The following is a 43,390-nucleotide window of genomic DNA, read 5'->3' on the forward strand; positions in this document are numbered from 1 at the left end:
TCACCGCCCTCGTCGCCACCCACGACCCCCAGCTCCTCGCCCTCGCCGACCGCGTCCTCGAACTCCGCGACGGCCACATCATCCCCACCGACTGAACCCCCCACCGCCCTCGAAAAGTGCGGACATCCCGTCCCTCCGCGCGTAAATTGGGATGTGAACGGTGCCGGTCCGTGTGAACACGGAACGCGCGGAGTCGAGGGGGATCGCATGGCGTCGGTGACCCGGAAGGCGCGGAGCGTCGAACACACCGCGGAGAGCCTCGAGGACGACCTGATCCGCCTCGAAGCACAGCGGCAGGCCCTGGAACGGGAGCTCGCCGCGGTCGTCGCACACCTGGGGTCGGTGCAGCGGGCGCTCGGCGCGCTCCAGGCGGTCATCCACCCCTCGGCGCACGCGCCCGCCCCAGCCCCCGCGCCCGATCCCGCCTCCGCTCCCGCGGACGCCGCGGCCCTCACCGGCGCCGACCGGACGTACGGGAGGCTCACCGAGCAGATCGTGGAGTTCTTCGAGCGGGCCGGCGACGCCGAGGTACGCGCCCGTGACGTCGCCGCGGCCCTCGGCCGTGACGGCGACAGCGGCAGCATCAACGCCGTCCGCAGCACACTGGACCGCCTCGTGGGCGCCTCGCGTGTCGACCGGGCGGGCCGCGGGCTGTACCGGGCGCGCCGGCCCTGACGGGGGCCCGGGCGGGGGCGGGACGGTGACCGGTGTGATGCGGGCCTCCCGGCGGTCCGGGGTTCCACATTCTTCGAACGTTCGGGTTATCGTGACCGTATGGCGGACCAGCATTCCCACGAGGCGGGCGAGATGAGCCTGCCCCGCGTCCTCGCCGCGCTCAGCGATCCGACGCGGATCGGCATCGTGCGCGTGCTCGCCGACGGCAGGGAACGCGGGTGGGGCCAGTTGCGGGCACCGGTCGCCAAGTCCACGTTGAGCCACCACCTGAAGATCCTGCGCGAGGCCGGCATCACCCGGACCCGCCAGGAGGGGACGCGCTGCTACGTCACGCTGCGTCGCGCCGAGCTGGACGAACGGTTCCCCGACCTGACCCGGGCGCTGCTCGCGGCGGCCGACGCCGAGGACGTCGGCGAGGTCACCGTGGACGAGTCGTAGGACCGGGCACCGTCGTTGTCGGTGCACAGCGTGGTCACCGCGTGTGTTCGCCGTACTAATCTGTGTGCGCGGACGTCGGCCCCCAAGGGGCGGGAATGAGAGGACACATGGTCTCAGCAGCGCGCACGACCGAGGATCTCCAGGTCACGGCCGGAGCCCTGCAGGGAGAACTGCAGCGCCTGGAGTTGCAGAAGCAGGCACTCGAACGGGAGTTGGCGGCGGTCGTCGCCCATCTCGGATCGGTGCGCAGGGCTCTCGGCGCCCTCAGCCACCTGTCGGTCAACGGTGCCTCCGTGCCGGCCCCCGGCGGCCGGGACGCGGAACGGCCGTCTCCCCTCGTCGAGGACGAGGCCGCCGAGGAGACCGGGGACCCGGACGAGGAGAGCGCCGGGGACGGCCCGGCGGAGGGGACCGCCGCTTCCCTGCCGGGCGGCTACGGCAGGCTCACCGAGCAGATCCTCGAGTACCTGGCCACCACGGGCGGGTCGGAGGTGCGGGCCCGTGACGTCGCGGCCGCCCTCGGCCGGGACGAGAGCTCCGGGAGCATCAACGCGGTGCGCAGCACGCTCGACCGGCTGGTGGGCGCCTCCAGGGTCCAGCGGGCCGGACGCGGGCTGTACCGGGCCGCGAAGTGACGGCCGGGGGCCGCGAGGCCCCCGGCCGCGGGTCGTTGTCACGTTCCGGGCGGCCGGCCTGTCGAGACTGTGCTCGACCGGCGCTCCGCGCCGGGTGGGCGGCCGGAGTACGGGGTTCCCCTGCTCCCGTCTCCGGCCGCTCCGTTCTCGACCGGCCGATCCGCCTGGAAGGGCAACGATGCTCCCGAACACCGATGACGCCCCCGACGTGCGGGCGATCGTCACGTCACTGACCGCCGAGGCCGCTTCCCTGGACGCGTACGTCCGCCGGCTGCGCGAGGAGATATCCGCGGTGGACGCCCGGCTGGACGCCGTCCACGACGCCCTCCGCGGTCTGCCCGGCCTCCCTCCCACGGAGACACTGTGACACAGCATGTGGAGAGTGTGAGCGCGTCCGCCGTGCCGGCCGTCCTCCCCCGCGCCGCGGACGGCGCCGGGCCTCTCGCCCCGGGTACGCACACGATCACCGTCGACCACCGCGGCACCGCCGTCGCGCAGCGGTACCACGTCGCCGGGTCCGGCGGCCCGGTGTGCGTCGCCCACTCGGGCGGGCCCGGCATCGGCTGGGAGTACCTGCGCATGCCGCTCCTGGAGCGCGTGTTCACGATGGTGTACGTCGAACCGGTCGGCACCGGCGGGTCCGGGCGCCTGCCCGATCCTCGCGACTACACCTTGGCGACGTACACGCACTTCCTGAACGGTGTGGTCGAGCACCTGGCGCAGCCCGCGGTGACGCTGCTCGGTCATTCGCACGGTGGTTTCGTCGCCCAGCAGTACGCGCTGGACCATCCGGAGCGCCTCGGCTCACTGGTGCTGTACGACACGTCCCCGGTGACCGGCGAGGAGTTCTGGGCGTCCGCCGTGGTCAACATGGAGCGCTTCGCGCGCCGTCACGCCGCGGAGCACCCCGAAGTGGCCGGCTACGCCGAGACGCTGACCACCCCGCTCGGCCGGCTCGACGACGAGGGCGCCACCGCGTGCCTCCGCAGGATCATGCCGGCCTACGTCGCCGACTACTGGGGGCGCGAGGCGGAGTTCGGCCCGGCGCGCGGCTCCCTGCGCATGTTCGCCGAACCGTCGCTCGGCGAGGGCCCGCCCTTCGACGTCCGCGAGCGGCTGTCCGGGATCGCCACGCCCACGCTGGTGCTGGTCGGTGCAGACGACTTCATCTGCGGACCTCGCTGGGCACGGATGATCCAGGAGGGGATCCCCGGTGCGCGGCTCACCGTCCTCGAGGAGACGGGCCACCTCGCCCACGTCGAACGCCCCGAGCGCTTCGCCGACGTGGTGACGGCCTTCGTACGGGAACACACCGTCCCGCCGCAGCCACGGCACTGACCCGGCGTCGGGGAGACGCGCGGAGGGCGCGGGTGCGCCCTCCGCGGCCGGTTCATCCGCGGGGCAGGTGGTAGGGCTCGCGCGGTCCCCGGGGGGCGGGTACGACCAGTCCGTCCACGTAACCGCGGACGAGGCGCGGGCACCTCTCCTCGGTGGCCCGCCAGGAGGTTCCCGGGAGGGGGCGGGCGAGTTGCGACACGACGGCGAGCACGTCCTCGGCGGTCACGTCGTCCCGCACCCGGCCCGCACGCTGCGCGCGGGTCAGCAGACGCCTGGTCGCGGCGACCACCCGGGCCCGGGGTCCGGCTGCCGCCGCCGGATCGTCGCCGGGGGTCTCGGGCAGGCAGTACAGCGCGGCCGGACGCGCGGGCGCCAGGGACTCCAGGAAGCCGCGCAGCGCGACCAGGGGGTCGCTCGTGGCCAGCAGGGCCTCGGCGGCGGCGGCCACGCCCGCGATCCCCTCGGCGACGTCGGCCACCAGTTCCTCGCGGCTCCCGTAGTGGCGGTAGAGCGTCGCGTTGCTGACCCCGGCCAGGCGGGCTATCCGGTCCAGGGAGACGGTCGCGCCCTGGTCGGCGAGCAGGTCTCCGGCGGCCGTACGGATCCGGCGGCGGTTGCGCACCGCGTCCGCCCGCAGCGGACCGCAGCGCGTCCCGCAGTCCTGCCGCGTTCCGCCGTCCTGCGCGGGAAGGGTCACGCGCCGGTCCGCGGTGGGCGCGGGGCGCGCAGGTGGGCGCGCCGGGCCAGTTCCTCGTCCTCGACCAGGGTGAGCATCGGCTGGCCGGGCGCGCACAGCATGGTCACGACGAACCGGGTCCGCGCGTCCGGCAGGGCGTTGCCGTCCTGGTAGTGGATCACGTCGCCGCCCGGCTCCCAGAACGTCTCGCCGGCCTTGACGATCCGCTCGGGCTCGCCTTCGAGTTCGAAGCGGACGGCGCCCTCGATCACGTAGCCGAAGGCCGGCCCCGAGTGGCGGTGCGGCGGGGTCCCAGGGTCGCCGGGGGGCCACTCGACGGTGATGGTCATCCCCGAGGCGTCCTCGGGGATGAAGGGCGGCTTGGCCTCCAGCAGCATCGTCACCGCCGTCTTCCAGACCTCCGACCGCGGCTGCTCGTTGCTGCCGCCCTGTGTCTCCTTGTCCGACACTGTGCTGCACCTCCATGGTTTTGCCCGGAATACGACGAAATGAGGGTATGCCGCAGGTACGCCGGGCCGATGGACCGACATCGGCGGGCGGCGGCCGCCGCCGTCCCTTCCGGGCGGACGTGACTGCTCACTCCTACGACCGGACAGCACGCGCTTCTGTGACGTCCGCCTCGTCCCCGGCCCGTCCCCCCGTCCCCTTGCCCTCGCGGCACCGCGGTGCTGTCACAACCGCGGCGCCGCCGTGGTCACAGCAGGTGGAGCGGCCGGCTGCGCCGTCACGAGGACACCACCGGGGCCGACGGCCCCGCGGACGAGAGGGACCCGGATGAGAGTCGTTGTCGCGGGGGCCGGCGGGACGGTCGGCTCCAGGACCGTCGCGAGGCTGCGCGACCACGGTGTGGAGGTCGTCGCCCTGCCCCAGGGGGACCCCTCTGGCGGGACCCCGCACGGGGACCTCGCCGAGGCGCTGCGCGGAGCCGACATCGTCGTCGACGCGACCGACGCACCCTCACCCGCCGAGCCGGTCAGCCTGCAGTTCTTCCGCACGGCCACGAGCGGCCTGCTGGCCGCCGCAGAGACGGCGGGGGTCGAGCACCACGTCGTCCTGTCCTTCGTGGGGGCCGAGCGGCTGCCGTCGGGCTACTTCCGCGCGAAGCTCCTGCTGGAGGACCGGGTGCGGCGCTCTCCGGTCCCCCATTCGATCGTCCGGGCCGCGCTGTCCTTCGAGTGCGTCGAGGCGATGGCCCTGGCGGACGCGCACCAGGACGGCGAGGTGCGCGTGGCGCCCGCCCTGGTGAGCCCCGTGGCCGCGGACGACGTCGCGGCCGCGGTCGCGCACGTGGCGGTGGGCTTGCCGTTGTTCGGCACCCTGGAGGTCGCCGGGCCCGAGGAGTTCGGGCTCGACGAGCTCACCGCCGAACTGCTGGCCGCCACCGGCGGCAGCAGGCGCGTCGTCGGCGACGAACACGCGTGGTTCTTCGGCGCCGAGTTGCAGCGCCGCGCGCTGCTCCCGGGAGCGGACGCCCACCTGGGCCGCACCACGTTCCGCGACTGGCTCGCCCGGCGGTGACGCCCGCGAGCCCTCCGCGCCTCCGCCGAGACGGCTCCCCTCCGGCGGCCGCCGTCCGTGAGTTCCGCTCCGCGGCCGCCGCCCTCCCCTCCGCATACCCCGACAGGAAGGCCGCCGATGAGTGATCCGGCGCAGTCCGCACAGTTCCCGCAGTCCCCCACGTCCGGCACGCCCGACGGGCTGCCCGACCCCGACGCCGAGGAGACCGCGGAATGGCGTGAGTCGCTCGACGCCGTCATCCGGCACGCCGGAGCCGACCGCGCCGCCTATCTGCTGCGGCGCGTCCACGCGTACGCGTCCGCGTCAGGGGTGCCGGTCCCGGGGCTGCTCTCCTCGGAACCCGTCAACACGATCCCCGCTGCCGCGCAGCCGGACTACCCGGGCGACCTCGCCATGGAGGCGCGGATCACCGCGCTGAACCGGTGGAACGCGGCGGCCATGGTCACCCGTGGCTCGCACCTGGGCCTCGGTGGGCACATAGTGACGTACGCGTCGGCGGCCTGGCTCTACGAGGTCGGCTTCCAGCACTTCTTCCGGGGCAAGGAGGCCCCCGGCGGCGGTTCCGGCGACCAGCTGTACGTGCAGGGGCACGCCTCACCGGGCATCTACGCCCGGGCGTTCCTGGAGGGCCGGCTGACCGAGAGGCAGCTGGAGGGCTTCCGCCGCGAGGCCGACGGGCACGGGCTGCCGTCGTACCCGCACCCCCGGCGGCTGCCGTGGCTGTGGGAGTTCCCCACGGTCTCCATGGGCCTGGGCCCCCTCGCGGCCGTCTACCAGGCCAGGTTCAACCGCTACCTGCACGCCCGGGGCATCAAGGACACCTCCGGGTCGCGCGTGTGGGCGTTCCTCGGGGACGGCGAGGTCGACGAGCCGGAGTCGCTGGCCGCGCTGGCGCTCGCCGCGCGCGAGGGGCTCGACAACCTGACCTTCGTCGTCAACTGCAACCTGCAGCGCCTGGACGGGCCGGTGCGGTCGAACTCCAGCATCGTGCGGGAACTGGAGGGCCGGTTCCGCGGCGCGGGCTGGCACGTGGTGAAGTCCCTGTGGGGCGCGGCCTGGGACCCGGTGCTGGCGCAGGACGCCGACGGGGCGCTGGTGCGGCGGCTCGGCGAGGTGCCCGACGCGCAGATGCAGACGTACGCGGCGCGGGACGCCGCCTATGTGCGTGAGCACTTCTTCACCGGCGACGCGCTCTCCCGGATCGCGGCGGGGCTGACCGACAGCCGGATCACCGAGCTGTTCACGGAGTCACGGGGCGGCCACGAGCCCCTGAAGGTGTACGCCGCCTACCGTGCGGCCGTGGAGCACCGGGGCGCGCCCTCCGTCGTGCTCGCCCAGACCGTGAAGGGGCACACCCTGGGCTCCGACTTCGAGTCGCGCAACGCCAACCACCAGATGAAGAAGCTGACGATGGCGCAGTTCCGCAGGATGCGCGACACCTTGGAGCTGCCCATCCCGGACAGCGCGCTGAGCGGCGACCAGGTGCCGTTCTGGCACCCGGGCGAGGACTCCGAGGAGGTGCGGTACCTGCGGGAGCGGCGGGCCGCCCTGGGCGGTCCCGCTCCGCAGCGGAGGGTGGTCGCCTTGCCGCTGAAGCAGCCTCCGGCGGCCCCCTTCGAGGCGCTGCGGAAGGGCTTCGGCAAGCAGGAGGTGGCCACCACCATGGCACTCGTGCGGCTGGTCAAGGACCTGATGCGCGACCCGGACACGGGCCGGCGCTGGGTGCCGATCGTCCCCGACGAGGCGCGGACGTTCGGCATGGAGTCGCTCTTCCCGACGGCCGGGATCTACTCCCCGGACGGCCAGACCTACGAGCCGGTGGACGCGGACCAGTTGCTCCACTACCGCGAGGCCGAGAACGGTCAGCTGATCGACGAGGGCATCACGGAGGCCGGCTCGCTAGCGGAGTTCACGGCAGCCGCCACCTCGTACGCCACGCACGGCGAGCCCATGATCCCGTTCTACATCTTCTACGCGATGTTCGGGTTCCAGCGGACGGGTGACCAGTTCTGGGCGCTGGCCGACCAGTTGGGTCGCGGCTTCGTGGTCGGTGCCACGGCCGGGCGCACGACGATGACGGGCGAGGGCCTGCAGCACGCGGACGGGCACTCGCAGCTGCTGGCGTCCACCAATCCCGCCGCCGTGAGCTACGACCCCGCGTTCGCCTACGAGATCGCGGTGATCGTCAGGGAGGGGCTGCGGCGGATGTACGGCGACCGGCCCGAGGACGTCTTCTACTACCTGACGGTCTACAACGAGTCGAAGCGGCAGCCGGCCATGCCCGACGGGCCGTCGGTCGAGGAGGGGATCCTGCGCGGCATCTACCGCTTCAAGGAGGCGGCGGAGGCGGGCGCCGGGCCGCGGATCCAGCTGCTGGCCTCCGGCACGGCGATCCACTGGGCGCTGGAGGCGCAGGAACTCCTCGCGTCCGACTGGGGGGTGACGGCCGACGTGTGGTCGGTGACGTCCTGGACGGAGCTGCGCCGTGACGCGCTGGACGCCGACCGCCGGCAACTGGACGGCGAGCGGCGCGTCCCCTATGTGACGTCGGCGCTGTCGGGGGCACCCGGGCCCGTGCTGGCGGTCAGCGACTGGATGCGGCAGGTGCCCGACCAGATCAGCCAGTGGGTCGAACAGGACTACTCGTCGCTCGGCACGGACGGCTTCGGCCTGTCGGACACCCGGGAGGCGGTGCGCCGCTACTTCCGGGTGGACGCCGGCTCGATCGTGGTGGCCGCCCTGGACCGGCTGGCGCGCACCGGTGCGGTCACCCCGCAGACGGTGGAGCGGGCGCGCGAACGGTACGGCCCGCGGGCCTGAGGCCGGCAAAGGGGACACGCCCGGCCCGCGTGTCCCCTTGGGGCCCCCGGCGCCGACACCGCCGGGGGCCCGTGCCCCGCAGCGGAAGCCGCGCGGGGCGGGGGTTCAGTCGCGCGACCCCGCGAGTGCCGCCGCGCGTCCCCGCAGGACCGCCCACGCCGGGAGCGTCGACGCGACGACCGCGAGCACCGCGCACGCCCCCACGACCGCGCCCAGGGCCGCCCACGGTGGTTCGAGGGCGCCGGGCGCGGACAGCAGGGCCAGTGCCCAGCTCATGCCGGCGAGGTTGAGCGCGGCGACGGCCAGCCCCAGGAGCGCGCCGACCGCGACGACCGCCTGGGACTCGGCGGCCACCAGCCACAGCACCTGACGCCGTGTGGCCCCGGCCAGCCGCAGCGCGGCCAGTTCGCGGACCCGGTCGGAGGTGGCCATCACCATGGTGTTGACCAGGGAGATGGCGGTGTAGAGCAGGGCGATGCCGAGCACCAGCAGGAAGCCGAGCCGGGTCGTCCCGTCATTCCGCGGCCGCAGGGACGCGAGCCATTCGTCGCGGGTCAGCACCCGGCCGCCCTCCGCCGCCACCGCCGCGCGCAGCGCCGCGGCCACCGCGCCGGGGTCGGCGCCGTCCGGCAGGGCGACGTCCACCCGGTCGACGGGGGCGCCTGGGGCGTTGGCCGGGGTGACGTACACGCCGTTGCCGCCGGTGCCGGTGGGCATGACCGCCGCGACGCGCAGCGTCCTGCTCGTACCGTCCCCGAGCCACACCCGGACGCTCTGCCCGACCGAGTGGTGTTCCCATTCCTCGTTGACGACGACCGACCCGTCGTCGAGGTCGGCGAGCGTCCCCGCGACGAGCGGCAGGCGGGCGGTGGCGGCGAGCGCCTCCGGGTCCGCGGCGCGGGCCGGGGACCGGACGAGGGCCGGGCCGTCCTCCAGGACGTACACCTCGCTCGACGCGCTCGGTGACACCTCCGTCCCCGGGACCGCGCGCAGGCGCTCCAGGGTCCGGGCGCCGAAGCCCGTGCCGCCGCCCGGCGCGGTGACCACGAAGGCGGCGGTGACGCGCTCGCGTGCCTCCTGGGCCGCGGCCCGGTCGAGGGTCGCGGTGGCGCCGAGCAGCGAGCCCGTGAGGGCGACCACGACCAGCACCGGCGAGGCGACCGCGGCGGTACGGCGGACGCCCGCGGCGGCGTTCTCGCCGACGAGCATGCCGGTCGCGCCCGGCAGCCGGCCGAGGACCCGGGCGAGCAGGCGGGCCGGCGGGCGCAGCAGGACGGGTGCGAGCAGCGCGGTCGCGGTGATCAGCAGCATCGGGCGGCTCACGTACGTCTTGCGGTGCAGCAGGTCGCCGGGGTCGCCGGCGAGCGCGACGCCGAGGGTGACCGCGGCGGTCAGCAACAGGCCGACGCCGCACAGCAGGCGGCCGGGCGTCATCGCACCGGTGTCCACGGCGGCCTCGCGCAGGGCCTGCGCGGGGCCGGTGCGGCCGGCCCGCCACGTCGCGGCGGCCGCTCCGGCCAGCGCGACGAGCAGGCCCGTCCAGAAGGCGGCGTGGTACGGCCAGGTGTGGTCGCCGACGGTGAACCAGGCCGGTGCCAGTCCGCCGTCGACCACGGACGCGGCGAGCCGCGGTGCCGCACAGCCGCCGAGCACGCAGCCCGCCGCCGAGGCGAGCACACCGAGCGGCAGGGACTCGGCCAGCACCATGCGGCGGAGCCCGCCCGGGGTGGCGCCCGCGGCGCGCAGCAGCCCGAACTCGCGGCGGCGCCGGTCGACCGCGAAGGCGAACGTGGACGCCACGACGAACACCGACACGAAGGCCGTGACGCCGCCGGCGGTGCCGAACAGGGCGTTCATCGCGGTCACCGCCTCGTCGTCCCGGCCGGGGTCGGCGTCGGCGTACCGGCGGTCGTTCCCGGTGAGCACCCGGGCGCCGCTGCCGCGGACCGCGTCCCGTACCGCGGGGGCGTCGGCGTCGACCACCGACTGCGGGCTGAAGGGGCACAGCCGGGCGGCGCGGGCGTCGGTGTAGAACACGGCGTTCTCGAAGCCGCGGCCGGGGACGGTGCCCGTGACCCGGGCGGTCCCCGCGGCGCGGGCGGTTCCCACGACGCGGACGGTCCCCCGGTCGGTGCGCACGCGCTCGCCCGGCGCGGCCCAGCCGCCCGTCACGACGACCTCGTCGGCGGCACGCGGCGCTCGTCCCGAGGTGAGCCCGTACGGGGCGAACGCGGCGGTGGACCAGGGGTGCCCGACGAGGTCGCCGGGCCCGCCCTCGACCCGTACCGGGAAGGCGCGGTCCTCCACGACCCTGCCGAGGCGCCGCAGCGCGGTCAGGGTCGCGGCGGGCACCGCGCGCGGCCGGGCGAGGGGCCGCGTCAGCTCGCCCCGCGGCGTGGGCACCCGCAGGGCGTCCTGGCCGCGGACGACGACGGGCGCCGCGGCGAAGCGCTCCGGCCCGCGCTCGGGCGCGTCCTGGGTGGAGGCGAGGACCAGGCCCGTCACCGTCAGCAGCGCGACGCCCAGGGACAGCGCGACGAAGCTGCCGGCGAAGGTGACCCAGCGGGTGCGCAGGGTGTGCAGGACGAAGCTCAGCACGCCGCGGCCTCCAGCCCGGCCATGCGCGCGGCGATGTCCGCCGCGCCCGCCGTGACGGACTCCCCGTTCACCCGGCCGTCGACGAGGAACACGACGCGGTCGGCGTAGGAGGCGGCCACCGGGTCATGGGTGACCATGACGACGGTCTGGCCCTCGCGGTCGACGATGCCGCGCAGCAGGGTCAGCACCTCGTGGCCGGTCCGCGAGTCCAGGGCGCCGGTCGGTTCGTCGCCGAACAGCACCTCGGGACGGGTGATCAACGCGCGGGCCAGCGCGACACGTTGCTGCTGTCCGCCGGAGAGCTCCGAGGGCCGGTGACCGGCCCGGTCGGCGAGGCCGACCCGTCCGAGCACGTCGCGCACCGCGGCCCGGGAGGGCCTTCGGCCGGCCAGCCGCAGGGGGAGCGCGGCGTTCTGCGCGGCGGTCAGCGACGGCAGCAGGTTGAACGCCTGGAAGACGAAGCCGATGCGTTCGCGGCGCAGCAGGGTCAGCCGGGTCTCGCCGAGCGCGGTCAGGTCGGTGTCACCGAGCAGCACCGACCCCGAGGTGGGCCGGTCCAGGCCGGCGGCGCACTGCAGCAGGGTCGACTTGCCCGAGCCCGAGGGCCCCATGACGGCGGTGAAGGAGCCCTTGGGGAAGGCGAGGGAGACCTCGTCCAGGGCCGTCACGGCGCTGTCGCCGGAGCCGTGCCGCCTGCTGACGTCGTGCAATCGGATGGCGTCGTCGTTCATCTGTCCCCACTGGGTCGGGTGCCGGTCCTCCGCCGCGGCCGGCGCGTCGGAGCGCTCCGGGAAGCGACGCCTCCCGGACGACTCCACGAAATCCCGCGGGGCGGCCGCGGCGCAGTGCGGCAGGGACGAGAATCCGGGGTAGGGCCAGGCATACCCCCGTCCTCGCCTGGGCGGATGGTCCGGGGCCGCGTGCGGGTCCTACGGTGATCCGCATGCAACCGGGGAATGTGTGGCAGGCGATGTCCGGACGGGGCTTCCTGCTGTCCGTGTGGCCGTGGCGCTCGCTGGCGTACCTGCTGACCGGCGTGGTCGCGGGCGCCGTCGCCCTTGTGGCGATCGTGACCGCGGCGGCCGCCGGGGCCGCGCTCGCCGTCGTCCTGGTGGGGCTGCCGCTGCTCGTCCTCACCGCGCTCGCGGGCCTTCCCGTCGCCGCACTGGAGCGGGCCCGGCTGCGCCTGGTCGACCGGGATCCCGTACCGGGGGCCCATCTGCCGCCCGCCAGGGGTGGGTTGTGGGCGTGGCTGACGATGCGGCTGCGGGAGCGGGCGACCTGGCGCGAGCTCGGCCACGCCCTGCTGCTGGCGGGTCTGCTGTGGCCGGTGGACGCGCTGGCCGTCGTCGTCGCCCTGGCGGTGCCGCTCTCGCTCGTCGCGACTCCGGTGCTGATGGCGGGCGTCGGGGCGGGGCACGAGGCGAAGGTGCTCAAGCAGTGGACGGTCACCACGTGGCCGGCGGCGTGGGGCACCGCCCTCCTGGGGCTGCTGCTGCTCGCACTCGGCACGTACGTGCTGGGCGTCGCCGCGGGCGCCCGGGCCGGGCTGACCCGGCTCCTGCTCACCCCGCGCGACCGCGGGTTGGGCGCCCGCGTCGTCGAGCTGACCCGCTCCCGGGTGCGCCTGGTGGACGCCTTCGAGGCGGAACGCCGCAGGATCGAGCGTGACCTGCACGACGGGGCGCAGCAGCGCCTTGTGGCGCTGACCATGGCCCTGGGACTGGCCCGGCTGGACGCGCCGCCCGGTCCGCTGGCCGACCAGCTCGCCCGGGCCCACGAGGAGGCGGGCCGGGCTCTGGAGGAACTGCGCGAGCTCGTCCGGGGCATCCACCCCCGGGTGCTGGCCGACTACGGCCTGGCGGCGGCCGTCGCCGACGCCGCCGACCGCTCCGCCGTGCCCGTCGACGTGGACCTGGAACTGCCGGGGCGGCTGCCCCGGGCCGTCGAGGCCGCCGCGTACTTCGTGGTCCGCGAGGCCCTCGCCAACGTCGCACGGCACAGCGCGGCCGGCCGCGCCGAGGTGAGCGGAGGCCACCGGGACGGGCGGCTCGTCCTCCAGGTCCGCGACGACGGCCGCGGGGGTGCCGAACCGGGCGCCGGCAGCGGGCTGACGGGGCTCGCCGACCGGGTGTCCGTGCTGGATGGCAGACTCTCCCTGTCCAGCCCCGCGGGCGGACCGACCCTGCTGCGTGTGGAGATCCCTTGCGAGTGGACCGAGCGCTCCGCGTAGTGCTGGCCGAGGACAGCGTGCTGCTGCGGGACGGGCTGACCGGCCTCCTCGGACGCTGCGGGCACGAGGTCGTGGCCGCCGTGGGCGACGCCGACGCGCTGGTCGCGGCCGTCGCCGAGCACTCCCCCGACGTGGTGGTGACGGACGTCCGCATGCCGCCCGGTTTCCAGGACGAGGGCCTGCGGGCCGCGGTGCGGCTGCGCCGGGAGCGGCCCGCCCTGCCCGTCCTCGTCCTGAGCCAGTACGTCCAGCGCGCCTACGCCGCGGAGTTGCTGGACTCCGGCGACGGGACGGGGCTCGGCTACCTGCTGAAGGACCGGGTGGGCCAGGTCGAGGAGTTCGTCGCGGCGCTGAGCGAGGTCGCGGCGGGCGGCACCGTCGTGGATCCCGAAGTCGTTCGGCAGTTGCTGCGCCGCCGCCGCGATCCGCTGGAACGGCTCACCGCGCGGGAGCGGGAGGTGCTGGCGCTGGTCGCGGAGGGGAAGTCGAACGGCGCGATCGCCCGCGAACTGGTGGTCTCCGAGGCGGCCGTGGGCAAGCACATCGGCAGCATCCTCACCAAACTCGACCTCCCCCCGGCGGACGGGACGCACCGCCGCGTCCTGGCCGTCCTGGCCTACCTGAGGGCCTGAGTCCGGGGCGGCGGACCGGGCTCGGGGCGGGTGCGGGCCGGGGCCCGGCGCCGCAGCCGTGGGTGCGCGGCCGTCCGGCGGTGGGTGGCGGCCGGCCCGACTCCTGGCGTCCGGGCGGTCGTTCAGGCGGTCTCCGGCTCGTCCCGGCGGCGCACCATCTCGGCGATCCAGGCGGGCGCGAACGGGGACGTACAGCCCGGCGAGGTCGGGTAGTCCTTCAGCACCTCCAGGCGCTCGCCGATGCCGACGGCACGGGCGCGGAGGCCGGCGTGCTCGATCCCGATCTGCGCCAGGCAGTGGTTCATCGCCCACTGCAGGCGCTCCGGGGCGTCCTTCATCTCCGCCTCGACGACGTCGAGCAGTCCCGGGAGGTCGAGCCCGTCGGGCCTCTTCGCGACGCGCTCGGTCGTCAGCGCCCAGCCGGCGGAGGCCACCACCGGGTCGGGGTCCGCGAGCCAGGCCACGCGCAGCTCCTCGGAGTGCGGGTTCTTCTTCACCACGTAGTTCACGAGCCAGTCGTGCACCTTGGGCGCGCGCGCCTCGCGCAGCATGGTGTCCAGTTCGTCCCGCCCGAACGCCTTCGGACGGCAGATCAGCAGCGCCAGCAGTCTGGCCGCGGTGTCGTCCGTCTCCCACAGCCGCAGTGCGAGTTCGTGCTGCGTCTTGAGCCGCTTCGCGACCGCGCGCAGCTTGCCGAGGTTCACGCCGTGGTCGTCGCCGTGCCTGGCATTCACGGCGCGCGTCCTCGGGTCCTCGAGCGCGGCCAGCTCGGCCATCACCTCTGCCGCCGTCGTCCCGGTCACCGCAGCCTCCTCTCCCTGACGAACGGGGTCCAGCGTACGAGACGGGAGGCGGCCGCCGGCCGGGCACGGCCGGCGGCCCCGTCCTCAGCCGGCCACCTCGTACTGCCCGGCCTCCAGGAAGTGGCGCAGCTCCTCCGGCGTGCCGTCGACGACCGCCTCGGCGGCGGCGCGCAGCGCGTCACTGATGGTGGGGTCGGCCAGGATGCGGAAGACGGCGACCCGGTCGTCCTCTGCCTGCGCCAGGCGGTAACCCGTCTCAAGGAAGGCGCGCATGTCGGCGGCGGTTCCGTCGAGGGCCTCGTCGGCCTCGCGGACGACGGCCCTTCCGGAGTCCGGGTCCACGAGGATGCGCAGGATCGCGGTGCGGAGCTCGTCCTCCGGCATGTCGTCGACCGGTGTTCCGGGCGCGGTCGTCGCCGCCGCGGCCGGGGCACCCGGCGCGGTGGCGGACGCGGGGGTGGCGGACGCAGGGGTGGCAAGGAGCAGTGCCGGGGTGAGTGCGGTGGCCGCTGCGAGCAGGGCAACGAGATTGGGCCTCATGGTGTGTCGCCTCCGGGTCGGGCTGTCGGTACCCGGATTCTCGCCGTCGCGCGTGCGCGAGATCATTTCCAGGCCCCGGCAGTCTTCGGCGCCGGGTCGTTGCCGTGCGGTGACCCGTCCCGGTCGTGCGGTCAGGTCAGTTCCAGTTCGGCCCACACGACCTTTCCGCGGGCCGCCGCGCGCGACCCCCAGCGGCGGGAGAGCCGGCCGACGAGGAAGAGACCGCGGCCGTTCTCGTCCGTGCCGCGCGCGCTGCGCAGCCGCGGGGCACAGGCGCCGGTGTCCGACACCTCGCACGTCAGCGCCTGGTGCCGGATCAGGCGCAGGCCGACCGGGCCGGCGCCGTGGCGCACGGCGTTGGTGACCAGTTCACTGACGAGCAGTTCCGTGGCGGGCCCGAGCCCGTCCAGGCCCCACCGGGTCAGCTGGGCGGCGGCCAGTCGCCGGGCGTCACGGACGGAGCTTTCGTCACTGGGCAGGGACCAGGAGGCGACCTGCGCCGGGCTGAGCGAGAGCGTCCTGACCAGGAGCAGGGTGACGTCGTCCGAGGGGGCCTGCGCCGGGAGGCTCGCCGTCGCAAGGGTGCAGAGCTGCTCCAGGGAGCGGCCCGGCTCCGCGAGGGCGGTGCCCAGGCGGTGCATCCCCTCCTCGATGTCACCCTCGCGGCTCTCGATCAGACCGTCGGTGTAAAGGGCGATCAGGCTGCCCTCGGGCAGCTCCAGTTCGACCGCTTCGAAGGGGTCGCCGAGGCCGATGCCCAGGGGCGCCCCGGTGGGGAGGTCGGGGAAGCTCACCCGGCCCTCGGGGTCGATGACCGCGGGCGGCGGATGCCCGGCCCTGGCCATGGCGCACCGGCGGGTGGCCGGGTCGTAGACGGCGTACAGGCAGGTGGCGCCGACGACGGCGGACGTCTCGTCCGCGGGGTCGGTGTCCTCCTCGACGAGCCGCTGGACCGTGTCGTCGAGGCGGGCCAGCAGTTCGGCGGGCGGCAGTTCCATGTCGGCGAGGGTGCGCACGGCGGCGCGGAGCGTGCCCATCGTCGCCGCGGCGTGCAGCCCGTGGCCGACGACGTCGCCGACGACGAGGGCGACCCGGGCGCCGGACAGCGGGATGACGTCGAACCAGTCGCCGCCGACGCCGTGGTCCATGTCGGCCGGCAGGTAGCGCGAGGCGGCCTCGACGGCCGTGCCGCCCCTCAGCCGGCGCGGCAGCAGGTTGCGCTGCAGGGTGAGGGCCGCGGTGTGCTCGCGGGCGTACTGGCGGGCGTTGTCCAGCGCTTGCGCGGCGCGCGCGACGAGCGCCTCGGCCAGCAGCAGGTCGACCTCCTGGAACGGCTCCGGGTCCGTGGTGCGGATGAACACGACCACGCCCAGCAGGGCGCGCCGGGCGCGGATCGGGACGACCATCAGCGAGTGGACGCCGTTCGCGCGGATCCTCGACGCCACGGCCGGGTCGTGGTCGATCCACGTTCCCGGCGCGGTGTCCAGGATCGGCTCCAGGTGCGGTCTGCCCGTGCTCATCACCTGGGCGAAGGGCGAGCGGGGCGGCACGGGCACCGGTTCGCCCCGCACCCACACCAATCCTGGGGCACCCGGGTGCACGGAGGCCAGACCGGCCCTCCGCAGGACGGGCAGGCGCCCGCCCGCCAGGTCGACGCGCGCCGGCGGGCCCTCGCTGAAGGGCACGGACTGCTCCAGGTCCACGGCCACGTAGTCCGCGAGCAACGGCACGGCGAGGTCGGCCAGTTCCTGACTGGTCTGCATCACGTCCAGGGTGCTGCCCAGACGGGCGCCGGCCTCGCCGACGGCGGCGAGGCGCTCGCGCGCCAGCCGGCTCTCGACGACGTCGGCACTGATGACGCAGACACCGAGCGACTCGCCGTCGGCGCCCTGCAGGCAGTGGAAGGACGCCGCGAACGGATGCTCCCGGCCTTTGCTCACCGGCAGCCAGGTCCGGTACTCGTGCACCTTGGTGGTGCCGCTCCTCAGCACCTGCCGCATCACCGCTTCGAGGGCGCCGGCCTTGGCGCCGGCCAGGACGTCCACGAACCGCCGGCCGAGCCGCCGGTCGCTGGGGACGCCGTCGTGCTCCTCCATCACGTCGTTGACGAGGACGCAGCGCAGTTGCGGGTCGCGGACGACGGCTCCGATGGGCGCGCGGGCGAGCAGTGGCCCCCACACCGGTCCGTTGACCGCGTCCCCGGAGAGCGCGCCGGCGTCCGTCAGGGTGGCGAGCCAGCGGGTCGCCCCGTTCCGGCCCCGCAGCGTCGTGAGCCGCAGGTTGACCTCGATCGCCCGCCCGTCCCGGTGGGTCACCGCCGCGCTACCCGGCCAGCCGTTCTCGGCACGGCACCGTTCGGTGAAGGCCGGCATCGACGGGGTCTCCCCGAAGGACGGCAGCACAAGAGCGGCGGAACGGCCGACCGCGTCAGCGGCGGGGTGTCCGACCAGACGCTCGGCGGCGGTCGTCCACGCGACCACCGTCCCCCGCTCGTCGAAGATCGCGAAGGCGGAGTCGGATATCCCGGGCGCGTTCACATGCTTGCCAAGCGTCACCACGTCGGTGCAGGTCATCGCGTTTCGTCCTCAGGGTCTCGTGCTCAGACAGCTGGGCAGAATGCCTGATTTGCACTTTCGGGGATCAGACCGGCCGGCCTCCGGATCTGTGACAGCGCCGGCGCGGGCGCACGGCGACGGCGGGGTCGAGGTCCTGGGGGGCGGGTTCGTCCGCGTCCGCGCCCGCGTCCCGCCGGACCGTCAGAGCGGGAACCACAGGTCGGCCTCCTCGGCCTCCTCCTTGCCGATGGCGAAGACGGCGATGTCCTTCTTCCGGGAGTCCTGCGGCGGCAGTTGCGCCACGTACGGGTGGTCCCCGTCGCCGACCAGCGGTCTGCCGTGCTCGCCGGGACCCGGAAGGGACCCGAAGTACTCGGCGTTGACCTCCCTGTACCGTGCCCACTCCTGCGGAAGGTCGTCCTCGTGGAAGACCGCCTCGACCGGGCAGACGGGCTCGCAGGCCCGGCAGTCCACGCATTCGGCGGGGTTGATGTAGAGCGTCCTGCCGCCCTCGTAGATGCAGTCCACCGGGCACTCGGCGACGCACGCCCGGTCCTTGACGTCGATGCAGGGCTGCGCGATGACGTAGGCCACCTTCGGCTCCTCGGTCGCGGCGGGGACGACCACCGGCGGGCCGGCTGTGCCCCGGGCGTCCTTCGATCAGCCGTATGACCGGCAACTCCCTGACGTTGTGACGAGGGCGCCCGCCGGACGGCCCGGCGACACGACGGCTGTGTCACACGACGGGGTGCGGAGCGGTCTGGTGATTGACTCTCCGTACGTGGTTCGCAGCAAGCGACATCCGAGATGAGGTGCATCGTGTCCCCTGAGAACACTTTCGTGATCGTCGGAGGCGGTCTGGCCGCGGGCAAGGCGGTGGAGGCGCTGCGGGAGAACGGCTACGACGGCCGGCTCGTCCTCATCGGCGACGAACCGGACAGGCCCTACATCCGCCCGCCGCTGTCGAAGGGCTATCTGCTCGGCAAGGAGACCCGCGACTCGATCTTCGTCCACCCCGCCGACTGGTACGCCGAGCACGACGTCGACCTGCGGCTGGGCACCACCGTCACCGGGCTCGACGCGGGGGCCAAGGAGGTGCGGCTCGACGACGGGCAGCGCCTGCCCTACACGAAGCTGCTCCTGGCCACCGGATCGACGCCGCGCCGGCTGCCCGTGCCCGGCGCGGACCTGGACGGCGTGCTCTACCTGCGTCGTGTGGGCGACAGCGAACGGCTCAAGGACGCCTTCACCGCGGGCGCGCGGATCGTCGTCATCGGCGGCGGGTGGATCGGCCTGGAGACCGCCGCGGCCGCCCGGCAGGCCGGGGCGGAGGTGACGGTGCTGGAGGCCGAGGAGCTGCCGCTGCTGCGGGTCCTCGGGCGCGAGGCGGCCGAGGTCTTCGCGGGCCTGCACACCGACAACGGCGTCGTGCTGCGCAACGGCGTACGGGTGGAGGAGATCACCGGCAGCGGCGGCCGCGCCGACGGGGTGCGGCTCGCCGACGGCACCCACCTTCCCGCGGACGCCGTGGTCGTGGGCGTCGGCATCACCCCCAACGTGCAGCTCGCCGAGGCGGCCGGGCTGGAGGTGCGGAACGGCGTCGTCACCGACGCGCACCTGCGCACCTCCGCGCCGGACGTCTTCGCGGCGGGCGACGTCGCCAACGCCCACCACCCGTTCCTGGACCGCCACATCCGGGTCGAGCACTGGGCCAACGCGCTGAACCAGCCGGCCACGGCCGCGCAGGGCATGCTCGGCAAGGACGCCGTCTACGACCGGCTGCCGTACTTCTACACCGACCAGTACGACCTCGGCATGGAGTACACCGGCTACGTGGAGCCCGGCGGCTACGACCGCGTCGTCTTCCGTGGGGACAAGGCCGCACGGGAGTTCGTGGCCTTCTGGATGTCGGGGAACCGCGTCCTGGCCGGGATGAACGTCAACGTGTGGGACGTCGTCGAGCCGGTGCGCGAGCTGATCACCTCGCGTGCCGCGGTCGACGACGCGCGCCTGTCCGACCCGCAGGTGCCGCTGGACCAGGTCACCGCCTGACCGCACGGCCCACAGGCGTGGGACGGCCGGACGACCCGGCCGTCCCACGCCTTTTCCATGCCTGTCCCACGCCTTTTCACGCCCTCCCGGCGCCGCCCGGCCGGCCGGGGACGGTGTCACAGACGGCCCGGCCGCCCGGTCGTACTCAGTGACAACCAAGGTGATCGGAGCGGACCGTGGCCCCCACAGAACGACACATTTCCACCATGGTGCTGGTGATCGGCACGGGAGGCGCGGGACTGCGCGCGTCGATCGAACTGGCGGAGGCCGGCATCGACGTCCTCGCCGTCGGCAAGCGGCCCAAGGACGACGCCCACACCGCCCTGGCGGCCGGGGGCATCAACGCCGCGCTGGCCACCATGGACCCCGAGGACAGCTGGCAGCAGCACGCCGCGGACACGCTCAAGGAGAGCTACCTGCTGGCGGACCCCCGCACCGTGGAGATCGTCACCCAGGGCGCGGCCCGGGGCATCGACGACCTGGAGCGGTACGGCATGGCCTTCGCCCGCGAGGAGGACGGCCGGATCTCGCAGCGCTTCTTCGGCGCGCACAAGTACCGCCGTACCGCCTTCGCCGGCGACTACACCGGCCTGGAGATCCAACGCACCCTCGTCCGGCGGGCCGAGCAGCTCGGCGTCCCGGTGCTCGAGGGCGTGTACATCACCCGCATCCTCGAGCACGACGGGGCCGTGTTCGGCGCGTACGGCTTCGACCTCACCGACGGCACGCGCTACCTCATCCACGCCGACGCGGTCATCCTGGCGGCGGGCGGCCACACCCGCATCTGGCGGCGCACCTCGTCCCGGCGCGACGAGAACACCGGCGACTCGTTCCGCCTGGCCGTGGAGGCCGGCGCCCGGCTGCGCGACGCCGAGCTCGTCCAGTTCCACCCCTCCGGCATCATCGAGCCGGAGAACGCGGCCGGCACGCTCGTCAGCGAGGCGGCCCGCGGCGAGGGCGGCATCCTGCGCAACGCGCTCGGCGAGCGGTTCATGAGCCGCTACGACCCCGAGCGCATGGAGCTGTCCACCCGCGACCGCGTCGCGCTGGCCTCGTACACGGAGATCAAGGAGGGCCGCGGCACGCCCAAGGGCGCCGTGTGGCTGGACGTCTCCCACCTGCCGCGGCAGACGATCATGAACCGGCTCCCCCGGGTGTACCAGACGCTGCTGGACCTGCAGATGCTGGACATCACCCGCGACCCGATCGAGATCGCGCCGACCGCGCACTACTCGATGGGCGGCGTCTGGGTGCGGCCCGAGGACCACAGCACCGACGTCCGCGGCCTGTACGCCATCGGCGAGGCGTCCAGCGGCCTGCACGGCGCGAACCGCCTGGGCGGCAACAGCCTCATCGAGCTGCTGGTCTTCGGCCGCATCACGGGCCGGGCGGCCGCCGCCTACTCGCTGGGGCTGACCTCGCTGCCGCGCTCGGCGGAGGCCGTGGCACGGGCCCGCGCCGAGGTGGACGACCTGCTGGCGGCGGACGGGCCGGAGAACGTCCGCGCCCTGCAGCGCGCCATCCGCAACACGATGACCGAGCACGCGGGCGTCGTACGCGACGAGCAGGGCCTGCGCGCCGGCCTGGCGGAACTCGACTCCATCGAGAAGCGCATGGAGTCCGTCGGGATCCACCCCGACATCGCCGGCTACCAGGACCTCGCGCACGCCTTCGACCTCAAGTCGGCCGCCCTGGCGGCGCGCGCCACGCTGGAGTCGGCGCTGGAGCGGCGGGAGACCCGCGGCTGCCACAACCGCAGCGACCACCCCGAGACGGACCCCGCGCTGCGGGTCAACCTGGTCTGGTCCCCCACGACCGGCGTCACCCGCGAGTCCATCCCGGCCGTCCCCGAGGAGATCGCCGCCCTGATGCAGGACGTCTCCACCGAGGGCAAGCTCGTCGAGTAGCGGCGGGCCGCCGCACCCGACGAGGCACCGGGGCCCCGCCCACGCCGGGCCCCTGTCACAAACCGCTCCGCCGCCCGGTCAATACCGGCGTGCACCTGCCTGCCGGTGCCGGTGGGGCGGGTCACCACAGCGTGCGCCCCGCGCACGACACCATCCGAGAGGACTCCATTTCCATGAAGGTCGTAGTCATCGGCGGAACCGGGCTCATCGGCTCGAAGGTCGTCGCCAAGCTCAACGCGCACGGGCACGAGGCCGTCGCGGCCTCCCCCAACACCGGCGTGAACACCCTGACGGGTGAGGGCCTGGCCGAGGTCCTGCAGGGCGCGCAGGTCGTGGTCGACGTCTCCAACTCGCCCTCCTGGGAGGACGACGCGGTGATGAACTTCTTCCGCACCTGCACCGGCAACCTCATGAAGGCGAACGCCGAGGCCGGCGTCACCCACCACGTCGCACTCTCCATCGTCGGCACCGACCGGCTCCCGGAGAACGGCTACTTCCGCGCCAAGCTGGCCCAGGAGGAGCTGATCAAGGCGTCGGGCATCCCCTACTCCATCGTCCACGCCACGCAGTTCTTCGAGTTCGTGAACGGCATCGCGGACGCCGGCACCGAGGGCGACACGGTGCGCATCGCGCCCGTCAAGTTCCAGCCCATCTTCTCCGACGACGTGGCCACCGCCGTCGCCCGCACCGCGGCCGGCGAGCCCCTCAACGGCGTGGTGGAGATCGCCGGCCCGGACGTCTTCCAGTTCGACGAGCTGGTGCGTGACGTGCTGACCTCCCAGAACGACCCCCGCACGGTCGTCGCGGACCCGCACGCCACGTACTACGGGTCCGAGCTGCAGGACGGCTCCCTCGTCCCCGGCTCCGGCGCGCAGCTCGGCGCGACCCGCTTCGCCGACTGGTTCGCGCAAGCGCAGCGGTGAGCCCCGCGGGTGGCCCCTGCCCGGCGGCGGGGGCCACCGCGGCCCCGAGACCCACCCCGTACGAAGAGGTCGACCCGCCATGCCCAGGAACCGCGCGGAAACCACCGTCCCACGCTCCCGTCCGCGGGAGGGGGTGACCGGTGCGTACGTCATCGACCCGCTCCACAGCGCGGTCGGCTTCTCCGTCCGGCACGCCGTGGTCGCCGCCGTACGGGGCAGGTTCACGGCCTTCGAGGGCTTCCTGCGGCTCGACGCCCACCGGCCGGCCCGCTCCGAGGCCCATGTGAGCGTGCAGACCGGCAGCCTCGACACGGGCGTCCCGGCGCGGGACTCCCACCTCACCGGCCCCGACTTCCTGGACGCCGCGACCTTCCCCCTGATGGTCTTCCGCTCCACCGCGGTCGTGCCCCTGGGCGGGGACACCTTCCGCCTGACGGGGAACCTGAGGATCAGGGACGTCGAACTGCCGCTGCACCTCAACCTCGGCTACGGCGGGACCGTCCGGGACGCCGGCGGGCAGCGGCGGACCGGTTTCGAGGGCGCGGCCACCCTCCGCCGCTCCGACTGGGGCCTCACCTGGAACGCGCCCCTCGCGTCCGGGGGTGTCCTGCTCGGGGACACGGTGCGGCTCGAACTCGGCGTCTCAGCGCTGCGGCTCGGCCCGGAGGTCCCGTGATGACCCGCTCCCCCGGCCGGCGCCCCGATCCCTCGGCCACCGCCGCGGCCCTGACCGCCCAGGCCGTCGCCCTGGAGCGGCGCGTCGTCGAACTGCGCCGCCAACTCGCGGACGTCACCGACCGCATGCTCGCCGTCGCCGAGGCCCTGAGCGGCCTGCGCGGCTCCGGTCTCCTGCCCGGGCAGGACCCGGGCGACGACCACTGAGGCGGCACGTCGTCAGGCGGGCTGCCACAGCTCGACGCGGTTGCCCTCGGGGTCGGTGACCCAGCCGAAGCGGCCGACGCCGTCCATGTCCTGGGTCTCCTCGGCGACGTCGGCGCCCTTGGCGCGCAGTTGCGCGAGCATCGCGTCGAGGTCGCGGACCCGGAAGTTGAGCATGGTCTGCTGGGTGGGGGACCCGAAGTAGTCCGTCCCGGACTCGAAGGCCGCGAACACCGTGGGCCCGGCTTCCTGACGCCACAGTCCGTTCTCGTCGGCGTCGAGGCCCAGGCAGTCGCGATACCAGGCGCCCAGGGCCGCCGGGTCGGCGGCGCGCAGGAAGTGTCCGCCGATGCCAAGCACATGTTCCATGCCGCCATCCTGTCAGGGCGGTACCGGGATCTGCCGGACCGGCCCCATGGCGCGGAGCGGATCGCGGCCGGGTCGCGGACGACGGTTCATGAGGCTGCGCCTACCAGCTGGGAGGAAACGCGTCGTGGAACGGCCCGGCGCTCCTCTGGAAGAGTCGTCGCGCCCGGTGATCCCGCACCGCACGAAGGAACCCAGGACATGAGCCATGCGTCGCCCGTGGACACCGTCCGGGAGTTCTACGCGAACTTCGGACCCAGCTTCGACGATGCCGCGGCCACCTGCCTGCGGCTCCTCCACCCCGACGTCACCTGGCATTCCGTCATCTTCAACGACCATCCCGTGGACGGCCCGGACGCGCTCCTGGGGGATCTGCGCCGCGCCCTGGAGACCTTCCGCGCCAGCGGTCTCCGTACGGAGGTGCGTCACATCCGGGCCGACGGCGACACCGTCTGCGTGCGCAGGACCGACACGCTGCTGGACGACCGGGGAGAGCCCATGGAGTCGTACGACGTCGTGTCGACCGTCCGTCTCCAGGACGGCATGATCCGCTCCACGAGGGACCGCTTCGCCGACGCGCGGGCGTCCCGGTCCGTGTGAGGGGCGACGGGGGCGTCCCTACTCCTGGACGACCACCGCGGTCTGCAGGCGGACCGCGTCCTGGCCCGGCGGGGCCCCGAACATGCGGCGGTACTCGCGGCTGAACTGCGAGGGGCTGTCGTACCCGACGGCATGACCGACCGCGGCGACGCCGTCCGGGGCCGCGATCAACTGCAGGCGGGCCTTCTGCAACCGGATCTGCTTCTGGAACTGCAGCGGGCTCATGGCGGTCACGGCGCGGAAGTGCCGGTTCAGCGAGGACACGCTCATGCCCACCTCGCGGGCGACCTCCTCGATCCGGATGACCTGGTCGTAGTGGGCCTTGATCCACTCGATCGCGCGGGCCACGAGCGACATGCGGCTGTCCGCACGCCCGATCTGCCGGATCAGCGCGCCCTGCGGCCCGGTCAGCAGCCGCCAGTGGATCTCACGCCGTACCCCGGGGGCCAGCACGGGCACGTCACGGGGCTCGTCCAGCAGGCGCAGCAGCCGCAGGACCGCGTCCAGCAGCCGGTCGTCGGCGTCGCTGGTGGCCAGGCCCGGGCCCTCGTACGGCAGGGCCGGGAGGGGGGCCGTCTCCAGCAGCAGCTGGGCGATGGTCGCCGGCCGCAGCGGGAGCCCGAACGCGATGAACGGCTCCGCGGCCGAGGCGCGGCTGATCTGCGAGGTCAGCGGCAGCTCCACCGTGGCGACGAGGTACTGGCCCGCCCGGTAGTCGAAGATCCGGTCGCCGAGGACGGAACGCTTCGCCCCCTGGACGGTCAGCGCCATCATCGGCGCGTTGACCGTGCCCATCGGCTCGGTGACGCGGCCGCTCGCGAAGACCACCATGTCCTCGATCCACCGCGGCCGCGGGCTCCCCGCGGCCAGTCGGGTGATCCGCTCGCCGATCTCGTCCAGTCGCCCCATCCCTCCAGTGGACCACAGGAACAGCGCCGGGCGCACGCATGATCAGGGCGAGGTCGGGCGGATCGTGCAACGATGCGCGCCGATCGGTCTAGGGGACGGGCGGGTGGCGGGATCGAATGGAGGAGCACAGGGGACGGCCCGGACGGCGTCCCCGATCCCCGTCCTCCGTGAGGAAGCACTGTCATGCCGCTCGATTCCTACGTCACGCTCGGCCGCTCGGGACTGCGGGTCAGCCCGTTCACCCTCGGCACGATGACCTTCGGTGAGGACCACGGCTGGGGCTGCGGCCCCGAGGAGTCCGCGAACATCCTGGCCGCCTACCTAGACCGCGGCGGCAACTCGGTCGACACCGCGAACATCTACACCAACGGGCACTCCGAGAAGATCATCGGCGACTACTTCGCCGGCCGGTCCTCGCTGCGCGACCGGGTGGTGCTCGGCACCAAGTTCTTCGGCAACCTCTTCGAGGGCGACCCCAACGGCGGCGGTCCCGGCCGCAAGGCGATCGTGCAACAGCTGGAGAACTCGCTGCGGCGCCTGCGCACCGACTACGTCGACATCTACTGGCTCCACAACTTCGACCCGTCCACCCCCGTCGAGGAGACCCTGAGGGCGCTGGACGACCTGGTCGGCGCCGGCAAGGTCCGCTACGTCGGGTTCTCCGACGTGCCCGCGTGGGCGACGGCCGAGGCCGCCACCATCGCGCGGTTCCGCGGCTGGACCCCGATCGTCGCCCTGCAACTGGAGTACTCGCTGCTCGAACGCACCTCGGAGGGCGAGCTGATCCCGATGGCCCAGGCGCTCGGGATGGCCGTGATGCCGTGGGGGCCGCTGCGCAGCGGCTTCCTGTCCGGCAAGTACTCCAGCGGCTCCACCGGGCCGGTGGACACCACGCGCACGCACCTGGTCGGCGTCCCCGGCGAGGCCGACTACAAGGTCATCGACGCGCTGGGCGCCGTCGCCGCCGACGCGGGCGCCGACCCCGCCGCCGTCGCCCTGGCCTGGGTGCAGGGCCGCCCCGGGGTCACGTCCACCCTGATCGGCGCGCGCCGCATGGACCAGTTCGAGGCCAACCTGCGGGCCCTGGACGTCACCCTCACGCCGGACCAGCTCGCCGTCCTCGACGAGGTGTCCGCGCCGGCGCTGAACTTCCCCGCCCACAACAACGCGACGATGGCGCCGATGCTCCAGTTCGCCGGGGCGGTCGTCGACGGCCGCCCCGCCGTGCCCTCCCCGCTGCTGCGCGCCAGTGACGCCCGCTACTGAAGGGCTCGCGGGGGCCGGGACGACCGCGTCCCGGCCCCCGCGCCGTCGAGCGGCCCCGCGTCAGGCGCCGACGTAGGAGGACAGGTGCCGGCCGGTCAGGGTGGTGCGGTCGGCGACCAGGTCCGCGGGGGTGCCCTCGAAGACGATCCGGCCGCCGTCGTGGCCGGCGCCGGGGCCGAGGTCGATGATCCAGTCGGCGTGCGCCATGACCGCCTGGTGGTGCTCGACGACGATGACGGACTTCCCGGAGTCGACGAGGCGGTCCAGCAGGCCGAGCAACTGCTCGACGTCGGCGAGGTGCAGGCCGGCGGTGGGCTCGTCGAGGACGTAGACCCCGCCCTTGTCGGCCATGTGCGTGGCCAGCTTCAGCCGCTGCCGTTCACCGCCGGAGAGCGTGGTGAGGGGCTGGCCGAGGCTGAGGTAGCCGAGTCCGACGTCGGCGAGCCGGCGCAGGATGCGGTGCGCGGCGGGGGTGTGCGCCTCGCCCGCGCCGAAGAACGCCTCGGCGTCGGTGACCGACATGGCGAGCACCTCGCTGATGTCCCGCCCGCCGAGGTGGTACTCCAGCACGGACGCCTGGAACCGCTTGCCCTCGCACTCCTCGCAGGTGCTGGCGACGCCGGCCATCATCGCCAGGTCGGTGTAGACCACGCCGGCGCCGTTGCAGGTGGGGCAGGCGCCCTCGGAGTTGGCGCTGAACAGGGCGGGCTTGACGTCGTTGGCCTTGGCGAAGGCCTTGCGGATCGGGTCGAGCAGTCCGGTGTACGTCGCGGGGTTGCTGCGCCGTGAGCCGCGGATGGGGCTCTGGTCGACGGACACCACCCCGGCGCCGGCGGGGACGGACCCGTGCACGAGGGAGCTCTTGCCGGAGCCCGCGACGCCGGTGACGACGGTGAGCACCCCGAGCGGGACGTCGACGTCCACGTCCCGCAGGTTGTGCGCCGAGGCGCCGCGGATCTCCAGGTGCCCGGTGGGCTTGCGCACCGTCTCCTTCAGGGAGGCGCGGTCGTCGAAGTGCCGGCCGGTGATGGTGCCGCTGGCGCGCAGGCCTTCGATGTCGCCCTCGAAGCAGACCGTGCCGCCCGCCGTGCCGGCGCCGGGGCCGAGGTCCACGACGTGGTCGGCGATCGCGATGGTCTCCGGCTTGTGCTCGACGACGAGCACCGTGTTGCCCTTGTCGCGCAGCCGCAGCAGCAGGCCGTTCATCCGCTGGATGTCGTGCGGGTGCAGACCGGTGGTCGGCTCGTCGAAGACGTAGGTGGTGTCGGTGAGGGACGAGCCGAGGTGGCGGATCATCTTGACGCGCTGCGCCTCGCCGCCGGAGAGGGTGCCCGAGGGCCGCTCCAGCGACAGGTAGCCGAGCCCGATCTCCACGAACGACTCGAGGGTGTGCTGCAGCTTGGTGAGCAGCGGCGCGACCGAGGGCTCGTCGAGCCCGCGCACCCACTCGACCAGGTCGCTGATCTGCATCGCGCAGGCGTCGGCGATGCTGGTCCCGCCGACGCGCGACTCGCGGGCGCCCTCGCTGAGCCGGGTGCCGTCGCAATCGGGGCAGGTGGTGAAGGCCACGGCCCGGTCCACGAACTCGCGGATGTGCGGCTGCATCGCCTCCTTGTCCTTGGCGAGCATCGACTTCTGGACCCGCGGGATCAGGCCCTCGTAGGTCATGTTGATGCCCGCGATCTTCATCCGGGTCGGCTCGCGGTGCAGGAAGTCGTGCCGTTCCTGCTCGGTGAACGTGCTGATCGGCTTGTCGGGGTCGAAGAAGCCGGACTCGGCGTAGAGCCGGGAGTTCCAGCCGCCGCCCTTGTAGCCGGGGACGGTGATGGCACCCTCGTTGATCGACTTGGAGTCGTCGAAGAGCCGGCTCAGGTCGATGTCGGAGACGGTGCCCCGGCCCTCGCAGCGCGGGCACATGCCGCCGGTGCGGGTGAAGGCGACCTTCTCGGCCTTGGCGGCCCCGCGCTCGACGGTGATCGCGCCGCTGGCACGGACGGAGGGGACGTTGAAGGCGTACGCGCTGGGCGGGCCGATGTGCGGGGTGCCGAGGCGGCTGAAGAGGATGCGCAGCATGGCGTTGGCGTCGGTGACGGTGCCGACCGTGGAGCGGGGGTCGGCTCCCAGCCGCTGCTGGTCGACGGTGATCGCGGTCGTCAGCCCGTCGAGGACGTCCACCTCGGGGCGGGCCAGCGTCGGCATGAAACCCTGCACGAAGGCGCTGTAGGTCTCGTTGATCAGCCGCTGCGACTCGGCGGCGATGGTGTTGAAGACGAGCGAGCTCTTGCCCGAGCCGGAGACCCCCGTGAAGACCGTCAGCCGGCGCTTCGGGATCTCGATGCTGACGTCCTTGAGGTTGTTCTCGCGCGCGCCGTGCACGCGGATCATGTCGTGGCTGTCGGCAACGTGCGGCGCAGGCGACTGCGCGTCCGCCTTCTTGGCCATGTCGGTCGTCTCTCCATCTGTCGGTCTGGGGTGTGCGGGGCGGCCGCCGGCGCGGTCCGCCGTCGTCGCCCGACCCGGTCCGACCCGCTGCGGGGCGTTGGGTCCGGCGGCTTGCCAAGGGTGCGGACGTCGGCCACGGTAACCGGCCACCGGGCCGCCCCGCTCCCGCTTCGGACCGGTCCCCGTCGAACGGACCGGGTCCGGGCCGGGTTCCCGGGCGCCAGGCGGGCCCGTGGGGAGGCGGGGAGGCGGGGAAGCGGCGTGCGGGGGGCGGTCAGCGGACCTCGTTGAAGCGGATCACGTTGCCCGCCGGGTCGCGGAAGGCGCAGTCCCGGACGCCGTAGGGCTGCTCGGTCGGCTCCTGGACGACCTCGGCGCCGCCCGCCACCAGCCGCTCGAAGACCTCGTCGAGGTCGGGCGTGGCGAGCACGAGACGGGCGTAGGTGCCCTTGCCCATCATCGCGGTGATGGTGGCGCGCTCCTCCTCCGTGATCGCCGGGTCGCCGGCCGGCGGCTCCAGCACGATCGACGTACCGGGCTGGTCGGCGGGGCCGACGGTGATCCACCGCATGCCGCCGTAGCCGACGTCGTTGCGGACCTTGAAGCCGAGGGTGTCGCGGTAGAAGGCGAGCGAGGCCTCGGGGTCGGTGTGCGGGAGGAAGGTCCAGTGAATGGTGATGTCCATGGCCGTCACGCTAGCCGCGGCCCGCTCCCGGGGGCTTCTCCATTCCTGACCGATCCCCGTACCGCTTCGTGGGCGGGGCCCGGCGCCAGGTGACGCCATTGGCGGGCGGTCATCCGCCGGACGACCTCGATCCCCGCCTCGCCGGGGGCGCAGGGCCCCTCCGGCCGCGGGCCGCGAGCGACCTCGGTGAAGCCGAGGCGCCGGGCGACGGCCCCGCTGGGCGCGTTGGCGGCGTCGTGGTGGATCTCCAGCCGCTCGACGCCGGGCAGCGAGAAGCCCTCGCCGACGAGGGCGGCCACGGCGGCCGTGGCGAGGCCGCGGCCGGTCCACCGGGGGTGGAGCCAGTACCCGATCTCCAGGCCGCCGGGGCCGATGCGGCGGTGGAGGCCGCAGCCGCCGATCACGCTGCCCTCCGCCGTGATCGCGTAGGCGAAGGCCTCGCCGCTCCGCCACTTTTCCTCACCGCGGGCCAGGAAGTCGGCGGTGCGCTGCCTGCTGTGGCCGGCCGCCCAGGCCGTGTCGTCACATGCGCGCCTGCCCCACGACGCCTGGCACGGCACTCCCCCAGCTCCGCTGGGAGGTGCCCCCACGCTGCGTTGTCGAATCGTCCGAGTAGCCCACTACGAGGACGATCCTCCGCCTTGCGATGCACCGCACCAGGGGGCACCTCCCAGCGCAAGCTGGGGGAGCCGTGGGGCCCGCCCTCCGGGCGGCCGCCGCTCATGTGACGACACGACCTGGGCCATCCAGGGCAGCAGATGATCCAAGGACTCGCTGATGGCGTGGTCCAGGGCGTCGAGGTCGCCGGTGCGCCAGCGGCGCAGTTCGGCCGGGCCGGAGGGGAGGGTCTCGGCGGGCTCGTCCATGCCCGGGATGCTCTCGCGGCGGTGGGTAGGGCGGCAACGCGATATCGCGCGGGCGGGGCGGCGCGTCGAGCGCCGCCCCGCCCGCGGGTCGCCGGGCCGGCGGTCAGCGGACCGAACGCGCGGCTTCCTCGATGATGCGGGCGGTCTCCTTCGGGTGGGAGATGCTCACCGCGTGGGAGGAACGGACCTCCTCCACGTGCGACTTGGCGCGCTTGGCCATGAAGACCTGCAGCTCGCGGGGGATGTTGAGGTCCTTGGACGCCACGAGGGTCCAGGAGGGGATGGTCTTCCAGGCGGGCTCGCCGGAGGGCTCGTTGAGCGCGGCGCCGGACACGGGGCGCTGGGTGGCGGCCATGATCTCCGCGGTGTGCGCCGGGACGTCCGCGGCGAACTGGTGGTGGAACTTGGCCTGGTCGATGTAGAGGTCGACGCCCTTGGAGCCGTCGGGCATCGTGACCGGCACCTGCTTGAGCGCGCCGCCGAGCGTGCTGCCCTCGAACTTCAGCGACAGGTTGAAGGCGTCCTCGCCCTTGTCGGGCATGAACGCGGCCAGGTAGACGAGGGCCTTGACGTTGCCGGCGCCGCGGGCCGCGTTGGAGATCACGGCACCGCCGTAGGAGTGGCCCGCGAGGACCACGGGGCCCTTGATGCTGTCCACCAGCTCCCTGACGTAGGCGGCGTCGCTGCTGAGCCCGCGCAGCGGGTTGGACGCGGCCACCACGGGGTAGCCGTCGCGCTTCAGCTTCGCGACGACGTCGGTCCAGCTGGAGGAGTCGGCGAACGCTCCGTGCACGAGGACGACGGTCGGCTTGCGGTGGTGCGAGGGCGCGGCGCCGCCGCCCTTGGCGGCGCTGGCGGGACCGACGGTCGCGGCGAGCAGCCCAGCTGCGACGGTCACGGTCGCCATGAGGGCGAGCGGGGTGCGGATGGTCCGGTAACGGGCGTGACGGTTCACGGGTTGGCCCTTTCGAGGCGGGTGTTGGTGGTGCCGTCCGGCCTCGGGACGGAGGCCGGCGGTGGGTACGGCGTCGTTGCCGTACGTCTGGAGGAGGTGGCCGCGGCCGGTGAAGGACGTGCGGTTCCGGGCCACCTGGGTGCACCGGTGCTCGCGGGCGGCGGTGCGCTGCGCCGCCGCCCCGCGATCCGGGGGCGGGGTGGGGTCAGTGGGTGTGCAGCGCGGTGTGCAGCGTGCGGGTCGCCTGCTCCATCGCTGCGGCGGTCGCCTGCGTGGAGCGGACCGGGTTGAGCATCATGAAGTCGTGCAGGGTGCCGTTGTAGCGGACGCTGACCGTGGGAACGCCGGCCTGGGTCAGCTTGCGGGCGTAGGCCTCGCCCTCGTCGCGCAGGACGTCGTTCTCGTCGGTGATGACCAGCGCCGGCGGCAGCCCCTCGAGGTCGGCCGGGCTCGCCCGCAGCGGCGAGGCGGTGATCTCGGCCCGCTCCGCGGGGTCGGTGGTGTAGCAGTCCCAGAACCAGGCCATGCCCGCCGCGGTCAGGTGCGGTCCGTCGGCGAACTCCCGGTAGCTGTCGGTGTCCTGGGCGGCGTCGGTCACGGGGTAGTAGAGCGACTGGTGGACGAAGCTCACGTCGCCGCGCTGCTTCGCCATGATCGTCAGGGCCGCGGTCATGTTGCCGCCGACGGAGTCGCCGGCGACGGCCATGCGGGAGGCGTCCAGGCCCTCGTGCGCGCCGTTCGCGGTGATCCAGCGGGCCGTGGCGTACGCCTGCTCGATCGCGACCGGGTAACGGGCCTCGGGCGAGCGGTCGTACTCCACGAACACCACCGCGGTGTGCGCCAGGACGGCCAGTTCGCGCACGAGCCGGTCGTGGGTGCCGGCGTTGCCGAGCACCCAGCCCCCGCCGTGCACGTACAGCACCACGGGCAGGACCTCCTCGGCGCCCTCGGGCTTGACGACGCGCACCCGTACGTCGCCCACCTCGGCCGGCACTGTGAGCCACTTCTCCTGGACGTCGTACTTCTCGACCGGCGCCGCCTGGATGTCGTCGAGGACCTTGCGGGCGCCTTCCGGACCGAGCTCGTGGAGCAGGGGCGGCTTCGCGGTGGCGACCGCTATTTCCTGCGCCGCGGGCTCGAGAACGGGCTTGATCATCGTCGAACTCCCAAGTTCGTCATTCCGGTGCGTTATTCCTTCGCACATTCGACCGGGGAGCGGACGAATCTGTGACGCCTCAGCGGAGAATTCCGTCGTCGCCGTGTTCGTGGGTGATCTCCTGGTATTCCCGCACGGTCGGCTTGGGAATCTGGGTGCCCTTTCCGTACAGGCCCCGGCTGAGCAGCGCCCGCAATCTCTCGGCACGCCCGGCCCTGCCGTCCGGGGACAGGCGGATGGGCGCGTACTGCTCGTGCTGCGTGAGGAGGTGGAGCTTCTCCTGGCGGAGCGGCTGGTGCACCTCGACGTACTCGCCGTCCGGCAGCCGCTTGATGATCCCGGTCTCCCGGCCGTGCAGCACCTCGTCGCGGTCCTTGCGCTGGAGTGCCAGCGCCCAGCGCCTGGTCACGACGTAGACGACGAAGGGCACGACGAACAGTCCGATCCGGACGGTCCAGGTCACGGCGTTGACCGACATGTGCAGCCGGACGGCGATCAGGTCGTTGGCCGCCCCCAGCAGTGCCACCGCGTATACGCTGACCCAGGCCGCGCCCAGGGCGGTGCGCACCGGGCGGTTGCGCGGCCGGTCGAGGAGGTGGTGGTCGCGCCCGCCGTCCTTGGTGACCCAGGCCTCGACGAACGGGTAGGCGCCCAGGGCGAGGAAGAGCCCGGCGCCGGCCAGCAGCGGCACGAGGTTGTCCAGGGCGAGGGTGTGGCCCCAGGCGCTCAGCTCCCAGCCCGGCATGACGCGCAGCAGTCCGTCCAGGACGCCCATGTACCAGTCGGGTTGCGAGCCCGCGGTGACCTGGTCCGGCCGGTAGGGGCCGTACATCCAGATGGGGTTGATCTGCGTGGTCGAGGCGATGATGAGGATGACGCCGCTGACGAGGAGGAAGTACGCCCCCGACTTCACGGCGTACACGCGGAAGGGCAGGCCGACGATGTTCCGCTCGGTGCGCCCGGGGCCCGGGTACTGGGCGCGCCGGTGCCGGCGCGCCAGCACCAGGTGGGCGACGACGATGCCTGCCATGAGGGCCGGGATCACCACGACGTGCAACGTGTTGAAGTGCGCGATCAGCTCCTTGCCCGGGTACTCGCCGCCGAAGAGGAACATCGACAAATAGGTGCCGACGACCGGGATGGAGAGGATCGTCCCGTTCACGACCACGAGCCCGGTCCCCGACAGCAGGTCGTCCGGGAGGTCGTAGCCCGTCAGGCCCTCGAACATGCCCAGGACCAGGAGCGAGAAGCCGAGCACCCAGTTGAGTTCGCGCGGCTTGCGGAACGCGCCGGTGAAGAAGACCCGCAGCATGTGGGCGAACATGCTGGCCACGAAGATCAGCGCCGCCCAGTGGTGGGCCTGGCGGATCAGCAGACCGCCGCGCACCTCGAAGGAGATGCGCATCGTCGAGTCGAAGGCCTCGGAGACCGTGAGGCCCTGCAGCGGCACGTAACTGCCGTGATACTCCACGGGTGTCATGGACGGGTGGAAGTACAACGACAGGTAGATGCCGGTGAGGACGAGGATGAAGAAGCTGTAGAGGGATATCTCCCCCAGCATGAAGGACCAGTGGCTGGGGATCACTTTCTGCCGGAGGGAAGGCCCGGAACGTGTTTCGGCGCGCGTGCGCACGCTGAACCATTCCGCGACCCTCGTGCCCCTGCCCGGCTGTTGCGATTCGGCGGGCCGGCTACCGCTTCCCATGTTGCTGTCACCATTCATGTTTCACCCATGGCGGGTCGCAGGTCGGCACTCTCGTGCACCTTCCGCATATATGACTGATCAGACGATGAATTTGTGACGCGCACCGTGTGAGTCGCATCTCAGGAACGGCGACGGAGGCGGGGCGCAATGTCACAAGGTCCGCGCCCGCCCTGTCTCACCAGCAGGACGGGAAGAGCGGTGCCGTGTCCGTGTGTGCGAGGTGGGAGGCCAGGGGCCATGGATTTCTCCGATGACGCGGTGCCGATCGCAGAGCTGCTGGACGAGCGCCGGCACTTGCTGGACGTCGCACTGTGGATGGTGGGCGGTTCGGCGGAGGCCGAAGCGGTCGTCGACGAGGCCTACCGGCGGTGGTTCGAGCTGCCGGAGGCCGCACGGGGGACGATCGAGTCGCCCGGCGCGTGGCTGGTGAGGGCGGTGGGCGGGATCTGTCTGTCCCGGCCGGCACGGTCCGCCGGGGCCACCGGACCGGTCGCGGGGGATCCGGCGCGTCCGCGCCTGGGGGCCGAACTGGAGCAGGAGATCGGTGAGGTCCTGCTGACCGCCCTGGATGCGCTGTCGCCCGCCGAGCGGGCGGCCTTCGTGCTCAACGGCTGCTTCGGGATGACGTTGAGCGAGGTGTCGGACGTGGTGGGCCGGCCGGAACCGGAGTGCGCCGAGCTCGCGGACCGCGCGCGCCGCACGATCCGCGCCTGCCGGTCGCGTCCCGCGACGCCGCAGGAGCACGACGCCGTGGCGCGCGCGGTGCGTGCGGCGTGCCTGAGCGGTGACCCGGCGCGGCTGTCCGCGCTGTTGTGCCCCGACGCCGCGGCGTTCTTCGACGGGGGCGGGAAGCTGCGGGCGCTGGTCCGGCCGGTGCACGGTGCCGAGCAGGTCGCGCGCAGTCTACTGACACTGCTCGCGCACCACCCGCGGGTGTCGCTGTCCGTCCACCCGGTCAACGGCCGCACCGGTCTGGTGGCCCGCTACGAGGACCGGGTGGTGGCGGTCGTGAGCCTGGACGTCGCCGACCGGCGCGTCTCGCAGGCCTGGGTCGTGCTCAACCCCGACAAGCTCCGGCCCTGGAACGTCCCGGATCGCGTCGTCGGCTCCGCCCGGCCCGCCCTTGACCCTTGAAGGGGCGGGCGCGCGACGCGGCGGGACGCCCGGCCCTTCAGGGTGCGTCCGGCGGGCCGCCGCTGCCGCCCGGGCGGCCCCCGGTGTCCGGGGCGGCCGCGGTGTCCGGGGCGGCCGGGGCGAGCACGGCCTCCAGCGGGGCGAGGTCACCGGTCCTGGCCGCCGAGACGAAGACCTCCAGCAGGCGCTGGTGCTCGGCGGCGTCCGCCGTCCCGGGGGCCCCGGCCGTGACGCGCCGCCGGGCCCGGCTGACGATCTTGCGTACGTTGACCAGGCTGAGCTGCAGCATCTCGGCGATCTCCGGATAGGCGTAGTCGAACGCCTCTCGCAGCACGTAGGCCGCGCGTTCCGTCGGGCCCAGCCGCTCCAGCACCAGCAGGAGCGCGAGTTCCACGGCCTCGGTCCGCTGGACGCCCGCCTCGGGGTCCGCACTCGTGTCGACGGGTTCGGGCAGCCAGGGACCGATGTAGGTCTCCCTGCGCACCCGGGCGGACCGGGCGACGTTGATGGCCAGCCGGGTCGTCGTGGTGGAGAGGAAGGCGGCCGGACTGAGCACCGCGGAGCGGTCGGTCCGCTGCCAGCGCAGCCAGACCTCCTGCACGACGTCCTCGGCCTCGACCGCGCTGCCGAGCACGCGGTAGGCGATCCCGAACAGACGGGGCTGGAGTTCCATGAAGGCGCAGGCGGCCTCGTCGAGGGCCCCCGGCGCGGCGGCGGGCCCGGCCTCCGCCCGCCCCGGGGTTCCGTCCGCCCGCGCGCCGTCACCGTCGGCGGGCGGCCGACGGGCGCATACGTCACCCATGCGGTCAGAGGTCATGTACGGGCAGCCCCCAGCCGCGCGACACGAAGGTGTCACACGATGCGTCACCTGGGTGGCCTCCACCGGGACTCCGATCACCGAACGTCACGTTTTCTCCCTCACACCCACGGTACGGACCGGCAGACACCCGATCACGTGCCAGGAGTGCGGGAGAGCGTCGTCGACGACCACCGGAACAACAAGCCTCGGGCGAATGCACGGTGTGTTCTGGAGGATCCAGAACACACCGTCGGTTCACATCATACGCTCGACAAAAGCCGTGAATCAGACGGTGATTGCGACACTTCGGCAAAAAACGCACAGAAGGCATGCCATCGTGTTTGGAGACACAGTGACACTCTCCGCACTCAGGGCGGACACTGTGCCCTCAGGAGGCCGGACGTCACGGAAGGTGACGAGTGACGGCTACCCGCGCCCCTGGAGGTAGCGGGTGAGGGTCCCGTCGGCGTCCCCCTCGCCGAGCGCCTCCACGACGTCGTGGACGGCTCGCTCCAGCAGGGGCGCTCCCAGCCGCAGCACGTCGCAAGCGACCGCGGTCAGGCACACGTCCACGCTCCGCCGGTCGTGCGCCGAGGCGCGCGTGGTGATCAGTCCGCGGTCGCGGAGCCGGGTCACCAGCCGGCTGGTCGCCGACTGGGACAGCCCGATCTCATCGGCCAGTTCGTCGAAGTGGAGCGGGCCCCCGGCGTCACGGACGCCGTCCCGGAGCACCGTCAGCGCGTGGAACTCCCGGGCGCTGACCCCCAGTTCGCGGTGCAGCACCCACTCCACGCGGATCTCGACGCGGCGGTGGAGCCGGTCGAGCGCGCTCCACCGCCCCGCCGTCGTCCCCGTACTCATACCGCCGCGCGGTCGCCCGCCTGCCGCTCCGCGCGGCGCCCGGGGGCGGCGCTGGTGAGGAACGCGTCCCGAGGGTGCTGCACCGAGGCGAGCGAGACGAGGTCGCGGCCGAAGAGGGCCGCGGTGACCCACACGGTGAGCACCCTGACCTTGCGCTCCCAGGTGGGCACGGCCAGCACGTGGTAGCCGCGGTGCATCAGCCAGGCAGGGAAGCCCTTGATGACGATGGCCTTGTACTGGAAGATCCCGCGGCCCAGGCCCAGCGTGGCGACCACGCCGAGGCTGCTGTGCCGGTAGTCCCGCACCCGGCCGCCGCGCAGGCTCGCCAGGATGTTCTTGGCCAGCCGCTTGCCCTGCCGGACGGCGTGCTGGGCGTTGGGCACCGTGTGCGCCCCCGGCACGGGCGAGGCCAGGTCGGGCACGGCCGCGTCGTCCCCGGCCGCCCACGCGTCCGGCACCGGCTCGTCGTCCGTGCCCACCCGCAGGTCGGCGCGCACGACGAGCAGTCCGCGCTCGTCGACCGGCAGGTCGGTGTGCTTGTGCACCACCGGGTTCGAGGCGTTGCCCGCGGTCCAGACGATGAGTTCCGAGTCGAACTCCTCACCGCTGGACAGCACGACGTGACCGTCCTCCGCGGAGACTAGCTGGGTGTTCAGGTGCACGTGCGCACCCCTGCGCTCCAGGTGGCGCACGACCCAGGCCCCGGGCTTGTCCCCCACCTCGGGGAGGATGCGGCCGCGGGCCTCGACCAGGTGGAACGACAGCTCGTCCAGGCTCAGTTCGGGGTAGGACTTGAGCATCGCGGTGGCCAGCGACAGCAGTTCGCCGAAGCCCTCGACACCGGAGAACCCGCCGCCCACGAAGGTGACGGTGAGCAGCTTGCGCCGCTCGGGCCCGGAGGGCAGCGAGGCCGCCTGGTCGAACGCCGTCAGCAGCCGGTCGCGGATGGCGACGGCCTCCTCGACGTGCTTGAGGCCGATGGCGCTGTGGGCCAGGCCCGGGATGGGGAAGGTGCGGGTCACGGCACCGGCGGTGACGACCAGGGTGTCGTAACGCAGGTCGTACTCCTCGCCGTTCACGGGCCGGACGGTCACCGTCCGGTCGGCGTGGCGGACGTCGGTCACGCTTCCCGCGATGAGACGGGTCTTGTGCAGGTGGCGCCGGAGCGACACGGCGGCGTGGCGGGCCTCCACCGAGCCGGCGGTGACCTCGGGCAGGAACGGCTGGTAGGTCATGTAGGGACGCGGGTCGACGACGGTGACCCGTGCTTCCCCGGGCCGAAGCGTCTTCTCCAGCCCCCAGGCCGTGTAGAAGCCCGCGTAGCCGCCGCCGACGATCAGGATCTCGCGCATGATTCCCTCTGTTTCTCTCCGTCACCAGGTAGACAGCACAGCTCCCGTCGATGTGACAGGCCATGCCCGCTGAGTGGCGAACACTGTGATGACCGGGCCCGCATATCGGGACGTAAATGATCCAATCGGTCACCCGTGGGTCCCTGTGCACCCCCTCCGGCGGCCGAATGGATCAACACTGTCTGCTACGTTCCCGGGGACTCGACCTCAGGCCGGCAGGGGCTGACCGACGTCCACGGCGACCCCGCGCGCCCGCGCCCGCCCCACACCCGCCCGCACCGCCCTACCGGTGCCGCACCCGGCTGCCCCCCACCCTCCCCCTGGAGCCCCCGTGCGCTCAGCGCTCCTGTCCACCGTTCTCGTCAGCACCGTCGCGCTCGCGCCGTTCGCCGCGGCGTGCGCGGACGCCCCTCCCCCCGAGGAAGCCCACGCCTCCCCGACCCCCACGACCGACCTGCGCGTGGGGGCCGTCTGCTCGGCGCGCTTCGGCTTCGCGACCGACGTCTCGTGCGGGCTGACCCACTTCGGCGACGTGCGCCACCACTGCGCCGGCGGGCCCACCGGTACGTGCCCGAGGACCCGCTCCGTTACGCTGGAGAACATCGGCACAACGCCGGTCAGGCTCGTGGCCGTCAGCGGATCGGAGCCCGGGGAGAGGCACGAGACCGTCTCCCGCACCCTGCCCTCCGGGGCCGTGCAGGTCGTCACCCCCCGGGCGGGCGACACCTACCTCTACGACATCCTCCTGCGCGCGGACGACGGCGTGGCGGCGGTGGGCGTCACGGCCGTGTCCTGAGGCCGCAGGACCGTCGCACACACCGTCACAAGCGCCGGTCACAAGCACCGTCACACCCGCTGTCACAAGTGCGCGGGGACCACGGTCTCCCCTCGGAGGGGCGCGGTCGCGGACGGCAGGAGCGGCCGGCACCCGCCCCGCCGGTGCGCCGCGGCGCACACGACGCGAGCAAGGGATGGAAGCATGTCGTACCCACAGCAGGTGTACTTCGGGGACACGGGCGAGATCAACGCGAACTTCCGCCCGGCGAGCACCCCGCCGAACGTCGGCCGGGCCGGAGACGGCATCCACTACCTGGCGACCACGGACATGACGCGGGGCGAGTACGGGCTCTACCGCGTCATGATGAAGGCGAACGCGGGTGGTCCGAGCACCCACTTCCACCGGACCATCTCCGAGTCCTTCTTCATCCTCAACGGGACCGTCCGCCTCTACAACGGCGAGAAGTGGGTCGACGCGCGGGAGGGCGACTTCCTGCACGTCCCGCAGGGCGGGCTGCACGCCTTCCGCAACGACTCCGACGCCCCGGCCGAGATGCTGCTGCTCTTCACGCCGGGCGCACCTCGCGAGGAGTACTTCGAGAAGGTGGCGCAGATGGGCAACGCGACGCCGGAGGAGCGCGCCGCGTTCCTGGACAAGCACGACTCCTACTTCGTCGACTGACCGGTGCCGGTCCCGTGGTGCCCCCGCGGACGGGGCCCACGGGACGGACGGCCTCACGGGACGGACGGCCTCAGGCGGCGAGGACGGCGAGTTTCGTCGGGCTCATCATCCACATCACGCGGTCGATGCCCTCCGGGGTGACGCTCACCGTGAGGACGGCGAAGACGGTGCCGTCGCGGGACAGCTTCGCGGCGGGGCGGCCGTTGACGTGCACGGGCTCGACGACGGCGCCCTCCCAGAACCGGTCGGCGAACGCGTGGATGTACTTGGCCACGCGCTGCCGTCCGGCGACGGGGAACTTCGACGCCCGCACCTCGCCGCCGCCGTCGGAGTACGACACGACGTCCTCGGCGAACATGTCCTCCAGCACACCCACGTTCCCCGCCTTGGCGGCCGCCACGAAGGCCGTCAGGAAGCGCTGGTGGTCGGCGGCCACGACGCCCACCCGCTTCTCCCTCGCCAGGTGCTTGCGCGCCCGGCTCACCAGTTGGCGGGCGTTGGCGTTGGACTGGCCGAGGATCTCCGCGATCTGCGCGTACGGGTACTCGAACGCCTCCCGCAGGACGTAGGCGGCGCGTTCGGCGGGTGTGAGCTTCTCCAGCAGCATCAGCACCGCGACCTCGAGCGCCTCGCCGTTCACGGCGCCGAGCGCGGGATCGCTCTCGGTGTCCACCGGCTCCGGCAGCCACGGCCCGACGTAGGTCTCACGGCGGGCCCTGGCCGACTGCAGCACGTTGATGGCGAGCCTCGTCACCGTCGTCGCGAGGAACGCCCGGGGGTTCTCCACCTTGGCACGGTCGTAGGTCTGCCAGCGGATCCAGGCGTCCTGCAGGATGTCCTCGGCCTCGCTCACGCTGCCGAGCATCCGGTAGGCGATGCCGAACAGGCTTCCGCGGGCGGCCTGGAACTCCTCCTGCGCTGCCCGGAGGTCCTCGGCGTCATCCACTGCTTCGTCCTCGGTCGGCGTCGGCCGCGTCCGGGAAGGGCGCGCCGGTGGTTCAGGACAGCCAGTCCCTGTAGTGGGTGGGGGCGATGCGGGCATCGCTGCCACCGACGAGGACGTCCCCCCGCGCCACGGCGAACATGCCCGCGGTGTCGTCGACGACGACGCCGCGCCCGTCGCCCTTGGCGGCGATGGTGATCCGGCCGATCTCCTCGAGGGGGAAGACGTCGGGCCCGGCGATGTCCACGGTCCCGTTGAGCGGGGGGCCCGAGGCGACCTCGGCGACCATCCGCGCGACGTCGGCCGCGGCGATCGGCTGGAGCCTGGTCCGCGGCAGCCGTACGGTGTCGCCGTCGGTGGTCCAGGACATGGTCGCTTCCATGAACTCCATGAACTGGGTGGCGCGGACGATGGAGTACGGGAGGGAACTCGCCTTGAGGATGTCCTCCTGGAGCACCTTCGCCCGGTAGTAGTCGAGTTCCGGCACTTCGTCGACGCCCACGATCGAGAGGATGACCATGTGGCCGACGCCGCCCTTCTCGCTCGCCGCGACCAGGTTGTCCATGGACGTCTGGAAGAAGGCGGGCGAGGCCTCGTCGAAGGTCGGCGAGTTCGTGAGGTTCACGACGACGTCGGCGCCCGCGACGGCCTCCACGACGCCCTCGCCGCTCAGGAGGTCCACGCCGGTGGACAGGGAGTGCGGCACGGCCTCGTGTCCGGCCGCTTCGAGGTTCTTCACGACCTGGGAGCCGATGAGCCCGGTTCCGCCGATGACTGCGATTTTCATGGCTTTGCCCATCTCCCGATGCTGATGACCGGTGCATGCCTCTACTGCTTAACGTACCTGCGCGGCAGTCGCCGCGCCTGGGCTGCCACGGGGCGGCCGGGGGGCGCAGGACCGCGCCGCCCGTGCCCTCAGCAGACGCCGTTCCCGGTCGCGCCCGCCCGCGCGGGAACGGCCGCCCGCTGGAGCGCGACGATGGCGACGCCGTCGCGCAGCGGGCCCCGCAGGTGCCGGCACAGGTCCTCCCGGACGTGCCGTACGAGGCCGACCGGATCCGTGCACGTCCAGCGGGCGAGGCGGTCGCGCAGGGGGTGGAAGGCACCGGCCGGGTCCCGGTCTCCTGGCGGTGCTCGGGGGACGAGGCCGCCGAGGCCGAGGGGCGGGCCGTTGCGGCGGGGCTCGAGCCGGGCGACCCGGCCGCCGCCGGCGACGAGGGGGGCGGAGGCTGCTCGCGCTCAACGTGACCGCGCCGAGCCTGCTCGCCCAAGCCGCCCTGCCGCACCTACGGGAGACCTGGGGCTTCCTCGTCAACGTGTCGAGCACCTACGTGCCACCGCCCGCTGCCCGGCGGCGGGACTACGCCGCGACCAAGACCGCGCTGGAGCTCGCGCCGGAAAGGGTCCGGGTGAGACCGAGTCGACGCCCGGCCGAACGCGACCGCAACCCGATGCGGCGCCCCGCGGAGCCCGGGGACGTGGCGGAGTGGGCCCTGCGCATCGCCGAGCCGGACCGCGCGCACATGACCGTCCGATCGAGGTCAGGCGCCGGCCTGCCGCGCCTTCTGCCAGCGCTCGACGTAGTCGCGCCGCTGGATCGTGCGCCGCTCCTCCTCCGTGGTCCCGCCCCAGATCCCTTCGAGGCGGCCGGCCGCCAGCGCCCACCGCAGGCACCGCGCCGTCACGGGGCACCGCAGGCACACGGCCTTGGCCTCGGCGATCTGCGCCAGACCCGGGCCCCTGTCGCTGATGGGGAAGAACAGCTCCGGGTCCTCCTCCTGGCACGCGGCCTCGTATCTCCAGTTCATGGAACCTCCTCGTACGGGACACCCCGGCTCTGCGCCCGCCCGGCGGACCCGCGGGCCGTGCGTCCGTGGCGGGGACTCCTCAGGGAGACCAGTCGACCGACGGGTGTGTGACGCCCGGATTGCCCGGTACGGGCAGCCGGCGGGTGCGGCGGGTTCAAGCTCCCGAACCGCCAGGCGAGTTGCGCGGTCGGCCCGTCCGCCCGCCGCGTCGCGCGCGGACCGGCCGGTCGGTCGGTCGAAGTCGGTGATCAGGTCCGGGCCTCTCCCCCGGGGCGCACGGAGCCCGTCCTGTGGACGGGCACCGCGTGGGCGAGCCGGCCGGGCGGGGCGGCGCGGATCCGGATCAGCTGGGCGCCGCGGCTCTCGCGGCCCGGCGGAACGACCCCGTGACCCGGGCCGCTGCCGGGTGCACAATGGGCTCACACTGCCGCCGCCACGGCGGTGGCGAACACTCATGGGGGACCGACATGTTCTACCTTCTGGCAGCCCTGGTCGTCGTCGCGGTCATCGTGGCGCTCCTGGTCGTCCTGAACCGCCGCGGCAACTCCTCCGCCCGGGTGATCCCCGGCGAGTCCGGCACGCCCGAGAGGTTCGGGCTGGGCCACATTCACCAGGACCGCAACCTCTAGGCCCTGGCTCAGAGTCCCGGGCTCAATCGCGTCCGAACGCGGCGGAGTAGCGGGCGACCCGTGCCACGGACGGCCCGGGACCCGGCTGTTCTCCCGGACCGGAGCCCTGCCTGCCTCCTAGAGCGTGTCGTCAAACGATCTTGCCTGGTGGATCATGGTCTGGTGATACGTCGCCATGAACTGTCGGACGCCGAGTGGGAGTTCGTGCGGTC

42 protein-coding genes and 3 pseudogenes are annotated in these 43,390 nt (G+C 73.3%); 22 read left to right on the top strand and 23 right to left on the bottom strand.

Features of this window, described 5'->3' with window-relative positions:
- The 6 genes and pseudogenes from ACFZAU_RS39835 to ACFZAU_RS39860 form a co-directional block, all read left to right on the top strand.
- A pseudogene (locus ACFZAU_RS39835) lies at nt 1-95 on the top strand (ABC transporter ATP-binding protein); the annotation flags it as partial.
- 112 nt (nt 96-207) lie between these two features.
- Nucleotides 208-675 (top strand): hypothetical protein, encoded by a 468-nt coding sequence (locus ACFZAU_RS39840; protein ID WP_500556277.1) that lies wholly within the window; start codon nt 208-210, stop codon nt 673-675.
- A gap of 99 nt (nt 676-774) precedes the next feature.
- On the top strand, nt 775-1,113 hold the full coding sequence (locus ACFZAU_RS39845; protein WP_500556278.1) for an ArsR/SmtB family transcription factor: 339 nt from the start codon (nt 775-777) through the stop codon (nt 1,111-1,113).
- A gap of 107 nt (nt 1,114-1,220) precedes the next feature.
- Entirely contained in the window at nt 1,221-1,748 is a 528-nt protein-coding gene (locus tag ACFZAU_RS39850) for a hypothetical protein (RefSeq protein WP_500556279.1), read from the top strand.
- 178 nt (nt 1,749-1,926) lie between these two features.
- Nucleotides 1,927-2,115, top strand: a complete 189-nt coding sequence (locus ACFZAU_RS39855; protein WP_500556280.1) for a hypothetical protein — start codon at nt 1,927-1,929, stop codon at nt 2,113-2,115.
- Entirely contained in the window at nt 2,112-3,086 is a 975-nt protein-coding gene (locus tag ACFZAU_RS39860; protein ID WP_500556281.1) for an alpha/beta fold hydrolase, read from the top strand. The genes ACFZAU_RS39855 and ACFZAU_RS39860 overlap by 4 nt, the downstream gene beginning before the upstream one ends.
- 52 nt (nt 3,087-3,138) lie before the next feature.
- Here the strand turns inward: ACFZAU_RS39860 and ACFZAU_RS39865 are convergent, their stop codons facing one another.
- Both ACFZAU_RS39865 and ACFZAU_RS39870 read right to left on the bottom strand, forming a co-directional pair.
- Entirely contained in the window at nt 3,139-3,783 is a 645-nt protein-coding gene (locus ACFZAU_RS39865; RefSeq protein WP_500556282.1) for a TetR/AcrR family transcriptional regulator, read from the bottom strand.
- Complete coding sequence (locus ACFZAU_RS39870) at nt 3,780-4,160, bottom strand: cupin domain-containing protein (RefSeq protein ID WP_500460215.1); 381 nt, start codon at nt 4,158-4,160, stop codon at nt 3,780-3,782. Before ACFZAU_RS39870 ends, ACFZAU_RS39865 begins: the two co-directional genes overlap by 4 nt.
- Nucleotides 4,161-4,473: 313 nt before the next feature.
- Here ACFZAU_RS39870 and ACFZAU_RS39875 point away from each other — a divergent pair, with 313 nt between their 5' ends.
- Nucleotides 4,474-5,301 (top strand): SDR family oxidoreductase, encoded by an 828-nt coding sequence (locus ACFZAU_RS39875; RefSeq protein WP_500556283.1) that lies wholly within the window; start codon nt 4,474-4,476, stop codon nt 5,299-5,301.
- 117 nt (nt 5,302-5,418) lie between these two features.
- Nucleotides 5,419-8,121 carry a pyruvate dehydrogenase (acetyl-transferring), homodimeric type gene (aceE, locus tag ACFZAU_RS39880; RefSeq protein WP_500556284.1) on the top strand — a complete coding sequence of 901 codons (2,703 nt, stop codon included), beginning with the start codon at nt 5,419-5,421 and terminating at the stop codon, nt 8,119-8,121.
- A gap of 105 nt (nt 8,122-8,226) precedes the next feature.
- Here the strand turns inward: aceE and ACFZAU_RS39885 are convergent, their stop codons facing one another.
- Entirely contained in the window at nt 8,227-10,719 is a 2,493-nt protein-coding gene (locus ACFZAU_RS39885) for an FtsX-like permease family protein (RefSeq protein ID WP_500556285.1), read from the bottom strand.
- Complete coding sequence (locus tag ACFZAU_RS39890) at nt 10,713-11,450, bottom strand: ABC transporter ATP-binding protein (protein ID WP_500556286.1); 738 nt, start codon at nt 11,448-11,450, stop codon at nt 10,713-10,715. Before ACFZAU_RS39890 ends, ACFZAU_RS39885 begins: the two co-directional genes overlap by 7 nt.
- Nucleotides 11,451-11,662: 212 nt before the next feature.
- On the opposite strand from ACFZAU_RS39890, the gene ACFZAU_RS39895 reads away from it, so the two are divergent.
- Both ACFZAU_RS39895 and ACFZAU_RS39900 read left to right on the top strand, forming a co-directional pair.
- On the top strand, nt 11,663-12,952 hold the full coding sequence (locus tag ACFZAU_RS39895; protein ID WP_500556287.1) for a sensor histidine kinase: 1,290 nt from the start codon (nt 11,663-11,665) through the stop codon (nt 12,950-12,952).
- Complete coding sequence (locus tag ACFZAU_RS39900) at nt 12,952-13,584, top strand: response regulator (RefSeq protein WP_500556310.1); 633 nt, start codon at nt 12,952-12,954, stop codon at nt 13,582-13,584. The genes ACFZAU_RS39895 and ACFZAU_RS39900 overlap by 1 nt, the downstream gene beginning before the upstream one ends.
- A 122-nt stretch (nt 13,585-13,706) precedes the next feature.
- Here the strand turns inward: ACFZAU_RS39900 and ACFZAU_RS39905 are convergent, their stop codons facing one another.
- From ACFZAU_RS39905 to fdxA, 4 genes and pseudogenes are all read right to left on the bottom strand, one after another.
- The gene (locus ACFZAU_RS39905) at nt 13,707-14,360 is read right to left on the bottom strand and encodes a DNA alkylation repair protein (RefSeq protein WP_500556311.1); all 654 of its coding nucleotides are present in this window, start codon (nt 14,358-14,360) and stop codon (nt 13,707-13,709) included.
- A 111-nt stretch (nt 14,361-14,471) separates the two neighbouring features.
- Nucleotides 14,472-14,927, bottom strand: coding sequence for an ALF repeat-containing protein (locus ACFZAU_RS39910; RefSeq protein WP_500556288.1), 456 nt, complete (start codon nt 14,925-14,927; stop codon nt 14,472-14,474).
- Nucleotides 14,928-15,058: 131 nt separating this feature from the next.
- Complete coding sequence (locus ACFZAU_RS39915) at nt 15,059-17,500, bottom strand: SpoIIE family protein phosphatase (RefSeq protein WP_500556289.1); 2,442 nt, start codon at nt 17,498-17,500, stop codon at nt 15,059-15,061.
- Nucleotides 17,501-17,761: 261 nt separating this feature from the next.
- Nucleotides 17,762-18,076: pseudogene (gene fdxA, locus ACFZAU_RS39920) on the bottom strand (ferredoxin); the annotation flags it as partial.
- Nucleotides 18,077-18,301: 225 nt separating this feature from the next.
- Between fdxA and ACFZAU_RS39925 the strand changes: the two are divergent.
- From ACFZAU_RS39925 to ACFZAU_RS39945, 5 genes are all read left to right on the top strand, one after another.
- Nucleotides 18,302-19,534, top strand: a complete 1,233-nt coding sequence (locus ACFZAU_RS39925) for an NAD(P)/FAD-dependent oxidoreductase (RefSeq protein WP_500556290.1) — start codon at nt 18,302-18,304, stop codon at nt 19,532-19,534.
- Nucleotides 19,535-19,740: 206 nt separating this feature from the next.
- A complete protein-coding gene (locus ACFZAU_RS39930) occupies nt 19,741-21,441 on the top strand; it encodes an L-aspartate oxidase (RefSeq protein WP_500459987.1) in 1,701 nt (566 codons plus the stop codon).
- 173 nt (nt 21,442-21,614) lie between these two features.
- Entirely contained in the window at nt 21,615-22,364 is a 750-nt protein-coding gene (locus ACFZAU_RS39935; RefSeq protein WP_500556291.1) for an SDR family oxidoreductase, read from the top strand.
- Nucleotides 22,365-22,443: 79 nt separating this feature from the next.
- On the top strand, nt 22,444-23,040 hold the full coding sequence (locus ACFZAU_RS39940; RefSeq protein ID WP_500556292.1) for a YceI family protein: 597 nt from the start codon (nt 22,444-22,446) through the stop codon (nt 23,038-23,040).
- A complete protein-coding gene (locus ACFZAU_RS39945) occupies nt 23,040-23,246 on the top strand; it encodes a hypothetical protein (RefSeq protein WP_499610423.1) in 207 nt (68 codons plus the stop codon). The genes ACFZAU_RS39940 and ACFZAU_RS39945 overlap by 1 nt, the downstream gene beginning before the upstream one ends.
- A 12-nt stretch (nt 23,247-23,258) precedes the next feature.
- Here the strand turns inward: ACFZAU_RS39945 and ACFZAU_RS39950 are convergent, their stop codons facing one another.
- Nucleotides 23,259-23,612, bottom strand: coding sequence for a VOC family protein (locus tag ACFZAU_RS39950; protein WP_499610421.1), 354 nt, complete (start codon nt 23,610-23,612; stop codon nt 23,259-23,261).
- A 198-nt stretch (nt 23,613-23,810) separates the two neighbouring features.
- Between ACFZAU_RS39950 and ACFZAU_RS39955 the strand changes: the two genes are divergently transcribed.
- Nucleotides 23,811-24,209 carry a nuclear transport factor 2 family protein gene (locus ACFZAU_RS39955; RefSeq protein WP_500556293.1) on the top strand — a complete coding sequence of 133 codons (399 nt, stop codon included), beginning with the start codon at nt 23,811-23,813 and terminating at the stop codon, nt 24,207-24,209.
- Between the two features lie 18 nt (nt 24,210-24,227).
- On the opposite strand, the gene ACFZAU_RS39960 is transcribed toward ACFZAU_RS39955, so the two are convergent.
- Nucleotides 24,228-25,118, bottom strand: coding sequence for an AraC family transcriptional regulator (locus ACFZAU_RS39960; RefSeq protein WP_500556294.1), 891 nt, complete (start codon nt 25,116-25,118; stop codon nt 24,228-24,230).
- Nucleotides 25,119-25,301: 183 nt separating this feature from the next.
- On the opposite strand from ACFZAU_RS39960, the gene ACFZAU_RS39965 reads away from it, so the two are divergent.
- Nucleotides 25,302-26,384: an aldo/keto reductase gene (locus tag ACFZAU_RS39965; protein ID WP_500459978.1), complete on the top strand. Its 1,083-nt coding sequence runs from the start codon at nt 25,302-25,304 to the stop codon at nt 26,382-26,384.
- A gap of 60 nt (nt 26,385-26,444) precedes the next feature.
- On the opposite strand, the gene ACFZAU_RS39970 is transcribed toward ACFZAU_RS39965, so the two are convergent.
- The 7 genes from ACFZAU_RS39970 to qcrB form a co-directional block, all read right to left on the bottom strand.
- Nucleotides 26,445-28,826, bottom strand: coding sequence for an ATP-binding cassette domain-containing protein (locus ACFZAU_RS39970; protein WP_500556295.1), 2,382 nt, complete (start codon nt 28,824-28,826; stop codon nt 26,445-26,447).
- 274 nt (nt 28,827-29,100) lie between these two features.
- Complete coding sequence (locus ACFZAU_RS39975; protein ID WP_500556296.1) at nt 29,101-29,511, bottom strand: VOC family protein; 411 nt, start codon at nt 29,509-29,511, stop codon at nt 29,101-29,103.
- 5 nt (nt 29,512-29,516) lie between these two features.
- Entirely contained in the window at nt 29,517-30,071 is a 555-nt protein-coding gene (locus ACFZAU_RS39980; protein ID WP_500556297.1) for a GNAT family N-acetyltransferase, read from the bottom strand.
- 60 nt (nt 30,072-30,131) lie between these two features.
- Nucleotides 30,132-30,377: a hypothetical protein gene (locus tag ACFZAU_RS39985; RefSeq protein WP_500556298.1), complete on the bottom strand. Its 246-nt coding sequence runs from the start codon at nt 30,375-30,377 to the stop codon at nt 30,132-30,134.
- A 103-nt stretch (nt 30,378-30,480) separates the two neighbouring features.
- Nucleotides 30,481-31,332 (bottom strand): alpha/beta fold hydrolase, encoded by an 852-nt coding sequence (locus tag ACFZAU_RS39990; RefSeq protein WP_500556299.1) that lies wholly within the window; start codon nt 31,330-31,332, stop codon nt 30,481-30,483.
- Between the two features lie 205 nt (nt 31,333-31,537).
- A complete protein-coding gene (locus ACFZAU_RS39995; protein WP_500556300.1) occupies nt 31,538-32,488 on the bottom strand; it encodes an alpha/beta hydrolase in 951 nt (316 codons plus the stop codon).
- Nucleotides 32,489-32,567: 79 nt separating this feature from the next.
- A complete protein-coding gene (qcrB, locus tag ACFZAU_RS40000) occupies nt 32,568-34,193 on the bottom strand; it encodes a cytochrome bc1 complex cytochrome b subunit (RefSeq protein ID WP_500556301.1) in 1,626 nt (541 codons plus the stop codon).
- Nucleotides 34,194-34,430: 237 nt separating this feature from the next.
- Between qcrB and ACFZAU_RS40005 the strand changes: the two genes are divergently transcribed.
- Nucleotides 34,431-35,327 (top strand): sigma-70 family RNA polymerase sigma factor family protein, encoded by an 897-nt coding sequence (locus ACFZAU_RS40005; protein WP_500556302.1) that lies wholly within the window; start codon nt 34,431-34,433, stop codon nt 35,325-35,327.
- A 109-nt stretch (nt 35,328-35,436) separates the two neighbouring features.
- Here the strand turns inward: ACFZAU_RS40005 and ACFZAU_RS40010 are convergent.
- From ACFZAU_RS40010 to ACFZAU_RS40020, 3 genes and pseudogenes are all read right to left on the bottom strand, one after another.
- Nucleotides 35,437-36,000, bottom strand: a pseudogene (locus ACFZAU_RS40010) (sigma-70 family RNA polymerase sigma factor); the annotation flags it as partial.
- A gap of 552 nt (nt 36,001-36,552) precedes the next feature.
- Nucleotides 36,553-36,987, bottom strand: coding sequence for a MarR family winged helix-turn-helix transcriptional regulator (locus tag ACFZAU_RS40015; protein WP_500556303.1), 435 nt, complete (start codon nt 36,985-36,987; stop codon nt 36,553-36,555).
- Entirely contained in the window at nt 36,984-38,339 is a 1,356-nt protein-coding gene (locus ACFZAU_RS40020; protein ID WP_500556304.1) for an NAD(P)/FAD-dependent oxidoreductase, read from the bottom strand. Before ACFZAU_RS40020 ends, ACFZAU_RS40015 begins: the two co-directional genes overlap by 4 nt.
- 331 nt (nt 38,340-38,670) lie before the next feature.
- Between ACFZAU_RS40020 and ACFZAU_RS40025 the strand changes: the two genes are divergently transcribed.
- Nucleotides 38,671-39,135 carry a hypothetical protein gene (locus ACFZAU_RS40025; RefSeq protein ID WP_500556305.1) on the top strand — a complete coding sequence of 155 codons (465 nt, stop codon included), beginning with the start codon at nt 38,671-38,673 and terminating at the stop codon, nt 39,133-39,135.
- A 183-nt stretch (nt 39,136-39,318) separates the two neighbouring features.
- Complete coding sequence (locus ACFZAU_RS40030) at nt 39,319-39,798, top strand: cupin domain-containing protein (protein WP_499610389.1); 480 nt, start codon at nt 39,319-39,321, stop codon at nt 39,796-39,798.
- A gap of 70 nt (nt 39,799-39,868) precedes the next feature.
- Here ACFZAU_RS40030 and ACFZAU_RS40035 read toward each other — a convergent pair whose 3' ends face one another.
- The gene (locus tag ACFZAU_RS40035) at nt 39,869-40,744 is read right to left on the bottom strand and encodes an RNA polymerase sigma-70 factor (protein WP_500556306.1); all 876 of its coding nucleotides are present in this window, start codon (nt 40,742-40,744) and stop codon (nt 39,869-39,871) included.
- Between the two features lie 52 nt (nt 40,745-40,796).
- On the bottom strand, nt 40,797-41,528 hold the full coding sequence (locus tag ACFZAU_RS40040) for an SDR family oxidoreductase (RefSeq protein WP_499610383.1): 732 nt from the start codon (nt 41,526-41,528) through the stop codon (nt 40,797-40,799).
- 122 nt (nt 41,529-41,650) lie between these two features.
- Between ACFZAU_RS40040 and ACFZAU_RS40045 the strand changes: the two genes are divergently transcribed.
- On the top strand, nt 41,651-41,989 hold the full coding sequence (locus tag ACFZAU_RS40045; protein WP_500556307.1) for a hypothetical protein: 339 nt from the start codon (nt 41,651-41,653) through the stop codon (nt 41,987-41,989).
- A 293-nt stretch (nt 41,990-42,282) separates the two neighbouring features.
- On the opposite strand, the gene ACFZAU_RS40050 is transcribed toward ACFZAU_RS40045, so the two are convergent.
- Nucleotides 42,283-42,549, bottom strand: coding sequence for a WhiB family transcriptional regulator (locus ACFZAU_RS40050; protein WP_500556308.1), 267 nt, complete (start codon nt 42,547-42,549; stop codon nt 42,283-42,285).
- Nucleotides 42,550-43,016: 467 nt separating this feature from the next.
- On the opposite strand from ACFZAU_RS40050, the gene ACFZAU_RS40055 reads away from it, so the two are divergent.
- On the top strand, nt 43,017-43,178 hold the full coding sequence (locus ACFZAU_RS40055) for a hypothetical protein (RefSeq protein ID WP_500556309.1): 162 nt from the start codon (nt 43,017-43,019) through the stop codon (nt 43,176-43,178).
- Nucleotides 43,179-43,390 lie beyond the last annotated feature (212 nt).

The organism is Streptomyces sp. NPDC008238, from assembly GCF_042956445.1.
Lineage (GTDB): Bacteria > Actinomycetota > Actinomycetes > Streptomycetales > Streptomycetaceae > Actinacidiphila.

What these genes read in the sequence shown, in the direction of transcription:
- ACFZAU_RS39905 (WP_500556311.1), bottom strand. Translation starts at nt 14,360, where the DNA reads ATGGCCGAGCTGGCCGCGCTCGAGGACCCGAGGACGCGCGCCGTGAAT.
- ACFZAU_RS39960 (WP_500556294.1), bottom strand. Translation starts at nt 25,118, where the DNA reads ATGGGGCGACTGGACGAGATCGGCGAGCGGATCACCCGACTGGCCGCG.
- aceE (WP_500556284.1), top strand. Translation starts at nt 5,419, where the DNA reads ATGAGTGATCCGGCGCAGTCCGCACAGTTCCCGCAGTCCCCCACGTCC.
- ACFZAU_RS39915 (WP_500556289.1), bottom strand. Translation starts at nt 17,500, where the DNA reads ATGACCTGCACCGACGTGGTGACGCTTGGCAAGCATGTGAACGCGCCC.
- ACFZAU_RS40020 (WP_500556304.1), bottom strand. Translation starts at nt 38,339, where the DNA reads ATGCGCGAGATCCTGATCGTCGGCGGCGGCTACGCGGGCTTCTACACG.
- qcrB (WP_500556301.1), bottom strand. Translation starts at nt 34,193, where the DNA reads ATGGGAAGCGGTAGCCGGCCCGCCGAATCGCAACAGCCGGGCAGGGGC.
- ACFZAU_RS39935 (WP_500556291.1), top strand. Translation starts at nt 21,615, where the DNA reads ATGAAGGTCGTAGTCATCGGCGGAACCGGGCTCATCGGCTCGAAGGTC.
- ACFZAU_RS39895 (WP_500556287.1), top strand. Translation starts at nt 11,663, where the DNA reads ATGCAACCGGGGAATGTGTGGCAGGCGATGTCCGGACGGGGCTTCCTG.
- ACFZAU_RS39890 (WP_500556286.1), bottom strand. Translation starts at nt 11,450, where the DNA reads ATGAACGACGACGCCATCCGATTGCACGACGTCAGCAGGCGGCACGGC.
- ACFZAU_RS39985 (WP_500556298.1), bottom strand. Translation starts at nt 30,377, where the DNA reads ATGGACGAGCCCGCCGAGACCCTCCCCTCCGGCCCGGCCGAACTGCGC.
- ACFZAU_RS40015 (WP_500556303.1), bottom strand. Translation starts at nt 36,987, where the DNA reads ATGAGTACGGGGACGACGGCGGGGCGGTGGAGCGCGCTCGACCGGCTC.
- ACFZAU_RS39995 (WP_500556300.1), bottom strand. Translation starts at nt 32,488, where the DNA reads ATGATCAAGCCCGTTCTCGAGCCCGCGGCGCAGGAAATAGCGGTCGCC.
- ACFZAU_RS39975 (WP_500556296.1), bottom strand. Translation starts at nt 29,511, where the DNA reads ATGGACATCACCATTCACTGGACCTTCCTCCCGCACACCGACCCCGAG.
- ACFZAU_RS40040 (WP_499610383.1), bottom strand. Translation starts at nt 41,528, where the DNA reads ATGAAAATCGCAGTCATCGGCGGAACCGGGCTCATCGGCTCCCAGGTC.
- ACFZAU_RS40005 (WP_500556302.1), top strand. Translation starts at nt 34,431, where the DNA reads ATGGATTTCTCCGATGACGCGGTGCCGATCGCAGAGCTGCTGGACGAG.
- ACFZAU_RS39950 (WP_499610421.1), bottom strand. Translation starts at nt 23,612, where the DNA reads ATGGAACATGTGCTTGGCATCGGCGGACACTTCCTGCGCGCCGCCGAC.
- ACFZAU_RS39955 (WP_500556293.1), top strand. Translation starts at nt 23,811, where the DNA reads ATGAGCCATGCGTCGCCCGTGGACACCGTCCGGGAGTTCTACGCGAAC.
- ACFZAU_RS39855 (WP_500556280.1), top strand. Translation starts at nt 1,927, where the DNA reads ATGCTCCCGAACACCGATGACGCCCCCGACGTGCGGGCGATCGTCACG.
- ACFZAU_RS40055 (WP_500556309.1), top strand. Translation starts at nt 43,017, where the DNA reads ATGTTCTACCTTCTGGCAGCCCTGGTCGTCGTCGCGGTCATCGTGGCG.
- ACFZAU_RS39965 (WP_500459978.1), top strand. Translation starts at nt 25,302, where the DNA reads ATGCCGCTCGATTCCTACGTCACGCTCGGCCGCTCGGGACTGCGGGTC.
- ACFZAU_RS39850 (WP_500556279.1), top strand. Translation starts at nt 1,221, where the DNA reads ATGGTCTCAGCAGCGCGCACGACCGAGGATCTCCAGGTCACGGCCGGA.
- ACFZAU_RS40050 (WP_500556308.1), bottom strand. Translation starts at nt 42,549, where the DNA reads ATGAACTGGAGATACGAGGCCGCGTGCCAGGAGGAGGACCCGGAGCTG.
- ACFZAU_RS39945 (WP_499610423.1), top strand. Translation starts at nt 23,040, where the DNA reads ATGACCCGCTCCCCCGGCCGGCGCCCCGATCCCTCGGCCACCGCCGCG.
- ACFZAU_RS39870 (WP_500460215.1), bottom strand. Translation starts at nt 4,160, where the DNA reads ATGCTGCTGGAGGCCAAGCCGCCCTTCATCCCCGAGGACGCCTCGGGG.
- ACFZAU_RS40030 (WP_499610389.1), top strand. Translation starts at nt 39,319, where the DNA reads ATGTCGTACCCACAGCAGGTGTACTTCGGGGACACGGGCGAGATCAAC.
- ACFZAU_RS39940 (WP_500556292.1), top strand. Translation starts at nt 22,444, where the DNA reads ATGCCCAGGAACCGCGCGGAAACCACCGTCCCACGCTCCCGTCCGCGG.
- ACFZAU_RS39970 (WP_500556295.1), bottom strand. Translation starts at nt 28,826, where the DNA reads ATGGCCAAGAAGGCGGACGCGCAGTCGCCTGCGCCGCACGTTGCCGAC.
- ACFZAU_RS39840 (WP_500556277.1), top strand. Translation starts at nt 208, where the DNA reads ATGGCGTCGGTGACCCGGAAGGCGCGGAGCGTCGAACACACCGCGGAG.
- ACFZAU_RS39910 (WP_500556288.1), bottom strand. Translation starts at nt 14,927, where the DNA reads ATGAGGCCCAATCTCGTTGCCCTGCTCGCAGCGGCCACCGCACTCACC.
- ACFZAU_RS39845 (WP_500556278.1), top strand. Translation starts at nt 775, where the DNA reads ATGGCGGACCAGCATTCCCACGAGGCGGGCGAGATGAGCCTGCCCCGC.
- ACFZAU_RS39930 (WP_500459987.1), top strand. Translation starts at nt 19,741, where the DNA reads ATGGTGCTGGTGATCGGCACGGGAGGCGCGGGACTGCGCGCGTCGATC.